The organism is Nocardia sp. NPDC004168 (assembly GCF_040610355.1).
Classification (GTDB): Bacteria; Actinomycetota; Actinomycetes; order Mycobacteriales; family Mycobacteriaceae; genus Nocardia; species Nocardia sichangensis.
Genome location: NZ_JBEXME010000036.1, coordinates 1 through 46029, shown reverse-complemented (window position 1 = coordinate 46029; position 46029 = coordinate 1). Strand labels below are relative to the sequence as shown.

Annotated in this window: 48 protein-coding genes; 22 read left to right on the top strand and 26 right to left on the bottom strand. The window is 69.1% G+C overall.

All coding sequences use genetic code 11. The features are described from left to right. The 3 genes from ABZW96_RS34060 to ABZW96_RS34050 form a co-directional block, all read right to left on the bottom strand. A partial coding sequence (locus ABZW96_RS34060) for an SAM-dependent methyltransferase (RefSeq protein ID WP_355080516.1) occupies window positions 1-674 on the bottom strand: 674 nt, incomplete at its 3' end. A gap of 173 nt (window positions 675-847) precedes the next feature. Next, window positions 848-1315, bottom strand: coding sequence for a hypothetical protein (locus ABZW96_RS34055; RefSeq protein ID WP_355080515.1), 468 nt, complete (start codon window positions 1313-1315; stop codon window positions 848-850). A gap of 26 nt (window positions 1316-1341) precedes the next feature. Next, window positions 1342-2175, bottom strand: a complete 834-nt coding sequence (locus ABZW96_RS34050; RefSeq protein ID WP_355080513.1) for an SAM-dependent methyltransferase — start codon at window positions 2173-2175, stop codon at window positions 1342-1344. A 254-nt stretch (window positions 2176-2429) separates the two neighbouring features. Here ABZW96_RS34050 and ABZW96_RS34045 point away from each other — a divergent pair, with 254 nt between their 5' ends. After that, window positions 2430-3326 (top strand): helix-turn-helix transcriptional regulator, encoded by an 897-nt coding sequence (locus tag ABZW96_RS34045; RefSeq protein ID WP_355080511.1) that lies wholly within the window; start codon window positions 2430-2432, stop codon window positions 3324-3326. Window positions 3327-3890: 564 nt separating this feature from the next. On the opposite strand, the gene ABZW96_RS34040 is transcribed toward ABZW96_RS34045, so the two are convergent. The 3 genes from ABZW96_RS34040 to ABZW96_RS34030 form a co-directional block, all read right to left on the bottom strand. Further along, complete coding sequence (locus ABZW96_RS34040) at window positions 3891-4901, bottom strand: zinc-binding dehydrogenase (protein ID WP_355080509.1); 1011 nt, start codon at window positions 4899-4901, stop codon at window positions 3891-3893. A gap of 58 nt (window positions 4902-4959) precedes the next feature. Beyond that, the gene (locus tag ABZW96_RS34035) at window positions 4960-5709 is read right to left on the bottom strand and encodes a hypothetical protein (RefSeq protein ID WP_355080507.1); all 750 of its coding nucleotides are present in this window, start codon (window positions 5707-5709) and stop codon (window positions 4960-4962) included. A 304-nt stretch (window positions 5710-6013) separates the two neighbouring features. Further along, window positions 6014-6895, bottom strand: coding sequence for a LysR family transcriptional regulator ArgP (locus tag ABZW96_RS34030; RefSeq protein WP_355080505.1), 882 nt, complete (start codon window positions 6893-6895; stop codon window positions 6014-6016). Window positions 6896-6969: 74 nt separating this feature from the next. On the opposite strand from ABZW96_RS34030, the gene ABZW96_RS34025 reads away from it, so the two are divergent. Beyond that, window positions 6970-7593 carry a LysE/ArgO family amino acid transporter gene (locus ABZW96_RS34025; protein WP_355080503.1) on the top strand — a complete coding sequence of 208 codons (624 nt, stop codon included), beginning with the start codon at window positions 6970-6972 and terminating at the stop codon, window positions 7591-7593. Window positions 7594-7602: 9 nt separating this feature from the next. Here the strand turns inward: ABZW96_RS34025 and ABZW96_RS34020 are convergent, their stop codons facing one another. After that, window positions 7603-8409: an LLM class flavin-dependent oxidoreductase gene (locus ABZW96_RS34020; RefSeq protein ID WP_355080501.1), complete on the bottom strand. Its 807-nt coding sequence runs from the start codon at window positions 8407-8409 to the stop codon at window positions 7603-7605. A gap of 469 nt (window positions 8410-8878) precedes the next feature. On the opposite strand from ABZW96_RS34020, the gene ABZW96_RS34015 reads away from it, so the two are divergent. Then, a complete protein-coding gene (locus tag ABZW96_RS34015; protein WP_355080499.1) occupies window positions 8879-9895 on the top strand; it encodes an NADP-dependent oxidoreductase in 1017 nt (338 codons plus the stop codon). Here ABZW96_RS34015 and ABZW96_RS34010 read toward each other — a convergent pair whose 3' ends face one another. From ABZW96_RS34010 to ABZW96_RS34000, 3 genes are all read right to left on the bottom strand, one after another. Further along, complete coding sequence (locus ABZW96_RS34010; RefSeq protein WP_355080497.1) at window positions 9896-10249, bottom strand: hypothetical protein; 354 nt, start codon at window positions 10247-10249, stop codon at window positions 9896-9898. It abuts the gene before it with no gap. Window positions 10250-10322: 73 nt separating this feature from the next. Further along, window positions 10323-11150 (bottom strand): SAM-dependent methyltransferase, encoded by an 828-nt coding sequence (locus ABZW96_RS34005; protein WP_355080495.1) that lies wholly within the window; start codon window positions 11148-11150, stop codon window positions 10323-10325. Between the two features lie 145 nt (window positions 11151-11295). After that, window positions 11296-12045, bottom strand: coding sequence for an IclR family transcriptional regulator (locus ABZW96_RS34000; protein WP_355080493.1), 750 nt, complete (start codon window positions 12043-12045; stop codon window positions 11296-11298). Window positions 12046-12302: 257 nt separating this feature from the next. Between ABZW96_RS34000 and ABZW96_RS33995 the strand changes: the two genes are divergently transcribed. From ABZW96_RS33995 to ABZW96_RS33960, 8 genes are read left to right on the top strand one after another with little or no spacing between them, the layout of a single operon-like run. Next, complete coding sequence (locus ABZW96_RS33995; protein ID WP_355080492.1) at window positions 12303-13337, top strand: NrtA/SsuA/CpmA family ABC transporter substrate-binding protein; 1035 nt, start codon at window positions 12303-12305, stop codon at window positions 13335-13337. Window position 13338: 1 nt separating this feature from the next. Next, window positions 13339-14178 (top strand): ABC transporter permease subunit, encoded by an 840-nt coding sequence (locus ABZW96_RS33990; protein ID WP_355080490.1) that lies wholly within the window; start codon window positions 13339-13341, stop codon window positions 14176-14178. Further along, window positions 14175-14954 carry an ATP-binding cassette domain-containing protein gene (locus ABZW96_RS33985; protein WP_355080488.1) on the top strand — a complete coding sequence of 260 codons (780 nt, stop codon included), beginning with the start codon at window positions 14175-14177 and terminating at the stop codon, window positions 14952-14954. The genes ABZW96_RS33990 and ABZW96_RS33985 overlap by 4 nt, the downstream gene beginning before the upstream one ends. Then, window positions 14951-15976 carry an ABC transporter substrate-binding protein gene (locus tag ABZW96_RS33980; protein WP_355080486.1) on the top strand — a complete coding sequence of 342 codons (1026 nt, stop codon included), beginning with the start codon at window positions 14951-14953 and terminating at the stop codon, window positions 15974-15976. Before ABZW96_RS33985 ends, ABZW96_RS33980 begins: the two co-directional genes overlap by 4 nt. Next, window positions 15973-17073, top strand: a complete 1101-nt coding sequence (locus ABZW96_RS33975; RefSeq protein WP_355080485.1) for an LLM class flavin-dependent oxidoreductase — start codon at window positions 15973-15975, stop codon at window positions 17071-17073. The genes ABZW96_RS33980 and ABZW96_RS33975 overlap by 4 nt, the downstream gene beginning before the upstream one ends. Then, the gene (locus ABZW96_RS33970; RefSeq protein WP_355080483.1) at window positions 17070-18239 is read left to right on the top strand and encodes an LLM class flavin-dependent oxidoreductase; all 1170 of its coding nucleotides are present in this window, start codon (window positions 17070-17072) and stop codon (window positions 18237-18239) included. Before ABZW96_RS33975 ends, ABZW96_RS33970 begins: the two co-directional genes overlap by 4 nt. Before the next feature lie 14 nt (window positions 18240-18253). Next, window positions 18254-18961: a class II aldolase/adducin family protein gene (locus ABZW96_RS33965; RefSeq protein ID WP_355080481.1), complete on the top strand. Its 708-nt coding sequence runs from the start codon at window positions 18254-18256 to the stop codon at window positions 18959-18961. Between the two features lie 32 nt (window positions 18962-18993). After that, on the top strand, window positions 18994-19935 hold the full coding sequence (locus tag ABZW96_RS33960) for an ABC transporter substrate-binding protein (RefSeq protein WP_355080479.1): 942 nt from the start codon (window positions 18994-18996) through the stop codon (window positions 19933-19935). A gap of 65 nt (window positions 19936-20000) precedes the next feature. On the opposite strand, the gene ABZW96_RS33955 is transcribed toward ABZW96_RS33960, so the two are convergent. Further along, window positions 20001-20156 carry a hypothetical protein gene (locus tag ABZW96_RS33955; RefSeq protein WP_355080477.1) on the bottom strand — a complete coding sequence of 52 codons (156 nt, stop codon included), beginning with the start codon at window positions 20154-20156 and terminating at the stop codon, window positions 20001-20003. 377 nt (window positions 20157-20533) lie between these two features. On the opposite strand from ABZW96_RS33955, the gene ABZW96_RS33950 reads away from it, so the two are divergent. Further along, complete coding sequence (locus tag ABZW96_RS33950) at window positions 20534-20815, top strand: hypothetical protein (protein WP_355080518.1); 282 nt, start codon at window positions 20534-20536, stop codon at window positions 20813-20815. Here the strand turns inward: ABZW96_RS33950 and ABZW96_RS33945 are convergent. After that, the gene (locus ABZW96_RS33945) at window positions 20793-24023 is read right to left on the bottom strand and encodes a BTAD domain-containing putative transcriptional regulator (RefSeq protein WP_355080476.1); all 3231 of its coding nucleotides are present in this window, start codon (window positions 24021-24023) and stop codon (window positions 20793-20795) included. The genes ABZW96_RS33950 and ABZW96_RS33945 overlap by 23 nt on opposite strands. A 299-nt stretch (window positions 24024-24322) precedes the next feature. Here ABZW96_RS33945 and ABZW96_RS33940 point away from each other — a divergent pair, with 299 nt between their 5' ends. Continuing rightward, on the top strand, window positions 24323-24910 hold the full coding sequence (locus tag ABZW96_RS33940) for an NAD(P)H-dependent oxidoreductase (protein ID WP_355080475.1): 588 nt from the start codon (window positions 24323-24325) through the stop codon (window positions 24908-24910). A gap of 137 nt (window positions 24911-25047) precedes the next feature. After that, window positions 25048-25599, top strand: a complete 552-nt coding sequence (locus tag ABZW96_RS33935) for a dihydrofolate reductase family protein (protein WP_355080473.1) — start codon at window positions 25048-25050, stop codon at window positions 25597-25599. Window positions 25600-25654: 55 nt separating this feature from the next. On the opposite strand, the gene ABZW96_RS33930 is transcribed toward ABZW96_RS33935, so the two are convergent. The 8 genes from ABZW96_RS33930 to ABZW96_RS33895 form a co-directional block, all read right to left on the bottom strand. Beyond that, window positions 25655-25897 (bottom strand): hypothetical protein, encoded by a 243-nt coding sequence (locus tag ABZW96_RS33930; RefSeq protein WP_355080471.1) that lies wholly within the window; start codon window positions 25895-25897, stop codon window positions 25655-25657. A 301-nt stretch (window positions 25898-26198) separates the two neighbouring features. Next, window positions 26199-27179 (bottom strand): DUF5996 family protein, encoded by a 981-nt coding sequence (locus ABZW96_RS33925; protein WP_355080469.1) that lies wholly within the window; start codon window positions 27177-27179, stop codon window positions 26199-26201. A gap of 217 nt (window positions 27180-27396) precedes the next feature. Then, window positions 27397-27591, bottom strand: coding sequence for a hypothetical protein (locus ABZW96_RS33920; protein ID WP_355080467.1), 195 nt, complete (start codon window positions 27589-27591; stop codon window positions 27397-27399). A gap of 249 nt (window positions 27592-27840) precedes the next feature. Then, entirely contained in the window at window positions 27841-28968 is a 1128-nt protein-coding gene (locus tag ABZW96_RS33915) for a TIGR03364 family FAD-dependent oxidoreductase (RefSeq protein WP_355080465.1), read from the bottom strand. Window positions 28969-29437: 469 nt separating this feature from the next. Beyond that, complete coding sequence (gene lipB, locus ABZW96_RS33910) at window positions 29438-30073, bottom strand: lipoyl(octanoyl) transferase LipB (RefSeq protein ID WP_355080463.1); 636 nt, start codon at window positions 30071-30073, stop codon at window positions 29438-29440. Window positions 30074-30145: 72 nt separating this feature from the next. Continuing rightward, window positions 30146-31141 carry a sigma-70 family RNA polymerase sigma factor gene (locus ABZW96_RS33905; RefSeq protein ID WP_355080461.1) on the bottom strand — a complete coding sequence of 332 codons (996 nt, stop codon included), beginning with the start codon at window positions 31139-31141 and terminating at the stop codon, window positions 30146-30148. A 9-nt stretch (window positions 31142-31150) separates the two neighbouring features. Further along, complete coding sequence (locus ABZW96_RS33900; protein ID WP_355080460.1) at window positions 31151-32557, bottom strand: MFS transporter; 1407 nt, start codon at window positions 32555-32557, stop codon at window positions 31151-31153. A 201-nt stretch (window positions 32558-32758) separates the two neighbouring features. Next, on the bottom strand, window positions 32759-33211 hold the full coding sequence (locus tag ABZW96_RS33895) for a hypothetical protein (RefSeq protein WP_355080459.1): 453 nt from the start codon (window positions 33209-33211) through the stop codon (window positions 32759-32761). 151 nt (window positions 33212-33362) lie between these two features. Between ABZW96_RS33895 and ABZW96_RS33890 the strand changes: the two genes are divergently transcribed. Beyond that, complete coding sequence (locus ABZW96_RS33890; RefSeq protein ID WP_355080457.1) at window positions 33363-33881, top strand: MarR family transcriptional regulator; 519 nt, start codon at window positions 33363-33365, stop codon at window positions 33879-33881. A gap of 2 nt (window positions 33882-33883) precedes the next feature. Then, window positions 33884-34735: a DMT family transporter gene (locus ABZW96_RS33885; RefSeq protein ID WP_355080455.1), complete on the top strand. Its 852-nt coding sequence runs from the start codon at window positions 33884-33886 to the stop codon at window positions 34733-34735. Window positions 34736-34824: 89 nt separating this feature from the next. Here the strand turns inward: ABZW96_RS33885 and ABZW96_RS33880 are convergent, their stop codons facing one another. Next, complete coding sequence (locus ABZW96_RS33880; RefSeq protein ID WP_355080454.1) at window positions 34825-36111, bottom strand: helix-turn-helix domain-containing protein; 1287 nt, start codon at window positions 36109-36111, stop codon at window positions 34825-34827. A 168-nt stretch (window positions 36112-36279) separates the two neighbouring features. Here ABZW96_RS33880 and ABZW96_RS33875 point away from each other — a divergent pair, with 168 nt between their 5' ends. Beyond that, window positions 36280-37206, top strand: coding sequence for an AMP-binding protein (locus ABZW96_RS33875; protein WP_355080452.1), 927 nt, complete (start codon window positions 36280-36282; stop codon window positions 37204-37206). A gap of 36 nt (window positions 37207-37242) precedes the next feature. Here ABZW96_RS33875 and ABZW96_RS33870 read toward each other — a convergent pair whose 3' ends face one another. After that, window positions 37243-37953: an SDR family NAD(P)-dependent oxidoreductase gene (locus tag ABZW96_RS33870; protein WP_355080450.1), complete on the bottom strand. Its 711-nt coding sequence runs from the start codon at window positions 37951-37953 to the stop codon at window positions 37243-37245. A 25-nt stretch (window positions 37954-37978) separates the two neighbouring features. Between ABZW96_RS33870 and ABZW96_RS33865 the strand changes: the two genes are divergently transcribed. Beyond that, entirely contained in the window at window positions 37979-38434 is a 456-nt protein-coding gene (locus ABZW96_RS33865; protein WP_355080448.1) for a MerR family transcriptional regulator, read from the top strand. 32 nt (window positions 38435-38466) lie between these two features. Here ABZW96_RS33865 and ABZW96_RS33860 read toward each other — a convergent pair whose 3' ends face one another. Together ABZW96_RS33860 and ABZW96_RS33855 are read right to left on the bottom strand one after the other, a co-directional pair. Continuing rightward, window positions 38467-39222, bottom strand: coding sequence for a ZIP family zinc transporter (locus ABZW96_RS33860; RefSeq protein WP_355080446.1), 756 nt, complete (start codon window positions 39220-39222; stop codon window positions 38467-38469). Window positions 39223-39353: 131 nt separating this feature from the next. After that, window positions 39354-40166 carry a class I SAM-dependent methyltransferase gene (locus ABZW96_RS33855; protein WP_355080445.1) on the bottom strand — a complete coding sequence of 271 codons (813 nt, stop codon included), beginning with the start codon at window positions 40164-40166 and terminating at the stop codon, window positions 39354-39356. A gap of 72 nt (window positions 40167-40238) precedes the next feature. On the opposite strand from ABZW96_RS33855, the gene ABZW96_RS33850 reads away from it, so the two are divergent. Next, window positions 40239-40829 (top strand): TetR/AcrR family transcriptional regulator, encoded by a 591-nt coding sequence (locus ABZW96_RS33850; protein WP_355080443.1) that lies wholly within the window; start codon window positions 40239-40241, stop codon window positions 40827-40829. A gap of 51 nt (window positions 40830-40880) precedes the next feature. On the opposite strand, the gene ABZW96_RS33845 is transcribed toward ABZW96_RS33850, so the two are convergent. Next, on the bottom strand, window positions 40881-41807 hold the full coding sequence (locus ABZW96_RS33845; protein ID WP_355080442.1) for an alpha/beta hydrolase family protein: 927 nt from the start codon (window positions 41805-41807) through the stop codon (window positions 40881-40883). Window positions 41808-42312: 505 nt separating this feature from the next. Between ABZW96_RS33845 and ABZW96_RS33840 the strand changes: the two genes are divergently transcribed. Beyond that, on the top strand, window positions 42313-42717 hold the full coding sequence (locus tag ABZW96_RS33840) for a heme-binding protein (RefSeq protein ID WP_355080440.1): 405 nt from the start codon (window positions 42313-42315) through the stop codon (window positions 42715-42717). A 126-nt stretch (window positions 42718-42843) separates the two neighbouring features. Here ABZW96_RS33840 and ABZW96_RS33835 read toward each other — a convergent pair whose 3' ends face one another. Next, window positions 42844-43350 (bottom strand): phosphoribosyltransferase, encoded by a 507-nt coding sequence (locus ABZW96_RS33835; protein ID WP_355080438.1) that lies wholly within the window; start codon window positions 43348-43350, stop codon window positions 42844-42846. 159 nt (window positions 43351-43509) lie between these two features. Here ABZW96_RS33835 and ABZW96_RS33830 point away from each other — a divergent pair, with 159 nt between their 5' ends. Continuing rightward, entirely contained in the window at window positions 43510-45207 is a 1698-nt protein-coding gene (locus tag ABZW96_RS33830; protein ID WP_355080436.1) for a GMC family oxidoreductase, read from the top strand. A 51-nt stretch (window positions 45208-45258) separates the two neighbouring features. After that, window positions 45259-45747 (top strand): GNAT family N-acetyltransferase, encoded by a 489-nt coding sequence (locus ABZW96_RS33825; protein WP_355080434.1) that lies wholly within the window; start codon window positions 45259-45261, stop codon window positions 45745-45747. Window positions 45748-46029: the final 282 nt, after the last annotated feature.

The following is a 46029-nucleotide window of genomic DNA, read 5'->3' as shown; positions in this document are numbered from 1 at the left end:
GAGCCCAGGCCCATTTCGGTGAAACGCCGTTGCAGCTCGATGGCCATCTCGTGCGCCTCGCCGCCGTCGGCGGGATCGTAGAAATGCGTGATCGCAACGTAGGAGCCGGCGGGCAGCGCATCGATGTACTGACGCATGATCCCCGCCGGATCGAGATCGTCGTCGACGTGGTGCAGGATGCCGCACAGGATCAGCGCCAGCGGTCGGGTGAGGTCGAGGTGCTGGGTCACCTCGGAGTTCGCCAGCAGGGTTTGCGGGGCGGTCAGATCCGCGGGCACGAAATGGGTGAACTCGTTGCGCTCGAGCAGTACGCGGCCGTGGATGTTGCACACCGGATCGTTGTCGACGTACACCACGCGCGCCGCGGGATTCTGCTGTTGCGCGATCTCGTGTGTGTTGCCGACGGTGGGCAGACCCGCGCCGATGTCGAGGAATTGGCCGATGCCGACGGTCCCGGCCAGATAGCGCACGACGCGGTGCAGCCAGCGGCGATTCATGCGGGCCACGTCGCTCTGCCGCGGTGCGACTTCGGCGACTCGGTCGCGTACGTAGCGGTCTACTTCGTAGTTGTCCTTGCCACCGAGGGTGGCGTCGTAGACGCGGGCGATGCTCGCGCGAGTCGTGTCCACGCCTACCGGCGCGCGGACACCGGTCTGGGGAGCGGGATCGGACATGGAGACCTCTCTCTAGTTTCCGTCGCCTGGCTCACCAGCCTAGGGACCGCCGAATCGGGGAGCAATCCGTGCGGATGCATTCGGCCAGTGCTGCTTTCGTGAACCCATGGTGGTCTTGCCGAGCGCGACCGAGCATGGGAACCGGTCGGTATTCATCGGTTGCGGGCGATGACTCAGGACGCGCCGGGCCGGTACAGCACCCGTCCGGGCAGCCACCCGCCCTGGACATGCGTCACGCGCCACCAGTCGATGTGCACCTCCACCGCCTCGATGGGCGTGGACAAGAACGGTTCGATCTGTGGCTCCTTCCGTAACAGCGTCCGGAACGTCTCCTCCCGTTCGCTCGCGCCGGTGCGGACCACGGCCGTGCCGAGGCCTTGTGCGAACGGGTTGAGGAATCCGTCGGGGACGACCTTGACTCCGATGCTGGGATTGGCGCGCAAGCAGTCCAACGTCCGTCCGCCCGACTCGAGCACGAGCGTCAAGCGGAACGGATCGCCGTTCAGCTCGGCGAAGAACGCGTTCGAGCACCAGTTCACGCCCGCTTTCGACGTGGCGAGGTCGATGCTGGTGAAGCCGAGGACACCGGTCAGCTTGTCCTGGATGTCCTGATCGGTGATCCGCACGTCGTTCGATGTCATGTCGGGCTCCGTGGTGGGGGACGGGTTCAGGTTTTGCGGCCGACGCCGCCGAGCATGAGACGTTCATCCGGCCACGGCGTGCGCAGCGCTGGGCCGCCGGGCCACCATTCGTGCAACTCCACCAATCCCGGTGGAACCATCTCCAATCCGTCGAAGAAAGCCTGGATCTCCGCGCGGGTGCGCCAGCGTCCGGTGCCGAGGCCCCCGTCGTGCAGTGCTCGTTCGGCCAGTCTGGCCAGCGCGTGCAGTTGTTCGCTCTCGGCGGCCGGATCGAAGAAGTGGCTGATCATCACATAGGAACCAGGGGCGAGGCGATCGATATACCGCCGCATGATGCCCGCGGGGTCCCGATCGTCGTCGACGTGGTGCAAGGTGCCGCACTGCATCAGCAGCACCGGTCGGGTCAGATCGAGGTAGCCGTTGACCGCGGGGTCGTCGAGCACGTCGTCCGGCCGGGTCAGGTCCAGGTCGAGAAAGTGCGTGCGTTCGTTGGCTTCCAGCAGCTTGCGCCCGCGCGCGGCGCAGATCGGGTCGTTGTCCACGTAGACCACCGCGACCTCGGCGCCGAGTTCCTGGGCGACCTCGTGGGTGTTCTTCTGCGTGGGCAGCCCACTGCCCAGATCGAGAACCTGGTCGACACCCGCCGACCGCGTGACGTACCGGACCACCCGCTCGAGCCAGCGCCGATTCGCGGCGCCGACGTCGTCCTGGTGCGGCACCGCCTTCTTCAAGCGCTGGTACACCTGCCGGTCGGACTCGAACCAGTCCGTCCCGCCGAGGGCATAGTCGTACACCCGCGCGATACTGGGTATCTCCGGGTCCACACCCGCTAGTCGGGTCGATCCCTCTGCCGACGTCATGGCGCTCCTCCTCCGCGTGGCCACCGTCGGGGGCGACTCTACGCACAGCCGTCTCGGCGCGCCGGGGAATCCGGCCCGGATATTGCGTTGGCGCTCTTGCGAATCCATTCGTGCGTATCCGATTCGCGGCGCGCGCTCGCGTCCGGGCCGGCGTTTGCGTGCGGCCGAGTAGGATCGTCAGCCGACGTTCCGACAGCTGTGATGGTGGAGGCACTACGCCGCGCGGTCTAACCCCCGATCGGCCGGAGGCATGCATGACCAACGACGAGGACAGTGGTGACAACGCCGAATTCCCTGCGGCAGAACGTGGTCCGACGGTACTGCGGATCGCGCTCGGCAGCCGGTTGCGTCAGCTGCGCGAGGGCTGCGGAATCAGCAGGGAGGCGGCGGGCGACGCGATCCGTGGATCGCATGCCAAGATCAGCAGGCTGGAGCTGGGCCGGACCGGGTTCAAGGAACGCGATCTGCACGACCTGCTGAACCTCTACGGAGTTGTCGAGCCCGCTGAACGCGAAACGTACTTCGAACTGGCTCGGCGGGCCAACGACCCGGGGTGGTGGCAGCACTACAGCGATCTGCTCCCGGCGTGGTTCGAGACCTACATCGGCCTCGAACAGGCCGCCACCACGATCCGCACCTACGAGGCGCAGTTCGTCCCCGGGCTGCTGCAGACCGCCGATTACGCACGGGCGGTGATCCAGCTGGGCAATACCGACGAGACCGAACGCCGCGTCGCCATCCGCATGCGCCGCCAGCAGATTCTCTACCGTGCCGCCGCTCCCACGCTATGGGCTGTCATCGACGAGAACGCGCTGCGCAGGCCGGTCGGCGGAGTGGAGGTGCTGCGCGAGCAGATCGAGCATCTGGTCGCGATGGCCGACCGTCCCAGCATCCGGATCCAGGTGCTGCCGTATGCGGCGGGTGGGCACTCCGCCGCGGGCGGCCCGTTCAGCATCCTCCGGTTTCCCGAGCCCGAGCTGCCCGACATCGTCTACACCGAGCAGCTCACCAGTTCCCTGTATTTCGACAAACAGCGCGATGTCGAGCTGTACATGTCGGTCATGAACCGGATCAGCGTGGAGGCGCTTTCCCCGGCCGAGAGCGTGCGCTTCCTGCGCGAGCTGCTCACCGAGCCGCAATCCGGCGAATAGGACTGACTCGATCGTCGTTTCCGAGTGCGGTATCCGTGCTCCACGTGTGTGCGCCGGCTCGGCGCGGGAAGTTTGCCAAAAGGGTCGCGGGCGACCGAGGAGTCGCCGCGGCGTGCTGTCGATGGCGGGACGGCGTCGTGCGTTCGGAAACCGGTCGGTCGGCGCGGAGCGGCGGAGAGCAAAGGCTCCGAATCGAATCCTCGCTGCGTGACGTGAAATCCGTTGTCGTCGGCGAGAACTCGGTGAAATGCGATCGGCGGAAGGTAACAGTTCGATATCGGCGCATTGCATCCGATACTGATTTGTTATCGATCAGCCTGCGTTCACCTCGATTTTCGAGGTTTTCGAGACCGGTGGCGCCAATGCACATGCACGCGCGCATGTACGTACCGATGGACGATCACCGATGCGACGCGGCCGCCGTGGTGTGGCAGTATCCCTGTCGAGGTCGGGGTCTGAGGATCGGCTCGGGCACTGGCTGGTTCGGCCACGGCGACCCCAACGCGAGTTGGGGTCGCCGGCGGAGCCGTCGCGAACCGCTCCGATGTCCGGATTGCCGATAGTTCACGGCGTCAGCACGATCCGGATCGGATTGCCCTCCTTGCTTTCCAACGCGTGTACCGCTTTGTCCGCTTCGGACAGGGGGAGCACGGCACTCACCGACTTGGCGAAATCGAGCCGATGCGCGCGGCGCAGGCGCACGAGTTCGAGCACATGGTCGGGCTCGGAGCCGTAATGCCCGCGCAGCTGTTGCTGCCGAAAACTGAAGATGGTGCCGTTGGTGATCGTGATCGGCTTGTCGGTGAGCCCGACCAGCACCAAGCGTCCCTCGTCGGCGAGACATCCGACGGCTTGTTCGCGCACGGGCGCGAAGCCGGCGAAGTCGAACGCGGCATCGAGTCCCGCTCCCGCGGTGGCGGCGTACACCTTTTTCGCCAGTTCCGGGTCGGACGGATCGAGTGCGAGGTCCGCCCCGAATTCGAGCGCGCGCTGCCGGGCGGCGGGCAAAGGATCGACCGCGATGATCGGCGCGGCGCCGATCAGCCGGAGCAACTGCACCCCGTGCGCGCCGAGCCCGCCCACGCCCCACACGCCGGCCGACTCCGCGGCCCGCACCTGACCGGTACGGGTGATGGCGGCCCACGGCGTCGATACCGCGTCGGGGATGAAACAGGCCTGCTCGAACGGTAGGTCGTCGGGAATCGGCACCAGGGTGTCCGCGGTGGCCAGCGCGTATTCCGCCCAGCCGCCGTCGTAGTCCACGCCGCGGGTGTAGGTTTTGCCGTCCCGGATCTCGCCCGCCTGCAACAATACCCGGTCGCCCGGCTGGGGACCCTGCACCTCGGGCCCGAGGGTGTGCACCGTACCCGCGACCTCGTGCCCGAGGGTGACCGCGTCGCCGGCCAGGTACATCGGCGACAGCACGCCCTCGATGAGGTGGACATCCGACAGGCAGACACCGGCGGCCGCCACCTCGATCAGTACCTGACCCCGGCCCGGGGTCGGCACCGGGACGTCCTCCAGGCGGAACCGATGCCCGTCGGCGGCACGCGGGAACAGTCGTCCAGCAAGCATGTTCAACTCCTCAGCAGGCCGATCGGTTGATGTGCGCCGCGCGTTCCGGGGCGATCGATCAGGGCGTCCATGTGAGGCGGCCGCCCTCGAAGTCCTGGGCTTTCCCGTTCTCGAAGTCGTACTCGTCGCTGGTGGGGTAGCCGTAACGCCCGGCTTCGCCCCCCGCGGCCTCCCAGTTCTCGCGGATGGATCCCCAGACGACATGGGCGCCGGTGCGCGGGGCGTAATAGATGGCGCCGCCGCCGAACAGGTTGTAGCGGCCGTTGCCCGCGCGGGCGGGGGATTCGTCGGTGATGGGGAACCCGAGCGGGCTGCTCTCCCAGCCGAAGGAACCCCACTTGTCGCGGATCACGCCGCCGATCTGATGCGCGGCGGTGCCGAGCGACCAATAGATCGACCCGTTCTGAAAGACGCTGTAGCTTCCCGGCTTCGATGGTGTCGCCACCTCCCGCGCCACGGGGTAGCCGAGCGCTCCGCCCTCGTAACCGAGATTGCCCCATTTGTCGCGGATGGCGCCACCGACCTGACGGGCGCCGGTGTCGGGGTGCCAGTAGATGGACGAGCCGCGCTCGAACGCCTGGTAGCGGCCGCCGCGCGCGGCGGAGTCCTCGGGTGTGACGGGGTCGCCGAAAAACGCGGGCCCACCGGCCTCGTCGTACTCCGCTTCGATCGCCCCGCCCACGTCGTAGGGGCCGATCGGGCGCGCCGCCGCATCGGGGAGGATGCCTGCGAGCAGAATGCCGAGCGCGGCGACGATGGCGAGCGCGCCGCGGGTGCGCGAGTGGTTCGGGCGACGGTGCCGTGCCAAAGTGAACTCCTGTGCATCTCGGGTGGGTGCGGGATGGAGCTGAAGCTTTCGGTCGGCGTGCGGAGATCAAGTTACCTCGCCGGGTCGCGATGCGGAGCGATACGAGGTACTCGAATGCCCTGGTGTCGTGCGGTGCGGTGGACGGCGGCCATCCAACTCATCCTGGGCTCCGAACAAACTGGCGGTGCTACCGTGCCCACGGTCGCGCCTTCTCGGATACGGTGCCGCCGGGGCAGGGTGCTCGCACCCTGCCTCGGCGGTGTCATGAACGGAACATGTTGCCGGGCAAGGGGTAAGTCCGATTTCAGCGGAGGACGTTCGCCGCCTCGGCGGCGATGGTCGCGGCGACCGCACCGAGGGCGGGGGAGTCCAGACGCCACTGCTGCCAGTACAGCGGGACATCGATGACGACGCCGGGATCGATCGAGACCAAGCGGCCGTCGGCTCGGCCGTCGCGGGTCTGCAGATCGGGGAGCATCCCCCAGCCGAGCCCGAGCCGGACCGCCTCGGCGAATCCGGTGGACGACGGCACATAGTGGCGTGGCGGATTCAGCGGTTTGCGACCGCGCCTGCGCAGCAGGCGATCCTGCAGGTCGTCTTTGCGGTCGAACAGCACGACCGGAGCCGCGGCGTAGGACTTCGCCGTCGCCCCGTCGGCGAACCAGCTGGCGGCGAATTCCGGACTCGCCATCGGCCGGTAGCGAATCGCTCCGAGTCGATCGACCTTGCAGCCCTGCACCGGCTGGGCGGTCGAGGTGATCGCCGCCATCACGGTGCCGTCGCGCAGCAGACGCGTGGTGTGTTCCTCGTCCTCGCGATGGATCTCGAAGCACACGCCGCGCGGTGCGCGGGCCAGCGCGGGCAGCACCCAGGTCTCCAGGGAATCGGCGTTGACCGCGATGGGCACCCGGATCGGGCCGTCGGAGGGTTCGCCGCCGAGTTCGCGTGCGGTATCGCCCGTCAACAACTGGATCTGCCTGGCCAAGCGCAGGACGGCCAGCCCCGATTCGGTGGCGCGCACCGGTTTCGTGCGCTGCACGAGAATCCGGCCCGCGGCGTCCTCCAGCGCCTTGATCCGCTGACTGATCGCCGACGGCGTGACACTCAGCCGTCGGGCCGCGGCGTCGAAGGTCCCCTCGGTGATCACGGCGTCGAGTGCGCGGAGCTGGTCGAGCTGGAGATCCATATTAAGGAAGCGTAATGATAGATAAGAATCTTTAGCTTGTCTGGGTATGATCCGCGGCCTTAGCGTCGCTGGACGTGAGCGTTTCCTCGGCGGTGGTGGCGGCCGTGTCCGGTTTGGGCTTCGGCCTGTCGTTGATCGTGGCGATCGGTGCGCAGAATGCGTTCGTGCTGCGGCAAGGGATCAGTGGCAGGCACGTACTCGCGGTGGTGACGGTGTGCGCGGTGTCCGACATCGTGCTGATCGCGGCCGGGGTCGGCGGGTTCGGCGTGGTCGTGCAGTCGGCCCCGGGGGTGCTCGTGGTGGCGCGTTACGCCGGGGCGGCGTTCCTGATCGGCTATGCGGTGCTGGCGGCACGGCGGGCGTTCGGCTCCGCCGCGCTGAGCGCCGAATCCGGGCGGACCACCGCGGCGCTCGGCGCGACGGTGGTCACCTCCCTCGCGCTGACCTGGCTCAACCCGCACGTCTACCTGGACACCGTGGTGCTGCTCGGCTCCCTCGCCAGCACGTACGCGAGCCCGGATCGCTGGTTCCTCGGCGCGGGGGCGATGCTGGCCAGCGTGCTGTGGTTCACCGCACTGGGCTTCGGCGCGCGCCTGCTCGGCCCGCTGTTCGCCCGTCCGCGCGCGTGGCGCGTGCTGGATTCGGTGATCGCGGCGGTGCTGCTCGTCCTCGGGCTGGGACTGTTGTGCATCGGGTGAAGGCCGCGCTCACAACTGCTCCTTGATCTTCGCGGCGAACTCGTAGCCGGCCTGCCACTCCGGGCCGGGAAGGGCGAGGACGACGCGCGCCGCGCCCGCCTCCGCGTAGGCGGACAGTTGCTCGGCGGCCTGACCGGGATCGGTGGCCAGCGGGGGCGCGACGACCGTCACAGTGAGCGGCGGACGGCCGTATTCCGCAGCGAGTGCGGACAATTCGGCTACGTGCGCGCCGATCTCGCTCGGCTCGAGTCCGATGGCGACCCAGCCTTCGGCATAGGCGGCGGCGCGCCGCCGCGCCCGTTCGGCGTCGCCCGCGACGAGCACCGGCGGCATGGTCGCACCTGGCGCCAAGGCGACCTCGGTGCCGTCCGGAAGGACGACCGGCCGCCCGGCGACCAGATCGGGCAGCAGACTCAACGCCTCGTCCGTGCGGCGGCCGCGCTCGGCGAAGGACGCGCCCGCGGCACGCCACCCGACATCCCCGTGCGCCGGGTTGCCGGTGCCGACACCGAGGATCAGCCGGTCACCGGAGACGTACTGCAGCGTGGCGATCTGCTTCGCGGCCCAGGCGACCGGCCGCAAGGCCAGCAGCATCACGCCGTACCCGATGCGGAGGCGATCGGTCGCGGCGGCGGCGGTGGCCAGCACCACGGTGCTGTCCAGGATCGGCGCGCTGGCCACGAGATGATCGGTGGACCATACCGAGTCGAGGCCGCTCGCTTCGGCCAGGCGAGCGGCGGCTCGCACGTCGCCGAGGATGGGTTTCGCGGGGTCCGGCGTCGAGGTGGGCAGGATGATGCCGATTTCCAAGGTCATGCTTCCGACGCTACGAACACCTCGCGTCCGAGCCAATGTTCCGCTCGCTCGAGTCGATATCCCGGACGCTCACATCGATTCGGCTGCCGCGTAGCGAGTTTCGGCGACCGCCTCCGGTGCGGGCCGCAGGCGGGCACGGATGACGTGGGCCGACCGTATGTCGCGGACCGGCCGATGCGAGTCGGCGAGCAGTGTGGTCCGCGCGACATTCCGGATCGGTCGGACTCGCGGGAGGGCAGCGCATCGACCAGCGGTCGGGACCGTAGCCCGGCCGAACGCGGTGTCGTGGCCGATATCGGCGTGGTCGCGAGCGTAGCGGGCATGACCGCGCTCGAGCGCGCTGGATCTGGAGCCGGACACTGGAGGCGAACGGCGGCTTCTTCCTCCGGTCGGAATCGCTGCGGCGGTGGTCGTCGGACACGAACCGACATCGGCGGGTGGCGCCCGCGCTCGAGGCTAGGGTGGGCGCATGGTCGAGTCGACGCGAATCGTGCTTGCTTCCCGGCCGGTGGGTGCGCCCACCGCGCAGAATTTCCGGACCGAGACCGCGGAACTCCCCGCTCCGGGCGAAGGCGAAGTTCTGCTGCGCACCCTGTACCTGTCGCTCGATCCGTACATGCGGGGCCGGATGAGTTCGGCGAAGTCCTACGCCGACCCGGTCGAGATCGGCGCGGTGATGGTCGGCGCGACCGTGGCCGAAGTGGTCGAATCCCGCGACCCGTCGCTGACGAAAGGCGATGTGGTCTTGGCCTATTCGGGGTGGCAGTCCCATGACGTCGTCCCGGCGCGCGGACTGCGCAAGCTCGACCCCGGCAGGGTTCCGGTCTCGACCGCCCTCGGCGTGCTCGGCATGCCCGGCTTCACCGCCTACGCCGGACTGCGCAAGATCGGCAGACCCCAGCCGGGCGAGACGCTCGTGGTCGCCGCGGCCACCGGACCGGTGGGCTCGGCCGTCGGCCAGATCGCCAAGATCGACGGCGCCCGCACGGTGGGGATCGCGGGCGGCCCGCGCAAGGTCGAATATCTGAACGAACTCGGATTCGATGTCGCACTCGACCACCGCGCTCCCGATTTCGCCGAGCAGCTCGCGGCGGCGGTCCCCGACGGCATCGATGTCTATTTCGAGAACGTCGGCGGCGCGGTGGCGGACGCGGTGTACCCGCTGCTGAACACCTACGCGCGTGTGCCCGTCTGCGGGCTGATCGCAAACTACAACGTCGCCGGCGCCCCGGAGGGCCCGGACCGGCTGCCCGCCTACTACAGCCGGATCCTGACCAAGAGCCTCACGGTGCGCGGGTTCATCCAGAGCGAATTCGTCCGTGAGCTGTACCCGGAATTCTTGCGCGAGATGGGCGAGTGGGTCGCCGACGGACGCGTGCGGTACCGCGAGGACGTCGTGTCCGGCTTGGCCGCCGCACCCGAGGCGTTCATCGGCATGCTCGAGGGCCGCAACTTCGGCAAGCTGGTGGTGCGGGTCGCCGACTGATCAGCTCGCCACCGCACCGCCGCCGATTCCGAGGTAGACCACCATCAGCACGAACAGGAACCAACCCGCGCCCTGCCAGATGGGCCAGGTCCGGCCGCGGCGCCACTGCACGTAGGTTTCGACGAAGGCGCCGATGCCGCCGATCAGCAGCACCACCGACGGCCCGAGCACCACGGCGACCTGCGCGGCGGTATCGCACAGCAGGTTGTCCGCGTCCGCGCACTCGCGCTGCGCGGCCCACAGCACGGCCAGCAGGAAGACCAGCGCGGCGGTGGCGAGCACCGAAGCGACGTAGGTCGCGGCGCGCCGGAACCCGCGCGGATCGCGCCAGCGTTTCTCGACGTCTTCGACCATGTTCACCACCTCGCCGTCCCTGGCCGCCGGTTCCTCCGACGTGATTGCCGAACGGCGGCGGCTCAAACGCCGCTCAGGGTTTGCGTCCGACGCCGGCCAGGTACCAGGCGGACCGCGTCGCGGCCGGGGCGACATCCGTGTCCGGGCGCCACGCGTCCACCGGAACGATTCCCGGCTCGACGAGTTCCGTTCCGGCGAAGAAGGATTCGGTCTCCGCGTGGCTGCGCGGCTGGAACGCGATGCCGGCCTGCTGAGCGGCTGCCGCCGCGCGCGCCATCGGGCGCGGGTCGAAATCGCCGGTGAAGTGGGTGAGCACCAGATAGCTGCCGGACGGGGCCGCGTCCAGCAGTCGGCCGACGACACCGTACGGGTCGTCGCTGTCGCGGAAGAACATCATGACCGCGACCAGCAGGATCGCGATGGGCCGGTCCTGGTCGAAGGTATCGGCCAAGGCGGGTGCGTCCAGGATGGCGCTCGGATCGCGCAGATCCGCGTCCAGGAAGGCGATCCTGCCCTGCGGCGTGCTCGCCATCAGTGCTCTGGCGTGAGCGAGCACGAGCGGATCGTTGTCGACATAGACCACCCGCGCGGCCGGATCGGTGTGTTGGGCCACCTCGTGCGTGTTGCCCGCGGTGGGGAGACCGGTGCCGATGTCGAGGAACTGATCGATGCCCGCCTCGCAGGCCAGATGGCGCACCGCCCGCCCGAGGAACGCGCGGTTGGCGCGGGCCATGTCGCGGATACCGGGGATGTGCATGGCGACCGTGTCGCCGAGGGCGCGGTCGGCGGGGTAGTTGTCCTTGCCCCCGAGCCAGTAGTCGTACACCCGTGCCTCATGGGGGAGGCTCGTGTCGAGCTTGGTCGACGATCCGGCGCGCACTTGCGCGTGACCGTCCGGCATGGCGACTCCTTTCCCGGCGACGCAGGACCGGCGCCGCACCCCTGTCGCCTCCAAAGGCGACCTCGCGCTACGAATTACGCGTCAAGAATAGGGTGACGCATCCACAATGAGCGGTAATTCGGCCGATTGGTCCGTTTCCGGAGAGTCAGTCGGCGGCGGCGAATCTGGCCGCGATCTCCTGGGCGGTGACCTTCGCGAGTTCGACGAAGAACGGAACCCGTTCGGGAATCATCAGTGTCGTGGGGCCGCGCAGACCGAGTGCGAACCGGCAGCGGCCCGCCGGATCGAGGATGGGCAGGCCGATGGTGCGGAAGCCCGGATCGAGTTCCTCGTCGTTGTAGGCGTATCCGCGCTCCCGCGTGGTGACCAGCTCGGCGCGCAGTTCACCGGGGCCGGATACCGAGCGCTCGGTGCCCTCGTCGTAGGGGAGTTCGCGTAACTGCTCGTCGGTGGCCTCGGACCAGGCGAGCAGGGCCTTGCCGAGCGCGCTGGCGTGCAGGGGCAGCCGCACGCCCTGCAGTTTGTGCCCGTCGGTCTCCCGCCACCGGCTGGTGCCGAGCAGCACGGCGTGGATGCCGTGGCGGGTGGCGACCGAGCAGCTTGCCCCGGTGGTGCCCGCGAGCTGCTCCAGATACGGTTCGGCGAGGTAGATCCGGTGCTGGCGGTAGGCGATCTGCCCCCACTCGGCCAGCGCGCCGCCCATGCGGTATCGACTGGATTCGGCGTTCTTCTCCAGAAAACCCGCCTGCACCAGCGTGGTCAGCAGCCGGTGCGTGGTGCTGACCGCCAGACCCTGTTGCCGCGCGACCTCCGAGACGCCGCGCTCCCGGCCGTCACGGAAGCAGTCCAGCACGGAGAGGGCGCGGGTGACGGTCTGCACGCCGGAGGGTTCCACGACTGTGACGGTAACACAAGCATGCGGACCAGAGAGTTTGCTCTTTCCGTTATTTGGAAAACTCTCGTGTGAGCAGCGTGGACCGATCGGCGATGGCGGGGTCCGATCCACATTCACAGTCGCATTAAGTCCGGGCAGTACAGAGAGCTCGATATGTCAAGCTTTCCGATCTACGGAAAGCATTACCTCGTGACCCCGCGCTGCCGTCCCTACTCTCCGAGAGCATTGATCGACGATTCGGACAAGGAGTCCTCACGATGTGGCGGCAAGCCCTCATGCGCATCGCGCTGGCGATCGTTCCCCTAGTCGCACTCGTCGCCGCGTGTGGTTCGGACACCGACCGCGACACCGGCGCAGGCGCTTCCTTCGTGCTCAAGGTCGCCGACCCGGGGAACTCCGGGCCGCTGGCGGTCGGCAAGCGCGACGGCACCTTCGATGCCGCGCTGGCACCACTCGGCGCGAAGATCGAGTGGGTCAGCATCACCCCCGGCTTCAGCTCCAACCTGAAGTTGTTCAACACCAGAGAACTCGACGTCTCCGGCGCGGCGTTCAGCCCCGTCGTCGGCGCGCTGTCCAAGGACGTCGGTGTGCGGATCGTCGCGGTACAGGATCCAGCGGGCAAGGATCAGAGCGGCATCATCGTCACTCCGGAATCGGGCGTGCACTCGGTCGCCGAGTTGGTCGGCAGGCGCGTGGCGGTGAACCCGGCGGCCAAGGGCGAATACATCCTGCTCAAGGCGCTCGCGCAGGCAGGCGTCCCGGCCGACAAGGTGACCAGGGTTCCGTTGCAGCAGAAGGACGCCGCCTCGGCGTTCGCGACCGGCAAGGTGGACGGCTGGTCGTCGTTCCTGGTGCCCTACCAGGAGGCCAAGGCCAACGGCGGCGTCGAGATCGCCACGGAGAAGAGCATCGGCTCCAACGACAACTCGGTGGTGGTGTTCCGCACCGAGGTGCTCGATCAGCGTCCGGACATCGCGGCGAAATACCTCGAAGTGCTGCAGGACCTCACGGCGAAGCAGCGCGCCAACCCCGCCGAGTTCGAGAACGTCTTCGAGAAGACCGGCCCGCGCGCCCTGTCGGGCCAGCGGCTGTCGGACGCCTACCGGGTGGGGGCGGAGGCCACCGTGCCGCACCTGCCGAACGAGACCGACGCCACCGCGCTGGCCGACGTGGTGAACACCTTCTTCGACAACGGCGTCGTCACCCGCAAGGTCACCGCCGCCGACATCTTCTACGACCTGAAGTCGAAGCTGACGCCCGAGCAGCTGGCATCGGTGAAGGCGGGCAGCTGAGATGGCGGTCGTCGTGGCGGCCGGGCTGGGGCCGACCGAGCTCGCCCCGCCCCGCACGCGCGTCGGCAAGCGCAGGCCCGCATGGTTTTCCGTGCCGCTGCGGTTCCTGCTCCCGGCAGTGATCGTGGCAGCTTGGTGGGCGGGTTCCGCGAGCGGAGCGATCTCCGAGCGCGTGCTGGCGGGACCGCCCGCGGTGTGGACGGCGTTCACCGAATTGCTCGGCACCGGCCAGTTGTTCGACTTCGCGGTGGCGTCGTTCACCCGCGCCGCGTTCGGCGTCGGGATCGGCGTGGCCATCGGGCTGGCGCTGGGGTTGGTCTCCGGGTTGTCCGGTCTCGGTGAGGAACTGGTCGATTCGACCATGCAGATCCTGCGCGCGGTGCCGTTCCTTGCGCTGGTGCCGCTGTTCATCGCCTGGTTCGGCATCGACGAGCTGTACAAGGTGCTGCTCATCGCCGTAGCGACGGTCGCGCCGATGTACGCCTACACCTATCTCGGCGTGCGCAACGTCGATCGCAAGATGGTCGAGGCCGCCCGCAGTTTCGGTCTGATCGGGCCGCGGCTGGTGCTGGAGGTCATCCTCCCCTCAGCGCTGCCCGGCGTGCTGATGGCGCTGCGCGTGTGCCTGTCGATCAGCATCACCGGTCTCATCGCGGCCGAGCAGGTCGGCACCAAGGAGGGCGTCGGCTACCTGGTCACCTTGGCCCAGGAGTACAACCGCACCGACTACATGGTGCTGTGCGTGGTGTTGTACGCACTGCTCGGCCTGGTCTTCGACGGGTTGGTGCGGCTGGCGGAGCGCTTCGCTATGCCATGGCGCGGACAGGTGGCGATCCGATGACCACCATTACCGAACCTGGAGCCGAGGTGGTCACCGCACCCGCCGGGGAGGAGCCGGTCGCCGTCTCGATCACCGGCCTGCGCAAGTCGTTCGGCGCCAAGACCGTGCTCGACGGCGTCGACCTCACCATCCGGCGCGGCGAGTTCGTCGTCCTGCTCGGGCCCAGCGGCACCGGCAAGACCACACTGCTGCGCCTGCTCACCGGACTGGAGGCGCCGGACGCGGGACAGGTGCTCGTCCCGGCGCGGCGCACCACCGTCTACCAGGAGCCGCGGCTGATCCCCTCGAAACGGGTGCTGGCGAACGTGATCGTCGGACAGCGGCGTTCCCGGCGCAACCGCGAAGCCGGGTTACGCGCACTGGCCGAGGTCAACCTCGACGGCAAAGCCAGGCAATGGCCCGCCACGCTCTCCGGCGGCGAGGCGCAGCGCGCGGCGCTGGCACGCGCCCTGGTTCGCGAACCGGAACTGCTGCTGCTCGACGAACCGTTCGCGGCGCTGGACGCGCTGACCCGCCTGCAGATGCAGGATCTGGTGGGCGATCTGGTGGCCCGGCACCGTCCCGCGGTGCTCATGGTGACCCACGACGTCGACGAGGCGATCCGCCTGGCCGACCGGGTACTGATCCTGGACAAAGGGCGCTTCGCCGTGGACGTCGACATCGACGTGGCCCGTCCGCGCGACCGCGCCGACCCCGAAACCCTGCATTTCCGATCACTTTTCCTCAGCCGGCTCGGCGTGGGTAGCACCACGTCCGCTCCAAGGAGTGCCTCATGACCGACACCCTCTGGTACACCCGCTGCCCGGTGCCCACCGCGAGCGGGCTCGCGCACAGCCTCGGCTGGCTCGGCGACGCCGCCACCCGGGCCGGGCTCGAGTTCGGCGTCCTGCAGGACGCCGGGCCGGAATTGGCCGGCCACCATTTCCTGCACGATCTGTCCGGGCTGATCCGCGAGGGCGGCAACGTTCCGGCCCTGGCGGCGCGCGCCCAGGGCTCGCCGACCCGGTTGATCGGACTGACCTGGATCGATGAGGCGCAAGCCATTCTGGTCGGTCCGGAATCCACCGTCGGGGGCCCCGCCGAGCTGGCCGGTCTGCGCATCGGCGTCCCGGCGTGGGCGCGGGACCAGCCGCGCAGCTTCCCCCGCGCGATGGCCTTGCACGGTTTCGCGAACGCGCTGCGTCTCGGTGGACATACCCTCGCCGACGTCCGCGTGACCGAGATCGGCGTCGAGCGGAACCCGCAGGTGCGCACGGAGGTCCAGGCGAATCGCCGCGTGGTCACCTGGGGCGTCGAGGAGTTGCTGCGCGGCGAGGTGGACGCCATCTATGTCAAGGGGGCCCGGGCGCAAGAGGTCGCCAGGGAGCACGGCCTGCGCGTCGCGGTGGACCTGGATGCCACCGAGGCCAAACGCTTCCGGGTCAACAACGGCACGCCCCGCCCCATCACCGTGCACGAGGAGCTACTCCAGGCGCGTCCGGAGGTGGTCGTCGAGTTCCTCGCGCAGAGCCTGCGCGCGGCGGACTGGGCCGCGGGCGATCTGAGCGGAGTGCGGGACGTGCTCCAGCGGGAAACCCTGTCCGGTCCGGAGGGGGTCGTCGCGGCGTACGGCGAGAACTTCCACCGGGATCTGCACCCCTCGTTGTCGGACGAGCGGATCGAGCTGATCGGCGTGCAGAAGCAATTCCTCTACACGCATGGATTCCTCGCCGCCGACTTCGACCTGGATTCCTGGGTCGCGCCCGAGCCGCTGGCCCGGGCCAGGGAGATCGTCGAGTCCGGGAAGGTCCCCGCATGACAGAGTTCTTGTGGCGCTTGCCTTCCCGTGGAGACGGCCGCCACGCCCGCCCAGATCGACGCAATCGCGGCGGATTCGGCGGGCCCGCGCCGGTGACGCCGGTGACCGACCTGCGGCCGGGGCGGTTCGGTCCGTTCGACGACCTCGCCCAGATCGTCGACGCCGCCGAATTGGCCGGGCTGGACGGCATGCTCGCGCCCTACGATCCGCACGGCGAGGAATCGTGGATCGTGGCTGGCGGCGCCCTGCGCGGCACGCGGTACTCGCGCGTCGTCGTCGAATTCCAGCCCGCTTTCGGCACTCCGGTCTATGCCGCGAAGATGTCGGCCACCCTGCAACGCATTTCGGGTGGTCGCTTGGCCTGGCAACTGGCCCTGGGCACCGATCCCGACGACGCGCGAGCACGCGGTGATCGCGTCACCGGTGACGACCGCTACGCCAGGGCCGCGGAGTTCCTGACCGTCGCCCGTGGCGTATGGAACGACGCTCCGGTGCCGTCGGCGGGATTCGCCGGTACCGGATTCCACTACGAGGGCGCGTATTACGACGTGATCGACGGCGGTTTCCGCGGCATCCTCTCCGGGCTGCCGTTCCCGACGGTCTACCTGTCCGGCGATTCCGCGGCGGCGCTCGAGCTGTCGGCCGAGCACGGAGACGTGCACGTCTTCACCGAGACCGCGGCGGGCGTGGATACCGCTATCGCCGACCTGCGCGAACGCGCGACGGCGGCGGGACGCGCGGTGCGCGCCGGACTGGAGCTGCCCGTCGTCGCGCGGGAAACCGAGGACGAGGCGTGGGCCCGCGTCGAACGTCAGTGGCGCGAGGTGCGCCCGGACGGCACCGGCGCGCGGCAACACGATCTGGGCGACGGCCGCTGGGCGGGGTTCGCCGAGCTCGGATACGCCGCGAACATCGGCCTCGTCGGCAGCTATGAGCAAGTAGCGCACCGTCTTTCGTCCTATGTGACGGCGGGCGTCGACAGCGTGGTGCTCTCGGGACACCCGCACATCGAGGAACTGCACCGCGCGGGCGAACACCTGTTGTTCCTCGCCGACCCGGCCGGCCGCACGCTGACCGCGCAGGAGGCAACCGCATGACCATCGACATCTACTGGCGCATCGGCATGGAAGGCGACCACGCGTCGCTGCGCACGCCGCGCCGCTACAACCGCGGCCACGCCAACGGTTACGGGCCGGGCAATATCGCACCGGCCATCCGCGACGGCGCGCTCGACGGCTACGGCTACATCGACCACATGGCCGCGGTCGCGAAGGCTTCCGAATCGGCCGGATTCCTCGGCGGCCTGCTGCCGTCGTTCCCCGTGACCGACGACCCGTGGGCGGTCGCGGCGGCCCTGGCCAGGGAGACCACCACCTACCGGTTCATGGTCGCCTTCCAGCCCGGCTTCCTGCATCCGGTGCAGGCCGCGCGGATGTCGGCGAGCCTGCAGCGCGCGACCGGCGGCCGGTTGGTCTACAACATCATCAGCGGCGGCGGTGGTCCCGCCCAGCTGTGGTGGGGCGACAAGGTCGCCCACGACGACCGCTACGCCCGCACCAGCGAATTCCTCGACGTGCTGCGCGGCGTGTGGGACGGCGAGCCCTACGACCACGACGGCCGGTTCTTCCGCACCGAGAGTGCGGCGCTCGCGCCGGGCATCGCCGGTCAGCCTTTCCCCGAGGTGTACTTCTCGGGGTCGTCCGCCGCCGCGGTGCACGCCGCGGGCAGACACGCCGACTACTACCTGTCCTGGCTGGAGCCGTTCGCCGATCTGCGCGCCAAGTTCGACGGCGTCCGCGCGAACGCCGAAACCATCGGCCGTACACCGAAATTCGCCGTCCGCATCGACGTCCTGGCCCGCCACACCGAGGAAGCGGCCTGGGCGGAGATCGAGAAGGGCTGGGCTTTCGTCGACCGTGGCGCGGCCGAGCGCGCCGCCAAGGGCGATTCGGTCGGGGCCGCCCGCATCCAGGGCTGGGTGCCCGAGACCATCACCGGCTACCGGGACCTCGAGGTCGAACCCAACGTCTGGTGCGGATTCAGCCTGATCCGAGGCGGTCCCGCGTTCGGCCTGGTCGGCAGTTACGAACAGGTGGCGCAGCGGCTCGACGAGCTGATCGATCTCGGCGTCGACGCGTTCATCCTCGCGGGCAACCCGCATCTCGAGGAGGCCTACCGCGTCGGCGAAGAGGTGCTCCCGCTGCTCGGCCGATCCCGGCTCACCGCGTCCGCCGCCGCGGCATCCCTTTCCCCCGCTCGATAGATTCAGGAGAGACCATGACCACCACCGAGACCCGGTTGCCGGAGTCCGTCACCGCTTTCGTCGCCGCCGCTGTTCGCGACGCCGAGAAGGCATTCCGGGTGTTCCGGGAGACCGGCACCGTCGCGGGCAACGGCACCGTCAATTTCGTGGAGCGAGTGCCCGGCGAGGAGATCGCCGTCGCTCTGAACGAACCGGGCCCGTGGGCCGATGACCGCACCGTCGCGCCGGTGGTCGCCACCTTCGACGGCGAGGTGCTGTCCGGCACCGGCTCCGCGGGATTCGTCACCGGGTACGCGAAGGTGTTCCGCGCGCATCCGGAAATCACCTCCGTGGTGCACATCCACACACCGTGGCTCGGTGGATGGGCGCAGACCCATCGCACGCTGCCGATCCGCTACGCGGCCGCGCAGCGGCTGACCCTGTCCCGGGCCGTTCCGCCGCACATCGATCGCAGCATCGGCGCGGGCGATTTCATCCTGTCCAAGCTGGTCGACGACCCGGATCTGGTCGCGATCTTCGAGGCCAACGGCGGCGCGAACGTCATCGGACGCTCGGGACTGCTGGAGCTGGCGAAGTTCGTGGTGCTGCTGGAGGAGGGCGCGCAATATCAGGCGATCGCCGAAACCCTCGGCGGCTCGGTCGAATTCGACCCGTCCAATCTCGCGGTGCAGTGGGGCCGCACCGGTCTCGCCGACGAGGCGCGCCGCCGCGGCTTGATCTGACCGGCCCCGCACATCGAGATCGAGGAGCGATCATGACCATTCGTGTCGGCTACTTCCCGCACAACAACTCCCTGTTCGTCCTGCGCCACCGTGGCATCCTGGAAAACCTGCTGCCCGACGTGGAATGGGTCGACCTGCGCGAGCTGCCGCGCCCGGCTCCGGTCGACCCCGAGCGCGGACTGCCGTCGCTGCATTCGGATCATCTGTTCGACGGCGGCTACGACTTCATCGGCACCGGCTTCACGCCGCCGGTGACCGCGCTCGCCAACGGCCGCGACATCGTCTACGTCGGTATCTCCGGGCCGCGGGTGGAGAACGGCCGCCTGGTCGCCAAGGCCGATTCCGGCATCGAGACGGTGCTGGATCTGAAGGGCAAGCGGGTCGGCATCGCGCACGGTTCCTGGCAGACCACGCTCGCGCTGTTCGCGCTGGACCAGGCGGGCCTGGCCTGGAAGGACATCGAGCCGGTGGACGTCGACGTGCACGACGGCGGCGCGGCTCTGCTGCGCGGCGACCTCGACGCGTGGGTCGGCGCGTATCCGGGTCTGGCCGCGGTCGAGGCGGCCGCCGACCTGCGCACTCTCGTGGACACCGAATCGCTGTTCAGCCACCCCTCGCTGTGGTTCACCCGCCGGGACTTCGCCGAAGGCAACCGCGAGGCGCTGACGGCGATCATCACGGCTCTGCAACAGTCGGACGCGTGGATCAAGGCGAATCCGCGCGCGGCCGCCCAGTACTTCGTGGACGACGTGGTGGCTCGCGGCGGGACGGCGAGCCTGGACGCGTGGGAAGCCGCGCTGCGTGGCAGGCCCTTCGGTGTCGAACCCGTTTCCGAGGACTTCCTGGACGAACAGCAGCATGCGGCCGATCTCCTGGCCGCCAACGGCCTGCTGCCGCGGACAGTGCGGGTCCGGGACGCGGTCGTGCCGTGGATCGGCGACACGGTGCGCGCCGAATCCGGCGTAACGGCGTAAATCGGAGGAAACGGGCGGGCCGGGGTGTCGCAGCGATCCCCGGCCCATTCGGCTGTCCGGGAAGGTCAGCGCGGCGAGATATCCGGACGGCCGCCGTGCCTTTCGGTGGAGCGCAGCTCGAACCAATAGGCTGCGACGACGGTGGCGTAACCGGCCACAACGGCCGTCGCCGTGACGATCAATAGTGTGATGAGCAGTGGAATCAAGAAAGCGGTGTGCATTGTGCCCTCCCCGCGGTCACGGTGATCTCAGCGGAAGGTTCGGCGCCGCACTGCACCGATGTCATATCAGCCCCTGCACCTAATGAAATCCTAGAGGTCGCAGCCTTGTCCGGCACGGGGAAGGGCTGTGAGTTGAATCATGCGCACGACGGTGTGTCGCGCGGAACACCCCTTCGCAATGCGGTCTAATCGATCTTGTCACGCGTTTTCCGGCAATTATCCGGCAAACGGGATACGATCACGACGCGGAACCGCCGGAACGGCGGCCGTGGGCCTCGCAGTGCCCGTGGCGCGCCGAACGTCTCGGTAGCGCAGCTCTTTCTCTCGAATTGTCTCCGGCATCACCTCGGCATGCGAAAAGGAGCACGAACGTGAGCATGATTCTCGCCGCGCTGCACGACACAGTGATCGCGCAGCAATTCGATAATCCGACCGCCGAAGAGCCGCCGCTGGCGGACAAACTGATGCAGATGGGCCGCTACTTCACCTGGTTGGTGCAGCTGTCCGGCATCACGGCGATCACTTACGGCGGGGGCAGATTCGCGTGGGAGAAATGGAACGGCGGCACCCTGCAGTCGCCGAAGATGGTCGCCAGCGCGATGGCCGGTGGCGCGGTGGCCACGAGCGCGGGCACGATCATGAACTCGATCGTCGGCTGACCCCAACCGCGCGGGCCGCGAGGTCGCGCGCCTCGAGCGGAGTCGACCGCGTTCCCGCGGAGTGGCGCTCGGTGAAGGCGTGCTCGCCGAGCGCCACGGTGGCGCGGTTCGCCGGACGGTCGATGTCGGGGCGTTCGGCCGGAAGCAGCGCGATGCCGTTGGCCTCGCGCACCGCCGCCGCCGAGCCGAGCAGCTGTGCCGCGATCTCCGGCAGGCCCAGCTCGGTGAGCGCCGAGGCGAGCGCGGCCAGGGCGAAGGCGGTGTCGCGTGGTGCGCCGATGCGTTGCGCGCCGTCGAACGCGGTCAGATAGAGGTCGAACGCGGTGCTCGGTTCGCCGCGCTGTTCCAGGATGTAGCCCAGCTCGACTTGCAGCATCGGCAGGAACAGCGGCGTCTCCTCACCCGCGGCCAGCGGGAGGGCGAGTAGTTCGCGCAGAATTCGCTCGGCGGCAGCGGTTCGGCCGTCGCGGCGCGCGGTGAAAGCGAGCACGAGCGCGGCGAACAACCGGCCCGGCTCGTACCCGTGTTCGGCCGCGATGCGCTGTGCCTGTTCGCCGAGCGCCCGCGCCCGGCCGAAATCGGTGTGTTGCATGGCGATCCAGCCCAGCCAGCACAGATGGGTGCACGCCTGCCCCCACAGCTCCAGCTCCTGCGCCAAGCCGAGTGCTTCGGCGTGGATATCGGCGGCGGAGGTCAGATCGCCGGTGAGTTCGGCCAGGCCGCCGAGCCATTCGGCGGCCTGGAGCCTGCCCCAGCGGTCGTCGAGTTCGGCGAACAGCCGGGCGGCCGTGCGGGCGTGCCGCTCCAGCGCCGGGAGATCGACCCGATTGTGGGCTGCCTTGGCCAGCGCGACGTGCGCGGCGGCCACACCCCAGCGGTCGCCGAGATCGGTGCAGACCGGAAGAGCTTTGCGCAGCAGCGCTTCCAACTCCTGCACGTCACCGGAGTCCAGTGCGGAGAAGCCGAGGAAAAGTTCCGCGCGCGCCCGCCCGGCCGGATCGTCGACCATGTCGTACAGATCGAACACGGCGGCGCGCTTGGCCGAACCGTCCTCGAAATCGCCTTGCTGGAAAGCGAATCCGACGCTCCACGCCAGCGCTCGCGCCCGGTGCCGTGGCGAGCCGCCGAGCGCCAGCGCGGCGTCGAGCCAGCGCCGCGCCTCGGTCGGCCTGCCACGCAGCTGCCAGTACCAGGCGAGCGCGTTCACCAGCCGCAGGGCCTGATCCGCGTCGCCCGCGCGCACGAAACCGTCCAGCGCCGCGCGTAGATCGGCCGATTCGTCGTCCAGCCGACGCAACCAGCGACGCTGGTCGGCGCCGTACAGCTCGGGCTCGGCGCGCTCGGCCAGACCCAGGTGATACCGATGGTGGGCGAGGTGCACCGCGTCGAACTCGCCCGCATCGGCCAGCCGGTCGAGGCTGAACGCGGCCACCGATTCCAGCAAGCGGTAGCGCTGTCCCGCCGGGTGCACCAACGACCGGTCGACCAGCCTGCCGATCACGTCGGCGACGAGCGACGCGTCCACCGCGGGCTCGGCGCCCGCCGAGCACACCGCCTCCGCGGCCGCCAGGGTGCAGCCGCCCGTGTGCACCGCGAGCCTGCGCAACACCGCCTGCTCGGTCGCGTCCAGCAGTCCCCAGCTCCAGTCGATCATCGCCGCCAGCGTCTGCTGCCGCGGCGGCACGCCGCGATGCCCGGTGGCCAGCAGCTTGAAGCGGTCGTCGAGCCGGGCGACGATCTCGTGCACGCCCAGCGCGCGTACTCGGGTGGCGGCGAGTTCCAATGCCAGCGGTATGCCGTCGAGCCTGCGGCACAGCGTCGCGACCGACGTGGCGGCATCGGCGTCGAGCGCGAAATCACGGGCGCCCGCGCGCGCTCGGGCTACGAACAGCCGCACCGCTCCCGCTCGGGCGATCTCGTCGAACGCCGCGTCCCGCGCGGGCACATCGAGGGGTCGCAGCGCGACGACGTCCTCACCGGGCAGCCGCAGCGGTTCCCGGCTGGTGGCCAGGATGCGCAGCCGGGGAGCCGCGCCGAGCAGCGTCTCGGCCAGATCGGCGGCGCGATCCACCACGTGCTCGCAATTGTCCAGGACGAGCAGCAGTTCCTGTTCGGCCAGCGCCTCGCACAACGACGCGGTGATGTCGGCGCCGTCGGCGGCACGGATGCCGAGCACACCGGCCACGGCGTCGGCGAGGAACGTGGCGGCATCGGTCGCGGTCGGTTGCAGCGCGGCCAGTTCCACCAGCCAGGTGCCGTTGGCGAATCGCTGGGGCAGCACCGCCGCGGCGGCGAGCGACAAGCGCGTCTTGCCCACGCCGCCGGGCCCGGTGAGCGTGACCAGCCTGGCGTTCTCGACGGCGTCGCACAACTGCGCGAGGTCGCTGTCGCGGCCGATCAGCTCGGTGCGCTGCGCCGGAATGTTCGAGCTGCGCCGACGGGCGACCACGATCTCCGGCGGCGCGGCCTGCGGCAGATCCTGGGCCAGGAGCGCGCGCTGCAGCGCGACCAGCTCCGGGCTCGGATCGATGCCGAGTTCGTCGGCGAGGTGCCTGCGCAGATCCTCGTAACCGTTGAGCGCCTCGGCCTGCCTTCCCGCGCCGTACAACGCGCGCAGGTGGGCCGCGCGCAGCCGCTCGCGCAGCGGATGCGCCGTCACGACTTCGCTGAGCTCGCCGGCCACTTCGCGGTACTCGCCCAGCGTCAGCCGCGCCTCCGCCAGTTCCTCCACCGCCACCAAGCGCTGCTCTTCGAGTTGCGCGATGGCGGGCTGGGCGAATGCCGCGTCCCGGAAATCGGCGAACGCGGGCCCGCGCCAGAGAGCGACCGCCGCGGCGAGCGCCCGGGCCCGCTCGGCGGTGTCGGTCGTCGCTCGCGCGGACGCCACCAGTGCGCGGAACTCCTGCGCGTCGGTGTCGGAGGCGGCCAGCCGATACCCGGGCGGCGGGGACACCACGAGGTCCCGGCCGCCGGGTTCGGCGTCTTCCAACGCCCTGCGCAGTTGCGAGGCCTTCGCCGCCAGCGTGCCCGCCGGATTGCCGGGCGGGTCGTCGGTCCAGATGTCGTCGATCAGCCGGTCGCCCGATACCGGTTGGCCGGGCGTGACCAGCAGGTCGGCCAGCAGTGCCCGCACCTTGGCCCCCGGAATCGGCACTACGGCGCCCGCATCCGTCCAGACCGTCAAGGGACCCAGCACCCCGAAACGCATTGGGGCAGCCTATGCGAGCGGCGGCGGAAGGCGACCGCAAACAAATCGGAAGGTGGCGCGCCCACGATGAGAACGCCGAAGGCCGAACTCGTGGAAGGAAAGCACGATATGCCACTCATCGCGACTATCGCACGTCGAATCAGCGGTGGTGAGAGTCCTATCGAGGAGGCGTCTGCCTGTCTGAACAGACCGCGCGGGGACCGCAGGGTGCACCCGGTACCCGGACAGCGACGGGTGCCGGGCGACGCCGATCGACACACGAGGCCGGGAGCCGATGCGCCACCGGTGCGGGACGTGCGATGAGGGCACCCCGCCGGGTACGGGTGGCGCTGATCGTGGGCAGCACCCGCACAGGTCGCTTCGGCCCCACGGTGGCGGAGTGGTTCGCCGGGCGGCTGGGCCGCCGCCGCGATATCGACGTGGACCGGATCGATCTCGCGGAGACCGGGTTGCCCGATCGATTACCCGATCCCGACGAGCCGCTACCGCCCGCCGTCCGCGCGCTCGGCGAACGGCTGGCCGCCGCGGACGCGTTCGTCCTGGTCACTCCGGAGTACAACCGGAGCTTTCCGGCCGCGGTGAAGAATGCCGTCGACTGGTTCGACGCGGAGTGGGCCGGCAAACCGGTGACTGTGGTGGGATACGGCGGCGACGCCGACGGCGGTCACGCCGCCGCCCAGTTGCGTCCCGTCTTCGGCGAACTGAACGCGGTCCCCATCCGCCGCACGGTCACCGTGACCAAGGTCTGGCAGCGCTTCGCGAGCGACGGCAGCTGGCCGCGCCGCGACGCGGAACTCGACGAGGCCGTCGACGCCACGCTGGACCAGCTCATGTGGTGGGCCCGCGCCTTGCGCCAGGCGCGGGCCGAAACGCCGTTCGTGCGGTAGAAAGCAACCTCGAACACCGGTTCGCCCGAAACGACGGACCGACCGTAAACAAACCGTAAGGCGCGGCCAGCAGAGTCGTTGTCGACAGCGGCACCGGGCCGCACCCGGCGACCGCCGCACCCGATGAAAGGAAAAACATGGGAACCATCGCAGTCCACGAGTTCATCGCCCTCGACGGCGTGTACGAGGATCCGTCCTGGACCTTCGAGTACGGGTTCGACCCGAAGATGGGGGAGACCCTCGCGGCGATCACCTCGGCGTCCAAGGCGATCCTGTTGGGCCGCACCACTTTCGAGATGTTCGCACCGGCCTGGTCGACCCGCACCGTCGAGGACGACCCGGGGGCGCCGTTCTTCAACGACACGACGAAATACGTCGTCGGTGCGAGCGAGCCGCAGGTGGAGTGGGCCAACAGCACCCGCGTCGGCGCCTACGACCCGGAGGTCATCCGCAAGCTGAAGGACGAGATCGACGGCGTCATCTACATCAGCGGCAGCGGCACACTGGTGCGGGCGTTGCTCGCCGACGGCTTGATCGATGATCTGCACCTGTTCGTCTACCCGATCGCACTCGGGAAGGGCAAGCGCTTGTGGAGCGACGGCGTCGACGCGACCAAGCTCGCGCTCAAAGAGCACGAGGTCTACGCCAATGGCGTCGTCCACCTGTCCTACGGTCCGGCCGAGGGCTGATCGCACGCGGACGGGCGGCCCGTTCGGGCCGCCCGGGCGATCGCCGGTATGGGTATCAACGCCCTCCGGTGCAGTAGCCCTCTGGGGTGTACTGGCACGGGCGCTCGTTGCGTCCTTGGTATCCGCCGTGGTTGCTGCTCCGGGCGCGCTCGCCCACTCCGGAACCGCGCTTGTCGGCGGGGTTGTGGGAGTACCGGTCGGCTGTGGTGGTCACCGTGGATTCGGGCGAAGCGACTGCCGCCGCCATGACGACCGCTCCGCCGATCAGCGCCGAGGCCACCACTCGACGCACTGTCACGCGCTTGCTGGTGTTGTGCATTAGTTCATCCCGTCGATTAACGTGCCGTCATATAACGATACATTCATCGGTGATCCACCGGATAGCGCGTTCCCATCGGTGGGAAGCTATGTGTCGCGAAACGGGCTGTGAACTGCGGCTTTGATCAAGTTGTCCTCGCGGTCGAGGAAATCTCTACCCTGACCAACGTGCCGTTGTACGGGTCACTCAACGGTGGATCCATGCTGTCCTCGCGGACCGTAGAAGGCGGGCGTCAGGCCCTCGCCCCGAAGGAATCGGCGACGGGCGGCGCCATGCCGGATCACTCGCCCGGCGGCCGTGGCGTGCCCATCTCGTGCGCTCGGCGCTTGTGCTTCCAGCGGTGCGGGTCGGCTTCCAGGGCGGCGCGGTCCCAGTGGCCCAGATCGGCGGCGGCCTCGTAGGTCGTCTCGAGGAATTCGAGCAGCGCGCGTTCCGGGGTGGGGGCGGTGCGAACGGCCTCGTACGGCAGGAGGAACTGGCCGTTCTCCCGGCTGTAGAAGGCTTCTCGCGGGCCGACCGGGTGTTCGGCGAATCCCGCGGGCTCCGGGTACGCGTAGGCGTAGAAGGCGCCCTCCGACCCGCCGCCAGGCCAGAAGCCGCAACTGCTCAGTTCGTGTGAGTAACCCTCGATCATGACCCAGTCGCCACAGTTCGGCGCGCCACCCGGGTGTCGCGGAGCCGCCCGCCCTGAGAAACGGGTGCACGCCAAGTCCATCGCGCCCCAGAAGAAGTGCACCGGACTCACTTTCCCGATGAAGCGCGCGCGGAACTCGTGCATGACCCGGTCGGCGGCCAGCAGTTGCCGCCAGAACAAGGTGGCGGCCGCGGCGTCGTAGGAGCGATGCTCGTAGTCGTCGGCGAACGGGATGGCGAGTTCGACCTCGTTGGGCTTGGCCTCGATTCGCACCGGAATCCCGAGTTCCTCTAGCGCCGCGACGGTTTCGGCGTAGAAAACGGCTACCGGTTTGGGTTCCAGCGTGACCTGCCTGCTACGGCCGTCGCTGGACCGGATGTGCAGTCGATGATCGAGGAAATCGAATTCGATGTCGAAGCATCCCGCCGGGTGCGGAATGGCGGAGGTGGTCAGCCCTCTCGGGCTGACGTAGAAGGTGACCTGCCACCAATGGTTGACCAGCGGGGTGTGTGAGAGCCTGATCTTGCCGATGATCTGCGTCCACATGTGCAGCGTCTCCCGTGTGGGAGTCCAGTCATCGACGCGCAACACCGGCCACGGCTCGGGCGCGGTTTCTGAGCCTGTCACTGCCGCACCTCCGTCGTCTCGGGATTCTCGGTGCCAGTGCCGCACGCGGACGCCTGCGAAGGCGCAGCGCAGCGCCCACCGTACCCGGTGCGCCTACGTCGTGAAGCAGAACATGCCAAACGGTTGGCAACTGTTTGGCAACATCGCGGGCTGTGGCGGCAGCTCGGACCGATCGGCTCGGCGGACCAGAAGGAACGGCTCGCGGCGGGGCGAAGCGTCAAGATCGCCGGGGCCACCTGTCGTGCGGCGATGGCATGCCCGCCAACGGCAGCGCTGCGCTCCGATCGGTCGCCCGGGCTTTCCGGCGGGGATTCGGATCCCACACCATCGCCGCGGCCGCACCGCCGAGCAGAACCACGACGATGGCAACGATCACCACCCACAGCAGTACCACCGCTATTTCTCCAGTCATCCCCGTCCGCTCCATATGGCGCGTTATCCCCAGGCGGACAATTACTTTCGTGATTGCGAGCATTCTTCACACGTCGCGTGCGCCTGCGCGAATCGACGCGCGGATTTCGTGGTGTGCCAGCACCCGGGCACACGGAATTTGGGATACGTCTGGTAACGCATAATGGCGCGACCGGACGCGCCCTCCCGCACCGCTCACCGCGGCGCGGCCCGGCCTCGAAACCGTCCCAGCAGAACCAGAATCCGTTCCTCAGAGTTCGAGTAGGTCGGCGGTTTCCTCGCCGAGGACGGGGCCGAGGGTCATGCCGCGACCGCCGGGTCCGGTGATCACCCAGACATGGCGTTCGGCTCGTACGCGGGTGACCGCGGCGCCGGGATCGGCGCTCTGGCTGTACACGCCTGCCCAGCGACGCACCACGGGTGGCAGTCTGCGGCCCAGCAACTCCTCGGTCACCGACGTCAGGTGCTCGTAAGGAGCGTCGTCCAGGTCGAATGCGAACGGCTCGGTGTACTCGTGGGTGTCGCCGATGGTCAATCCGCCGTCCAGGCGCTGGACGCACAGCAGTTGCATCGCGTGCTCTGCGGCGGTCGCGGTCTGCGATTGCTCCCGGTTCAGCGCGTCGACCTCGGGACCGGCGAAGCCGGGGTGGTAGCGGAAAGTGTCGCCGTCGGCGACGGCCGTGGGAAGCGGCTCACCCAGCGGAGCGGTTTGCATCATCTGTAGCCGGACCCGCCGCACGGGCAGCGCTCCGGCCAGTTCCCTGACCAGGCCCGTGTGCGCGGCGCCGGGGCAGACGAGCGCGAGGTCGGCATCGAAGAAACGACTACGGTCGTCGCGCACCCGCACGCCGGAACCGGTGTCGGCGACTTCCCTGGCTTCCGTGCCGGAATGAAAGGTGTAGCGCCCGCTCGCGGTGAGATAGGCGCGCAACGCGGGCAGCGCCTGGCGCGACTCTACGGCCGCGTCGGTCGAACAATGCAGTCCGGCAAGGAATTTGCCCCGCAGAGCGGGATTGACGGCGCGGACGCGTTCGGGGTCGAGCAAGGCGAAGCCACGTGCCTCGGCTCCGGGGCCGGCCGCCGCGGCCTCGGCGACGGCCAATTCCTCCGGGGTGCGCACCAAGGTGAGCGAGCCCGAGGGCCGGAAACCGACGCCGGGCACTTTCCCGCCGATCTCCTCCCACAGCCTCCGCGCACGCAGAGCGAGATCCAGTTCCGCGGCCGACCGGCCCGACACCCAGACCAGGCCGAAGTTGCGCACGGTCGCACCGCGCGCTTCGAGTTCCCGTTCCAGCTGCACGACCTCGTGCCCGCGGCGGATCGCGGCCATGGCGTGTGCGGTGCCGAGGATGCCGCCCCCGATGATCGCCAATCGCATGGACCGAGGATGGCAAATGGTCTGGACCGATCGGTGTGGTCCGCGCGAACGTGAGGTTAACCACCGCGAGCCCGTCGAGCGCGTCCGGTCGCTCGCCCGTGGTGACGGGATCGCCTTCGAGGCCCGCCTCGCCAACTGATCGGCATGCGCCGATCCTGGTCGTAATCGTCTGTGTCGGGGCTACTTTCGTTGCGGCGTTCGGCGGTCGGCCTGCGCTGGGTCCGGTGTGCGGATGGATGCGGGTAGCTCTCTGTCGATCCGGTCGCGTCGCCGTTTCGTGACTCCCCAACGGAGTTCGTGGTTCTGGAACAAATCCGGCAGCATCTCGGCAGCAGCAGGCCGCGCGCAGCTGGGTAGCCTGCTCGGCGGACTGGTGGAGCGCCGCTCCGAGGTGGCGCGGCTGTCGACCACGAGCGCGATCAGCCGTCGAGGTCGCCGCCGCGAGCGGCGGATCGTTCGCGGGCGGAGTTCAGCTCGCCTCGAAAGCGGTGGCGACCATGGAGCGCACCTGCTCCATGGTGGCCGCGCCGGATTCCCTGGCCACGGAGGACATATCGACGTCGGGGAGCCCGCACGCGACGGCCCAGTGCCATGGCTCGAGGTCGCCGTTCACATTGAGGGCGAAGCCGTGACTGGTGATCCCTCGGCTCTGGCGCATGCCGATGGAGACGATCTTGCGGCCGGTGTGTCGGGTCCACACGCCGGTGAGCAGTTCGGAGCCGGGCGGAGTGTCGCGGCGTTCGGCGGGCACGCCCAACCGGCCGAGTGCCTCGATCAGGCGGAACTCGACCTCGCGGATGTAGTCCACCACCCCTTCGCCGGAATCGAGCCGGACGATGAGATAGCCGACCAGCTGGCCGGGACCGTGATAGGTGAGCTGGCCCCCGCGGGTGGTCCGCACGACCGGGATGTCGTGTGCCGGGTCCGGCAGGTGCTCCTGCGGCGTCTTCCGCCCGATGGTGTAGACCGGCGGATGGCTCAGCAGCCACAGGGTGTCCGGCCGCGCGCCGCTGTGGCGTTCTTCGACCAGCTCTCCCATGCGTTCCATGGCCTTGTCGTAGTCGACGAGGTCGTCCTGGATCAAAGTCAACGGCCGGGCTCGCATGCTCCGACGATAGCGCTCCCCGCCGCACCGGGAATTCGACCCCATCGCCTGTGCAGTCGTCCGCACCGAGCATCACTCCGGTATGGAGTTCTCGTTCGGCCGTCGAAGCACCGTCGGCAACCCGAACGGCCGGAACAATTCGTCGCCGAGGAAGACGGTGATGCGTTCTATGGCGGTATCCGTGGTGCCGAGAACGTGGATGGAGTGCGCGCGGTGGGTCCCGTCCGCGTCGCGCAGGTAATAGGCGACGGCGGGCTGGGTGTTGGCGGCTGTCGGCACGGCGCGCCAGGTGTCGCCGTCCCGGGCCGCCTTGGCCGCGAAGAAACCCACTACGTGGGCGCGGCCCGCGAACCACAGCAGGGCGGGCGGCATTTCGAGCACCACGTCGTCGCGCAGCAGCTTGCTCAACTCGTCCATATCGCCGTTGCCGAAAGCGGTGACGTAGCGGTCGATCATCGCGCGCTCACCGGGGCTCAACGACTCGGACGTCCGATCGATCATGGGGGTGGCCTTCTCGAGCTGGGCGCGGGCGCGTTGCAGCGCGCTGTTGACCGCGGCGGGGGAGATGCCGAGCAGGTCGGCGACCTCTGCGGCGGACCAGGCGAGCACGTCGCGCAGGATGAGCACCGCGCGCTGGCGGGCGGGCAGATATTGCAGCGCGGCGATGAAGGCCAGGCGGATGCCGCTGCGCGCGGCCACCACGGTCGCCGGATCATCGGCCGAGCCGCCGAGCAGCGCGTCGGGAATCGGTTCCAGCCAGGACACTTCGGGATGCCGGGCCGGCCGGGTCCGGAGAGTGGCGGCCGGTCCGTTCAGATCGGTGGGCAAGGCCCGCCTGCCACGCTGTTCGAGCGCGGTCAGGCAGGCATTGGTGGCGATCCGGTACAGCCAGGTGCGCAGCGAAGCCCGCTGCTCGTCGAACCGGTCGGCGGCACGCCAGGCCCGCACCAAGGTCTCCTGCACCAGGTCCTCGGCATCGTGGACGGACCCGAGCATGCGGTAGCAGTGCGCGAGCAACTCCGGCCGGTAGGCCATCGTCTCGGCCGTGAAGTCGGCGCCGATCGTCATGGCCGCAACCTACCGAGCCGCGACCGGCTGCGCGTCGGAGCGTGCCGCGACGGGCGCGCCCGCGGGTAGCAGCAGCCCGAGCGCGGCGCCGATCAGCGCCAGCAGCGCCGCCGTGCCGATCGCCGCGGCGAATCCGGCACTGAACGCAGCGGTGGATCCGAGTCCACCGAATGTCGCGAAAACCGCTGCGGGCAAAGCGATCCCGAACGTGCTGCCGAGCTGGCGCAAGGTGTTGAACGTGCCCGACGCCGCACCGACCGCCGCTAAGGGCACCGAACGCAGCACGGCGCTCTGGGCGGCGGGAATGGCCATCGAGACGCCGACACCGCAGAGCGCGAACGGCGCGACCATGGCCGGGTAGGACAACTGCGGCCCGGCCGTCAGCGCGAGCCAGCCGTAGCCCGCGGCCTGCATCAGCAGTCCCACGACCACCAGTGGCCGTTCCCCGAAGCGGTTGACCTGCTTGCCCGCCACGGGAGCGACGAGGAACAAGGTGATCGTCCAGGGCGCCAGCCGCACTCCCGCGCCGAGCGGGCCGTGGTGCTGGACCGTCTGCAGGAACTGTGCGAAGAAGAACGCCCCGCTGAAGATCGATCCGAACAGCAGGAAGCCCACCGCGTTGCCGACCGAGAAGCCGCGCGCGGCGAACAGCCGCATCGGGATCAGCGGGGTCGCGGTGCGCAGCTCCCAGCGTACGAACGCGACCAGCGCGATCGCCGCGAGCAGGAACGCGGCGACGACTTCGCCGCTGCCCCAGCCCGCTTCGTCGCCGCGCAGCAGGCCCCACACCGAGCCCAGCGCGGCGGCGCAGGCCAGCCCGATGCCCAGGTGATCGAGTCCGCGTGCCTCGCCACGGCTCTCCGGCAGCCGGGTCAGCATCAGCGGCACGAGCAAGGCGGCGATCGGCAGGTTCAGCCAGAAGATCCACTGCCAGGTCGAGCCCTCCACCACCGCGCCACCGAGGAGCGGGCCGCCGAGCGTGGCCAGGCCGGTCACCGCCGCGAAAAGCCCGAGCGCGCGGGTGCGCTGCGCGGGCGGGAAGGCGGCCGACAGCAGCGCCATACCGACCGGCATGACGGCCGCCGAGCCGGCACCTTGCACCGCCCGGGCGGCGACCAGCCAGCCCAGGTTCGGCGCCGAGGCGCACGCGGCCGAGGCCGCCGAGAACAGCAGCACCCCCGCGACCAGTACGCGGCGCCGTCCATATCGCTCGCCGAGCGCCGCGCCCGCCATCAGCAGCACCGCGAAGCTCAAGGTGTAGGCGTTGACGGTCCACTCCAGTTCGGCCAGCGAGGCGCGCAGGTCGAGCTGGATCGCATGCAGGGCAGTGGTGACGACCAGCGCGTCCAGCATGATCATCAACGCGGCCACCGATGTCAGCGCGAGTACCCAGCGCTGTCCCGTGGTCGTTCTCATGGGCGAAAGTCCTCCTCCGATGGGTTCGCCGGTACATACCGGCGCCGCCGCCCCGATTCATCGCAGGTTCGGAGAAAACTTTGTTTCGTGCCGATCGCGGACGTACGAGCGGCCGGCAGGAGCCCCGCTTCGGAAGCGTCGTCCGGAGTTGCGGCCCCGGGTTCCACCGCGCTCGGCGGCGCCCGCGTCCGCCCCGGCCGACTAGGACGTGGCGAGGCGACCGGCGCGCCGACGTCGCACGGCAAGCGGCAACACCAGCATGTAGAGGCCGGAGAACAGCAGCAGAGCGAGCGGCAGCAGCGGTAGGTAGGACACCCAGACGATCGGTTCCTCCTGCGCCAAGGCGACGAAAGTGGCGAGAACGGTCGCGACGAAGCCGATACCCGACCAGCGATGCAGCTGCCGGACCCGCGGTGCGGGCACGACCCGCCGCGGCGAGGTGTTCCCGGCCGCCCGGCCGCGCCGCTCGGCGGACCACGACAGTCCGAATACGCCGAGACCGGAGAAGAGAAGCAAGGCGAGCGGGGGCAGAGGCACGTAGGAGACCCACACGGGCCCCTTCAGCGCCAAGGCGACGACCGTGACGACGACGGTCGCCGTGAATATGACGGCCAGCCACCGGTGCGTCTGCCTTATCCGTCTGTCCCAGTTCATGAGTCCTCCTCTGCGTGTGAACGGCTCGCGTCCCAACGCTAACGGCAGCGCGCTGACCAGCGCTTCTCGATTCCTGATCGTCTCACTCCGCACACCGCGCGGCCGGGTGAAGGGTTGACAGCGACCCGTCGGCGGATGTTATGCATGAGTCATGCATGATGCTCGCCTGGAGAACCTGCTCGGAGCAGCGGCGCTTGCGATCAACGACGTGATGCTCGCCGACGTGCACGGCGCCGGTGCGGTGAGCGGCAGTAGCGCGGCCGCCTTGGTGACGCTCGTGGAATCGCCGGGCATCAGCGTCACCGACCTGGGCAAACGGGTCAGGCTGACGCAATCCGCGGCCGTTCGCATGGTCGATTCGCTCGCGGCCGCCGGACTGGTCGGCCGCTCTCCCGGCGCCGGACGGCTGGTCAGCGTGAACCTGACGCCGTCCGGCCGGGACACCGCGGACCGAATCCTCGCCGCCCGCGCCCGGTCGTTGGCCGAGCTGGTATCCGCACTCGACGACGCGGAGCGCGAAGCCATGACGAGCCTGCTTGCGAAACTGCTGGCCCGGCTGTACGGGGAGATCGGCGATTCGAATGTGCTGTGCAGATTGTGCGACCGCGCGGGCTGTACGCGATCCGCGGTGTGTCCGGTGGGACAGGCCGAGCGCGACCGGAAGGCCTGATCATGGGGACGCTTCTGGCGCTGATGTCCGCGTTGAGCTATGGCCTGTCGGATTTCTGGGGTGGAACCGCGTCCCGCCGAGTCGGATTCGCACGCGTGGCGCTGCTCGGTCAACTCGGCGGGCTCGCCGTCACCGCGCTCGCAGGCCTGCTGGTATTTCCCGCCGGGCCCCATCCCGCCGATCTCGGCTGGGGAGCGCTGTCCGGAGTGGGCACCGGTATCGCGATGACCTTCCTGTTCCGCGGAATCAGCCGCGGCGCGATGTCCGTGGTCGTACCGATCAGCGCCGTGGGCGGCGCCGCACTGCCGGTTCTGCTCGGAACCGCTCTGCTCGGTGAGCGTCCGGCGGCGTCGGTATGGGCGGGTATCGCGATGGCTGTGCCCGCGCTCTGGCTCGTCGCGGGCGGTGCGACCGGCGCCGGTCCGAATGCCAGGGCCGCTGTCGGCGACGGGTTGATCGCCGGTGTCGGCATCGCCGTGCAATACCTCGCACTGGCTCGCGCCGCCCCGGCCTCCGGTATCTGGCCGGTGACCGCGGGCCGGGCGGCGGCCGTCGTTCTCGTCGCTGCGTTCGCATGGACGCTGGCATCCGGATCCTCGGATACCGCGCCAGGCCCTGGACATCGGGCCGATCTCACAGCCGTGTTCTCCGGCATCCTCGCTGCCGCCGCGCTCGTGTCCTATCTCTTCGCCACGCGGACCGAGTACCTGGCCGTGGCGGTCGTGTTGTCCTCGCTCTACCCGATCGTCCCCGTGGTACTCGGCGTGACCGCGCTGCGGGAGCGATTGCACAGCAGCCAGATCATCGGGTTGGTCGCCGCCTCGGCCGCCAGCATTGTCATCGCCACATCGTGACGACGGACTCGCAACCTGGCTCTACGCCGTGCGCGGTTCCGTGGAGCTGTCCCGCATAGCGCTGCGCCGCTGAGTTCCGGGCAGCCGGGTCACGCCGTACCGGGTCGCAGTATCGCCGGTCCGTACCAGTGACAGACGAGCAGTGCGAGCTCGACGTCCAGCCGGTCTTCGGCGATGGGCTTGCCGCGTCGCGAAACCGCCCGGCCCACCCGGTATTTCACCGAGTTCGAGTGGAGGTCGAGCTCCGCGGCGGCTGCCTTGTAGCTCGATCCGGTGCGCAGGAAGACCTGGAGCGTGTCGCGCAGCCGCGCGTCGTTGTCGGTGTCGGAGGCCAGGTCGCCCAGCACGTCGCCGACCCATTCCCGGACTTCCGCGATGCTCTCACCGAGCAGGGCCGCGACCGACAATCCGGGGTCTTCGGCCGCGACCACCCGGTGTTCGGTGTCCGCCCCCGCCAGCGCTACGGTGCGTGCGTCCTGAGCCAGGCGATGAGATCGGCGGAACCCGGACAGGCCCGGGACCACCGTGCCGATCGCCACGTTCGGGGCGTCGCGTTGCGCGGCCGCGAATGCACGGATATCGGCGACGGCATCGGGTCGCGCCGAACGGTAGGGCAGCCACGCCCAGCCGCTCAGCTGATCGTCGGCGACGAAGAGGGGCTGCCCGGAGGTTCCCGTGGTCTCGGCCGACCCACGAACGAACCGTTGCAGCTCGGCCAGTTCGTCACCGTGGGCTTCCGTGTCGGGATACCAGACGATGAGCGCCAGGTGATGCCAACGCAGGGGATAACGGATCTGCTCGGTGGCGCTGTCGACGTCGACGGACTCCTTCCCCTTCAGTAGCTCGCGCACACAGAGCGCTCGCACACTGTTGCGGGTGTCCAACCACTGCTCCCGCTCTCCTTCATAGACCGCGACGACCTCCTGGATCACCTGGTCGAGGTAGGTGAAGAGCCGGGTGGCGATGGCCCGGCCGACGACGAATCGATCGACCGGCCCGACGTCGGCGGCCTGCAACTCGGCGAAGATCAGTTCGGTCGCCCGCCGTTGTCCGATGTGATAGGCGCGCACCAGGGCGTTGAGCGGGACGTCGCGCTGCGCCAGACGCTTCGTGTACTCCGTGCCCGCCGACGGCAGGTGGATGCGGGTGGCGGGGATGTCGTGACGCAGCGCGTACAGCAGGGTGTCGACGTTTCCCTGCACACTGGCCCCGAGCAGTTCGACGGTGTGGACATCCGCGCGCAGCTCGGGTATCTCTTCCTCGAGCGCGCAATGGATGCTCGCGCTGACGTCCGTCACCCGCTTGTTCATGCGGGCGGCGATCGTCGCGATACAACGGTCGACCTCCGCTTCACCGTTGCGACGAGAACTCGTCACGAGCCGATCGTATTACCTCGCCGTGCGCGCGGCGGCGGATCTCGCGGGTCGATATTGTCTCCCGGCGACAAGACAGACGACGAATTTGATCCTTGCGCGACGGTGGCGAGAGGAGCTCCGCTTCCTACCGTTGTTATCGAACAACTACGCCGTTGCCGAGGACATCGCATGATGCTTTCCACTCTTCCGGACCGTCGCGCCGCAGCCGCCCCGCAGGCACCAGCACTTGCCGCTGGCGGCATCGAACTGAACAACAGCGAATTCCTGTCCGCCGTCCAGCGTGCCGCGTCCCGCCTGCGCGCCGCGGGCGTCACGACCGGCGACGTCGTCGCGACCATGCTGCCCGGCGCCGTCGACCTGGTGGTGTCGCTGTTCGCGATCTGGCGCCTGGGCGCCACGGCCGCCGTGATCGACCCGACGGCGTCCGACGAGGAGGTGAGTCAGCGAATAATCGACGCAGACCCCGAGGTCCTCATCGTCATCGAGCATCCGTCGCCGATCGACGCTCCGGTCCGGGTCCTGCCCGCCGCGGCGCTCGGCGCGGCGGAACGCGACCCGACACCGGCGGCGCGGCCCGGCGGGGAGGCGCTGGCGCTGATCACCTACGGCGGCGGCATCCGGGCGATGCTCGATCACCGGAACCTGGAGGCCATGTGCCGATTCGTGATCGAGGTCTTCGCCCTCACCGATGCCGACCACAGCCTGTCGACGCTGCCGATGCGGCAGCTCTGCGGCATCTTGCTCGGCGCCCTGTCGCCGTTGGTCGCGGGAGGTCGCACTACCTTGGCAGGCCCGCTGGACCCGGAGTCGTTCCTGGAACGGGTCGAGCGAATCCGGCCCACCTACTCCTCCGCCTTCCCGAGCCTGTACGCGGCACTGACCGAACTGCCCGGCCGGGCGCGGTGGGACACCTCGTCGGTGCGTTTCGCCCTGTGCTGTGCGGCACCGGCCGGAAGTGAACTACGAAGCAGGTTCGAACACCGCTTTGGTGTACCCATCGTCAACGGATACGGGCTGAAGGAGGTCATCGCGCGGGCCCACGCGATCCGTTCACCGGCGGCAGGGGAGTCGAACCGCGCGTCCGTCGTGTCTTGACCCGCCACGGGTGAGCACCGCACGACCGACGTTCGGCTACCAGGCCAGGGCGCCGTCGGCGTCGAAGTATCCCCCCGTGGGGCCGTCCTGGCCCAGCCGCGCCATCCGCACGATGATCTCGGCGCCTTGCTCGACGCTCTGCAGGCCGGTGTTCCCGTTCAGATCGGTCTGGGTGAAGCCGGGCTCCACCGCGTTGATCCGGATGTTCGGAAACGCTTTCGCATACTGCACGGTGATCGCGTTGACCGCGGTTTTCGATGCCGGGTATGCGACGCCCGGGTAGGCGTACGCCCGGCTGCCGGGATCGCTGACCCGGGTCAGCGAGGCCAGCCCGCTGCTGACGTTCACCACGACCGGGGCGGTGGAACGTTGTAGCAGAGGGAGGAACGCGTGCAGGACGCGCACCGTGCCGAATACGTTCGTCTCGAAGGTCCGGCGCATGAGGTCCGCGGTCACGTCCGCGGCGCCGATCACGGTGTTGGTCGCGGTCCATTCCGTGGCGATACCCGCGTTGTTGACCAGCACGTCCAGGCCGCCGTCGGCTTCGATGGCCGCGACGGCGGCCGCTACGGACGCGTCATCGGTGATGTCGAGCTGGACTGTCCGTCCCCCCAACTGTTCGGCGGCCCGGCGTCCGCGCTCGACGTCCCGGCTTCCGAGGTAGACGGTGTGGCCCGCGGCGATGAGCCGGCGGGCGGCCTCGAAACCGAGACCTTTGTTCGCTCCGGTGATCAATGTTGTCGTCATGATCACGGACGCTAAATTCTAGAGCGTGCTCGAAGTCAAGCCGCAGCCGGAATCCGGTCCGCCACAGCAAGGTATGAGCATCGCCGAGGCCGCCAGGCGGACGGGGGTCAGCGTGCACACCTTGCGCTACTACGAACGCGCGGGCCTGGTCGTCACCCCGGTCGATCGCGCGGCCGGTGGCTGGCGGCGCTACCAGCAGTTGGACCTGGACTGGATCACCGTCTGCACCAAGCTGCGGGCCACCGGCATGCCCATCAAAACCATCCGCCGCTACGCCGAACTCGTCGCCGCCGGGCGCGGCAACGAACCCGAACGGCTCGCCCTCATGGAGGCGCATCGCGCCGAGGTGGCAGCCAAGATCGCCGAGTTGCACGAGAACCTCGAACTCATCGACCACAAGATCGACGTCTACCGCGGCAGGCTCGCCGTTGGCGACGCCGATCGGTTGTGGGCGCCCAACCGCCGAGCCGACGCACGCTGAGCAATCGGCTCCGAAATGCTTGCACCACAGGGCTAGTGGTCGAGCTGGGACAGGGCGAAGGCGGTGAGGAACCCGGCCACCGTGATCATTCCGACCCACAGATGGGCGTCCTCGAAGGCCTCCGGGATCATCGTGTCGGTGATCATGGCCAGGATCGCGCCCGCGGCCAGGGCGGTGATCGCGGCCAGCGCGGCGGGCGCGGCGTCACCGAGCAGTCCGTAGCCCGCCATGGCGGCCACACCGCTGATCACCGCTATCCCAGCCCACAAGCTGAACACGTAGCGCGGGCTGCGGTTCGCGCGGCGCATACCGGCCGCGCTGGACAGCCCCTCGGGAATATTGCTGATGAACACCGCGGCCACGGTGACCGCGCTGACGGTTTCGCCGCCGAGCAAACTCGCCCCGATGACGATGGACTCCGGTACACCGTCGAGCAGCGCGCCCAACGCGATGGCCGTGCCCGAGCCGGACTGCTCGGATTCGCTGGGTTGCTGGTCTCCCGAGCGCTTGCGGTGGCGGGCCCCGCGGCGGGCGAGGGCGACATTCGCCAGGGTGTAGATCCCCGCGCCGCCCACCGCGCCGAGGGCGGTGGGCGGCAGTCCGGCCTTCTCGTGCGCCTCGGCGATCAACTCGAACGACACCGCCGAAAGCAGTACTCCGCTGCCGAATCCCATCACGCTGGCCACGATCTTCGTGGGAACGCGCGCCCAGAATCCCACGAGAGCGCCTATCAGCAGGGCGGATCCGGCCAGTAATCCCCATCCGCCCGCAGCCCACAACCCCGACACTCAACCGTCTCCTCACCGCTCGGAACGCGTCGACCAGCGCGGATCATCGCCGGCCACCTGTCCGAGCTACCCGCACCCGCCGGGACGGAAACGAAGCCCAGGAACAGCGGGGGAAGGGGCGGCGCATCGGGTCAGGGTGTGGCGGTGCGCGTCGCGGTGATCGCCACCGTCGTGTAGGGCAGGGTGAAACTCCCGCCCATCGCATCGATCGCCGCGCCGACACCGTCGAGCACTTGTGTCAGTTTGTCCTCTGGGAGGCGGGTCATGGAGCCGTGCGTCGGAAGTTGATCGAGCCACTCGTCGCGGGTGTAGGTGCGCTCCCACTGGAAACTCGATTCCAGTGGATCTTCGAATCGACCGGTCTCCCGGATGCCTTCGGCCGCTTTGTCCAGCATCTGCCGATACACCTCCAAGGCTCGCGTGCCCGGCTGGAGGGTGAACGGCGAGTCGGGCGCCACCCGCCGGTACACCACGCCATACGCTTCCGCCACGTCGGTCGGGAGATGGAACACATGCCAGAATGCGGAGAGCACGCCCCGGGGACGCAGAACCTCCGCCGCTTTCGCCGCCCCCGCGACCGGATCGACCCAGTGCCAAGCCGTTCCCGCGATGACCGCATCGAAGACGCGGCCTGCGCTGTCCCAGGTTTCGAAGGTCGCCACGTCGACCTCCAACCCTCGGCCTCGTGCGAATTCCGCCATCCGCGGATCCGGTTCGACCCCCAGCACCGTGCAACCGGCCGCCTGGAACTGCCGGGCTTCGACACCGGTGCCGCAGCCGACATCCAGGACCGCGCGCCCGGGACTGATGGAAACGATGTGCTCTATCAGGGCTTCGGGATAGCTGGGCCTGGTCCGGTCGTAGCGTTCGGCATTCACCCCGAAGGACTCCGCGATCTGCCGGTGCCGGTGCGGCGTTTCCTCCGGCGAAGGTATAGTGGGCATGCGCCCACTTTAAATGGGCATGCGCCCACTCGGCAACGGGTGGGCTCGATCCGAACAGAAAGAGGCACCCGTATGCCCACCGGAGTCGCCCTCCGCGACGTGCGCGAGCAGTTGTTCGACGCCGCCGACCGGATCCTGCTCCGCCACGGGCCGAGCGCGCTGACCAGCCGGGCGGTCACCGCGGAGGCGGGCTGCGCCAAAGGCGTTCTGCACCGGCACTTCACCGACTTCGACGACTTCCTCACCGAACTGGTGACCGCCCGTATCGTCGAGATCGAGCGACGGGCTGCCGCTCTGCGGGAATCCGCCGGGAGCGGCGCCGTGGTCGAGCACCTCACCACCGCGCTGACGGACGTGTTCGGCCCGGTCACCACGGCCATCGTCGGCTTGATCACGTTCCGGGACGAATTGCGCGCACGCCTGCGCCGCGACCGGCCGACCGGCGTCCCCGTCCTCGCGGAAGCGACCGCCATGATCGCCGGGTACCTCACCGCCGAACGCGACCTCGGCCGGATCGCCGCGACCGCCGACGTCGACTCGCTCGCCCCCATGCTGATCGGGACCGCGCACCTGTTGTTCGCCGATCGGGACGCCGGTCCGCCCTCGCGTGAGGCGGTCGGCGGCGCGGTGAGGGCGGTCGTCGTGGGGGTGCTGTCCGGCTAGTGCGAGCGCCGAGGTGAAGTCTCCGGCCCGGTGCTCGGCGTCGGGGCTCGGTCAGTGCGCGCCGAGCGCGTCGAGGATCATCGGACGCGCGGTCGCGAGTGCTTGCTGCCAGTAGGGCCAGGTGTGTGTCCCGTCGACGGTGTCGACGCGGGCGGTCATCCCGAGTTCCGCGAGCCGATCACGGAACATCTGGGCGGCGATCGTTGTCATCGACTCGAGGCCCATCGCGTTGACCGTGTTCCCGACTCCGAACGGCACGTCGAGCGGGCCGGGCAGCCCGTTGCCGGTCGAGACGTATATCGGCAGTCCGCGCAGCAATTCGGCCTGTTCGGTGGCGTCGTTGCGGCTCCAGGCGGGGTCCCCGACCGGCCCCCACATGTCGTCCACATTGAAATTGCCTTCGTCCCGCATGGCGGCGCGCATCGCTTCGTTCCAGAGCGGGAACGTCGGGTGCAGGAACCCGGAGAACGATCCGGCGAACTTGAACTGGTTGCGATGGTATCCGGCCAGGATCAGCGCGGCGTTGCCGCCCATGGAGGCGCCGACGACGGCATCGTTGGTTCGCGACACGCCGAACCGCTGGAGGTAGGCGGGCAGTTCCTGGGTGAGGAAGGTCTCCCATTTGTACGTCGTCTCTTGGCCGTTCGTGCTGCTCGGCTGGTACCAGTCGGTATAGAAGCTCGAGTGGCCACCGACCGGCAACACCAGGGTGACGTTGTCGTCCGCGAATTGGGCCAAGGCGTCGGTATCGGTCGTCCACTGACTGTGGTCGGCGGGCGCGCGCAGGCCGTCGAGCAGGTAGAGCGCCGCGCTTCCGCCGCGGGCCGCCCATTGGACCTGGACTTTGATCGGTCCCATGCTGGACGGCACGGAGAGCTCGCTGAAACCGCGCGCCGGTGCGCGCAATATCGGCGCGTGGATCGGCGCGGCGGTAGCGACGGCTCCGCCGAGGGACGACATGAGCACGGCTGTTGCCATGACAGCGCCGGTCTTCCTCATTCGACCGCGAATACCCCGCTGCTTTCCAGACCGCGCCGCTGCGCCCACCCGCATACCTCCTACCCGTTCCTCGCTCGAAAACGAGATCCAATTCATTTGTAGTTCAGTACGATTCGCTTTCCCGGCATGCGCCTCCGCGCCCATGAACGCGAATTCATCCTACGTTGCGCCGTATTGGCTACCGGATCCATTCCAGTCAAACCTGGGAAGTCCGGGCTGCCCACCGGTGCGAGTGGTGTGCAGCGCACCGACGTCGGCCGGCTGCTGTGGCCCGGTCGGGCGACGAATCGCCGGTCGGGGAAACGCCGGTCGGGGAAACGCCGGTGAGCGCCTCGCTCTAATGGTAGCTCGACAGTTGCTATGCGACGGACCTTCGGCGTGTTCGAAATGCGGCGTGTCGCGACCGGGAGCCCAGTCGTCGGGATCCCGCAGTAGGACCGGGCCGTTGCGCGCTGCCGATCCGGTGCGGGGCGAGAATGGTCGCATGGCGATCTCGCTCGACCAGGCAGACTCGGTCCTCGCCGCGGCCCGCGAGGCGGCGACCGGACTCGGCGAGGCCGTGTCGCTGGCAGTGGTGGAACCCGGCGGAATCGTGGTGGCCGTCGCGCGGATGGACGGTGCGCCTGCGCGGGCGAGCGAAATCGCGAAACACAAGGCGGAGGCGGCCATCGCGCTGGGGTTCGACACCGTGCACGTGACCACCGCGCCGCGAGAGCAGTCGCTGTTCGGCGAACCTCGGCGACCGGACGCCCACGCATTGGTGCCCAACGGCGGTGGCGTCCTCATCCGGATCCGCGGTACGGTCCTCGGTGCGCTGGGAGTATCCGGCGCGGCCTCCTCGATCACCGATCACAAGATCGGCGCAATCGCTGTCGCTCAACTGAATTGATCGCTCACTGCCCTCCATCCGGTGACACGGGCGCGTTCTTCGGCGGCAGCCCACCGGAAGCGACCGGACGGGGCTTGTCCTGCGCGCCTTCGAGGCCGCTGCGACCGAGGCGGGCATGCCCAGCGGTCAGGCGTCGAGCGCGCGCGGCTGCCGTCGCACCACCGGTGGCTCGGTGGACCACGGGAAATTGATCCACCGGTCGGTGCGCCGCCACACGTATTCGCTGTCGACTTCCGACCACGGCTTCTGGTAGATCACCGCACAGCGCACCTCGGCGACCTTGCCGGAACAGAAGTCGCGCACCAGTTTCAGGGTGGCGCCGGTGTCGGCGACGTCATCGGCGACCAGCACGGTGGCGCCTGCCAGATCCACCGCCTGCGGCACCGGCGGCAGCATCACCGGCAACTCCAGGCGCTGGTCGACGCCGGTGTAGAACTCGACGTTCATCACGTGCAGGTTCTTCACGTCCAGGGCGTAGCCGAGTGCGCCCGCCACGAACAGCCCGCCCCGCGCGATCGAGAGGATCAGATCGGGCTCGAAGCCGTCAGCGGCGATGGTCGCGGCGAGTTCCCGGCTCGCGGAACCGAACGACTCCCAGGTCAGTACTTCGCGATCCGTCACAGGCTCTCCCATCTCGCTGGACGCGACGCAGCGAGCATACGAGTGGCCGCGCAGGTTTCCCGGGCGGTTGCTCACTGCCATGGGAAGCCGGAGGCAAGATGGCCGGAAATCTCGATATCACGTCCGTATCTCTCGTCCGGCCTGTGTGTTCGCCGCCATACGCTCGAGCGCATGGACAGCCACTACGACGTGCTCGTCATCGGTTCCGGCTTCGGCGGCAGCGTCGCCGCGCTGCGCGCGACCGAGAAGGGATACCGGGTCGGCGTGCTCGAGGCGGGCCGGCGGTTCGCCGACCACGAGTACGCGAAGAACTCCTGGCATCTGCGCGAGTACCTCTGGGCGCCGAAACTCGGCTGCTACGGCATCCAGCGGATGACCCTGCTCAACGACACGTTCATCATGAGCGGGTCGGGAGTCGGCGGCGGGTCGCTGGTGTACGCCAACACGCTGTACGAGCCGCCGGAGAAGTTCTACCGCGACCAGCAGTGGGCGCACATCACCGACTGGCGTTCCGAGCTGGCGCCGTACTACGACCAGGCGAGGCGAATGCTCGGTGTGACCGAGAATCCGGCGACCACTCCGACCGATCGAATCCTGCGCGAAGTCGCGCAGGACATGGGCATCGGCGACACTTATCGCCGCACGCCCGTAGGAGTTCTGTTCGCGGACAACGGTTCTCGGCCGGGACAGCAGGTCGCCGACCCGTTCTTCGGCGGCGTCGGACCGGCGCGCTCGACCTGCACCCACTGCGGCGAGTGCATGACCGGCTGTCGGCACGGCGCGAAGAACACACTGGTGAAGAATTATCTCTACCTGGCCGAAAAGGCCGGAGCCACGGTGCATCCGCTGACGACGGTGACGGACGTGCGGCCGCGACCGGAGGGCGGCTACGAAGTGCGGACGGTGCGGACCGGGCGGTGGGCGCGCAAGGGCGAGCGGACGTTCATCGCGGACCAGGTGATCTTCGCGGCCGCCGCGCTCGGCACCCAGACACTGCTGCACCGGTTACGCGAGAACGGCAGTCTGCCGCACGTCTCGTCGCGGTTGGGGCATCTGGCCCGCACCAATTCCGAAGCCGTGCTGGCCGCGCGGTCGCTGCGCAAGGGCACCGACTTCACCAAGGGCGTGGCGATCACCTCGTCCATCCACCCCAACGAGTACACCCACATCGAGCCGGTCCGCTACGGCAAGGGCAGCAATGCGATGAGTTTGCTGGCCACCGTGCTCGTGGACGGGCATGCGGGCAGGGCGCGCTGGTGGCTGGGCGTGCGGGAATTGATCGCGCACCGCCGCCACCTCGTCCGGCTGCACAACCCCCGCCGCTGGTCCGAGCGCAGCATCGGCGTGCTCGTCATGCAGAACGTCGACAACTCGATCGTCACCTACACCAAGCGCGGCTTGTTCGGCAGGCGCATGACGACCAAGCCGGGCGACGGCGCCGCACCGCCGACCTGGATTCCGGAAGGACACGAGGTGACCAGGCGCATCGCGGAGAAGATCGGAGGCCTGCCGCAGGGTGGCTGGACCGAACTGATGAACATCCCGATCACCGGCCATTTCATCGGCGGCTGCGCCATCGGCGACTCGGCCGAGTCGGGCGTCGTCGACGCCTACCACCGGGTCTACGGACACCCCGGCCTGCACATCACCGACGGCTCCACCATCTCGGCGAACCTGGGCGTGAATCCATCCCTGACCATCACCGCCCAAGCCGAACGCGCCATGTCGTTGTGGCCGAACAAAGGCGAGGACGACCTGCGTCCACCTCTCGGCACGGCCTACCGCAGGCTCGCGCCGATCGAGCCGAAGAACCCGGTGGTTCCGGTCGCCGCGCCCGGCGCGTTGCGCCTGCCGATCACCCCGGTCTGAGCGGGCGGTAAACCGGTCGTGTGCGGCCGGTCCCGGTGCCAGGATCGGCGCATGCCCCGCCATGTCGTCCTCGAACCGCTCGACGAAGCGTTGCTCACCGATCTGCTGCACACCGCGGTGGCCGACGCGCATCCTGGCGAGGTCATGCCGGTGGAAGCGCCGGACGCGAGCTGGAATGCCGACCGAGAGGCGGATTTCCGAGCCTTCCACCGCGGCCGCGCGCTGGCGGAGCAGCCCGTCGAGTCGACCTACGGCATACGGGTGGACGGCGAGGTGGTCGGCGCGGCACGACTGTGCCGGTTGCCCGCCTCGGACGGCGCAGCCGAGGCGGGAGTCTGGCTCGGCCGCTCCCGCCGAGGCACGGGAATCGGCACCGCCGTGTTCGCCGCATTGATCGAGCGGGCAACCGCCGAGGGCTACTCGGGGCTGTTCGTGAGCACGACGCCGGACAACATTCCCGTACTCCGCCTGTTGACCGCACGCGGAATCGACTACGTCCTGAACGGCAACGAGGCCACCGCTTGGATTCGCTGCGGCTGAAGCCAGTGTCTCCGCGACTGAGTGAAGCGAGACCGAGCTTGCGCCGTTCGCGGCCCGGCTCGCGTCCGAGATGCGACTGCATGAGCGGCAACCACGCGCAGCCCGGTCACTTCAACCGCGCGCGACGTCGCAGCATTGATACCGACGCGCCCCGCGCACCTCCACCACGTCTTTCGAGCGAAGCGAGACCGAGCACCCGCCGTTCGCGGCCCGGCTCGCGTCCGAGCGGCCGCCGCGTCCGCGACGAAGTCGCCAGCGGCGGTAGATCGGAATAGCCCACGG

Excerpts from the sequence above, each read along its gene's own strand:
- ABZW96_RS34055 (WP_355080515.1), bottom strand. The coding sequence starts at position 1,315 with ATGACATCGAACGACGTGCGGATCACCGATCAGGACATCCAGGACAAG.
- ABZW96_RS34050 (WP_355080513.1), bottom strand. The coding sequence starts at position 2,175 with ATGACGTCGGCAGAGGGATCGACCCGACTAGCGGGTGTGGACCCGGAG.
- ABZW96_RS34045 (WP_355080511.1), top strand. The coding sequence starts at position 2,430 with ATGACCAACGACGAGGACAGTGGTGACAACGCCGAATTCCCTGCGGCA.
- ABZW96_RS34040 (WP_355080509.1), bottom strand. The coding sequence starts at position 4,901 with ATGCTTGCTGGACGACTGTTCCCGCGTGCCGCCGACGGGCATCGGTTC.
- ABZW96_RS34030 (WP_355080505.1), bottom strand. The coding sequence starts at position 6,895 with ATGGATCTCCAGCTCGACCAGCTCCGCGCACTCGACGCCGTGATCACC.
- ABZW96_RS34020 (WP_355080501.1), bottom strand. The coding sequence starts at position 8,409 with ATGACCTTGGAAATCGGCATCATCCTGCCCACCTCGACGCCGGACCCC.
- ABZW96_RS34015 (WP_355080499.1), top strand. The coding sequence starts at position 8,879 with ATGGTCGAGTCGACGCGAATCGTGCTTGCTTCCCGGCCGGTGGGTGCG.
- ABZW96_RS34010 (WP_355080497.1), bottom strand. The coding sequence starts at position 10,249 with ATGGTCGAAGACGTCGAGAAACGCTGGCGCGATCCGCGCGGGTTCCGG.
- ABZW96_RS34005 (WP_355080495.1), bottom strand. The coding sequence starts at position 11,150 with ATGCCGGACGGTCACGCGCAAGTGCGCGCCGGATCGTCGACCAAGCTC.
- ABZW96_RS33995 (WP_355080492.1), top strand. The coding sequence starts at position 12,303 with ATGTGGCGGCAAGCCCTCATGCGCATCGCGCTGGCGATCGTTCCCCTA.
- ABZW96_RS33990 (WP_355080490.1), top strand. The coding sequence starts at position 13,339 with ATGGCGGTCGTCGTGGCGGCCGGGCTGGGGCCGACCGAGCTCGCCCCG.
- ABZW96_RS33985 (WP_355080488.1), top strand. The coding sequence starts at position 14,175 with ATGACCACCATTACCGAACCTGGAGCCGAGGTGGTCACCGCACCCGCC.
- ABZW96_RS33980 (WP_355080486.1), top strand. The coding sequence starts at position 14,951 with ATGACCGACACCCTCTGGTACACCCGCTGCCCGGTGCCCACCGCGAGC.
- ABZW96_RS33975 (WP_355080485.1), top strand. The coding sequence starts at position 15,973 with ATGACAGAGTTCTTGTGGCGCTTGCCTTCCCGTGGAGACGGCCGCCAC.
- ABZW96_RS33970 (WP_355080483.1), top strand. The coding sequence starts at position 17,070 with ATGACCATCGACATCTACTGGCGCATCGGCATGGAAGGCGACCACGCG.
- ABZW96_RS33965 (WP_355080481.1), top strand. The coding sequence starts at position 18,254 with ATGACCACCACCGAGACCCGGTTGCCGGAGTCCGTCACCGCTTTCGTC.
- ABZW96_RS33960 (WP_355080479.1), top strand. The coding sequence starts at position 18,994 with ATGACCATTCGTGTCGGCTACTTCCCGCACAACAACTCCCTGTTCGTC.
- ABZW96_RS33955 (WP_355080477.1), bottom strand. The coding sequence starts at position 20,156 with ATGCACACCGCTTTCTTGATTCCACTGCTCATCACACTATTGATCGTC.
- ABZW96_RS33950 (WP_355080518.1), top strand. The coding sequence starts at position 20,534 with ATGATTCTCGCCGCGCTGCACGACACAGTGATCGCGCAGCAATTCGAT.
- ABZW96_RS33945 (WP_355080476.1), bottom strand. The coding sequence starts at position 24,023 with ATGCGTTTCGGGGTGCTGGGTCCCTTGACGGTCTGGACGGATGCGGGC.
- ABZW96_RS33940 (WP_355080475.1), top strand. The coding sequence starts at position 24,323 with ATGAGGGCACCCCGCCGGGTACGGGTGGCGCTGATCGTGGGCAGCACC.
- ABZW96_RS33935 (WP_355080473.1), top strand. The coding sequence starts at position 25,048 with ATGGGAACCATCGCAGTCCACGAGTTCATCGCCCTCGACGGCGTGTAC.
- ABZW96_RS33920 (WP_355080467.1), bottom strand. The coding sequence starts at position 27,591 with ATGACTGGAGAAATAGCGGTGGTACTGCTGTGGGTGGTGATCGTTGCC.
- ABZW96_RS33915 (WP_355080465.1), bottom strand. The coding sequence starts at position 28,968 with ATGCGATTGGCGATCATCGGGGGCGGCATCCTCGGCACCGCACACGCC.
- lipB (WP_355080463.1), bottom strand. The coding sequence starts at position 30,073 with ATGCGAGCCCGGCCGTTGACTTTGATCCAGGACGACCTCGTCGACTAC.
- ABZW96_RS33905 (WP_355080461.1), bottom strand. The coding sequence starts at position 31,141 with ATGACGATCGGCGCCGACTTCACGGCCGAGACGATGGCCTACCGGCCG.
- ABZW96_RS33900 (WP_355080460.1), bottom strand. The coding sequence starts at position 32,557 with ATGAGAACGACCACGGGACAGCGCTGGGTACTCGCGCTGACATCGGTG.
- ABZW96_RS33895 (WP_355080459.1), bottom strand. The coding sequence starts at position 33,211 with ATGAACTGGGACAGACGGATAAGGCAGACGCACCGGTGGCTGGCCGTC.
- ABZW96_RS33890 (WP_355080457.1), top strand. The coding sequence starts at position 33,363 with ATGCATGATGCTCGCCTGGAGAACCTGCTCGGAGCAGCGGCGCTTGCG.
- ABZW96_RS33885 (WP_355080455.1), top strand. The coding sequence starts at position 33,884 with ATGGGGACGCTTCTGGCGCTGATGTCCGCGTTGAGCTATGGCCTGTCG.
- ABZW96_RS33875 (WP_355080452.1), top strand. The coding sequence starts at position 36,280 with ATGATGCTTTCCACTCTTCCGGACCGTCGCGCCGCAGCCGCCCCGCAG.
- ABZW96_RS33870 (WP_355080450.1), bottom strand. The coding sequence starts at position 37,953 with ATGACGACAACATTGATCACCGGAGCGAACAAAGGTCTCGGTTTCGAG.
- ABZW96_RS33855 (WP_355080445.1), bottom strand. The coding sequence starts at position 40,166 with ATGCCCACTATACCTTCGCCGGAGGAAACGCCGCACCGGCACCGGCAG.
- ABZW96_RS33850 (WP_355080443.1), top strand. The coding sequence starts at position 40,239 with ATGCCCACCGGAGTCGCCCTCCGCGACGTGCGCGAGCAGTTGTTCGAC.
- ABZW96_RS33845 (WP_355080442.1), bottom strand. The coding sequence starts at position 41,807 with ATGGCAACAGCCGTGCTCATGTCGTCCCTCGGCGGAGCCGTCGCTACC.
- ABZW96_RS33840 (WP_355080440.1), top strand. The coding sequence starts at position 42,313 with ATGGCGATCTCGCTCGACCAGGCAGACTCGGTCCTCGCCGCGGCCCGC.
- ABZW96_RS33835 (WP_355080438.1), bottom strand. The coding sequence starts at position 43,350 with ATGGGAGAGCCTGTGACGGATCGCGAAGTACTGACCTGGGAGTCGTTC.
- ABZW96_RS33830 (WP_355080436.1), top strand. The coding sequence starts at position 43,510 with ATGGACAGCCACTACGACGTGCTCGTCATCGGTTCCGGCTTCGGCGGC.
- ABZW96_RS33825 (WP_355080434.1), top strand. The coding sequence starts at position 45,259 with ATGCCCCGCCATGTCGTCCTCGAACCGCTCGACGAAGCGTTGCTCACC.